Annotated in this window: 69 protein-coding genes, 1 rRNA gene, 1 pseudogene and 2 other annotated features (1 of these 73 cut by a window edge); of the genes and pseudogenes, 63 read left to right on the top strand and 8 right to left on the bottom strand. The window is 37.4% G+C overall.

Annotation, left to right across the window (positions count from 1 at the left end; translation table 11 throughout):
* The 3 genes from glpK to D2K62_RS14290 form a co-directional block, all read right to left on the bottom strand.
* On the bottom strand, positions 1-1188 hold the 5' portion of the coding sequence (gene glpK, locus D2K62_RS14300; RefSeq protein WP_117161629.1) for a glycerol kinase GlpK. The gene continues 318 nt to the left of window position 1, outside the view; only the first 1188 of its 1506 coding nucleotides appear in the window; it begins with the start codon at positions 1186-1188; the stop codon falls past the left edge of the window.
* Positions 1189-1199: 11 nt separating this feature from the next.
* Entirely contained in the window at positions 1200-2045 is an 846-nt protein-coding gene (locus D2K62_RS14295; RefSeq protein ID WP_112179227.1) for an MIP/aquaporin family protein, read from the bottom strand.
* Between the two features lie 199 nt (positions 2046-2244).
* On the bottom strand, positions 2245-2799 hold the full coding sequence (locus D2K62_RS14290; RefSeq protein WP_112179229.1) for a glycerol-3-phosphate responsive antiterminator: 555 nt from the start codon (positions 2797-2799) through the stop codon (positions 2245-2247).
* Between the two features lie 444 nt (positions 2800-3243).
* On the opposite strand from D2K62_RS14290, the gene ispD reads away from it, so the two are divergent.
* The 23 genes from ispD (at position 3244) to tuf (ending at position 27610) form a co-directional block, all read left to right on the top strand.
* On the top strand, positions 3244-3930 hold the full coding sequence (gene ispD, locus D2K62_RS14285; protein ID WP_112179231.1) for a 2-C-methyl-D-erythritol 4-phosphate cytidylyltransferase: 687 nt from the start codon (positions 3244-3246) through the stop codon (positions 3928-3930).
* 226 nt (positions 3931-4156) lie between these two features.
* Positions 4157-5620, top strand: a complete 1464-nt coding sequence (gene gltX / locus D2K62_RS14280) for a glutamate--tRNA ligase (protein WP_117161628.1) — start codon at positions 4157-4159, stop codon at positions 5618-5620.
* A gap of 48 nt (positions 5621-5668) precedes the next feature.
* Positions 5669-5889: a binding site (T-box leader), on the top strand.
* A gap of 91 nt (positions 5890-5980) precedes the next feature.
* A complete protein-coding gene (cysE, locus tag D2K62_RS14275; RefSeq protein WP_112179234.1) occupies positions 5981-6649 on the top strand; it encodes a serine O-acetyltransferase in 669 nt (222 codons plus the stop codon).
* Entirely contained in the window at positions 6630-8030 is a 1401-nt protein-coding gene (gene cysS / locus D2K62_RS14270) for a cysteine--tRNA ligase (RefSeq protein WP_112179236.1), read from the top strand. Before cysE ends, cysS begins: the two co-directional genes overlap by 20 nt.
* 2 nt (positions 8031-8032) lie before the next feature.
* Positions 8033-8434 (top strand): Mini-ribonuclease 3, encoded by a 402-nt coding sequence (locus D2K62_RS14265; protein WP_117149445.1) that lies wholly within the window; start codon positions 8033-8035, stop codon positions 8432-8434.
* Between the two features lies 1 nt (position 8435).
* Positions 8436-9179 (top strand): 23S rRNA (guanosine(2251)-2'-O)-methyltransferase RlmB, encoded by a 744-nt coding sequence (gene rlmB / locus D2K62_RS14260; RefSeq protein ID WP_112179240.1) that lies wholly within the window; start codon positions 8436-8438, stop codon positions 9177-9179.
* A 3-nt stretch (positions 9180-9182) separates the two neighbouring features.
* On the top strand, positions 9183-9692 hold the full coding sequence (locus D2K62_RS14255; RefSeq protein ID WP_112179241.1) for an NYN domain-containing protein: 510 nt from the start codon (positions 9183-9185) through the stop codon (positions 9690-9692).
* Between the two features lie 84 nt (positions 9693-9776).
* On the top strand, positions 9777-10436 hold the full coding sequence (sigH, locus tag D2K62_RS14250) for an RNA polymerase sporulation sigma factor SigH (protein WP_112179243.1): 660 nt from the start codon (positions 9777-9779) through the stop codon (positions 10434-10436).
* 81 nt (positions 10437-10517) lie between these two features.
* The gene (rpmG, locus tag D2K62_RS14245; RefSeq protein ID WP_112179245.1) at positions 10518-10664 is read left to right on the top strand and encodes a 50S ribosomal protein L33; all 147 of its coding nucleotides are present in this window, start codon (positions 10518-10520) and stop codon (positions 10662-10664) included.
* 45 nt (positions 10665-10709) lie between these two features.
* Positions 10710-10889 carry a preprotein translocase subunit SecE gene (gene secE / locus D2K62_RS14240; RefSeq protein ID WP_112179247.1) on the top strand — a complete coding sequence of 60 codons (180 nt, stop codon included), beginning with the start codon at positions 10710-10712 and terminating at the stop codon, positions 10887-10889.
* Positions 10890-11026: 137 nt separating this feature from the next.
* Positions 11027-11560, top strand: coding sequence for a transcription termination/antitermination protein NusG (gene nusG, locus D2K62_RS14235; protein WP_112179249.1), 534 nt, complete (start codon positions 11027-11029; stop codon positions 11558-11560).
* A gap of 159 nt (positions 11561-11719) precedes the next feature.
* On the top strand, positions 11720-12145 hold the full coding sequence (gene rplK / locus D2K62_RS14230; protein ID WP_157967388.1) for a 50S ribosomal protein L11: 426 nt from the start codon (positions 11720-11722) through the stop codon (positions 12143-12145).
* 190 nt (positions 12146-12335) lie between these two features.
* Complete coding sequence (gene rplA, locus D2K62_RS14225) at positions 12336-13031, top strand: 50S ribosomal protein L1 (protein WP_112179252.1); 696 nt, start codon at positions 12336-12338, stop codon at positions 13029-13031.
* Between the two features lie 54 nt (positions 13032-13085).
* Positions 13086-13241, top strand: a sequence feature (ribosomal protein L10 leader region).
* Between the two features lie 63 nt (positions 13242-13304).
* On the top strand, positions 13305-13808 hold the full coding sequence (gene rplJ, locus D2K62_RS14220; protein ID WP_112179254.1) for a 50S ribosomal protein L10: 504 nt from the start codon (positions 13305-13307) through the stop codon (positions 13806-13808).
* A gap of 68 nt (positions 13809-13876) precedes the next feature.
* The gene (rplL, locus tag D2K62_RS14215; protein ID WP_112179255.1) at positions 13877-14239 is read left to right on the top strand and encodes a 50S ribosomal protein L7/L12; all 363 of its coding nucleotides are present in this window, start codon (positions 13877-13879) and stop codon (positions 14237-14239) included.
* 72 nt (positions 14240-14311) lie between these two features.
* Complete coding sequence (locus D2K62_RS14210) at positions 14312-14911, top strand: class I SAM-dependent methyltransferase (RefSeq protein WP_112179257.1); 600 nt, start codon at positions 14312-14314, stop codon at positions 14909-14911.
* 456 nt (positions 14912-15367) lie between these two features.
* A complete protein-coding gene (rpoB, locus tag D2K62_RS14205; RefSeq protein ID WP_198663186.1) occupies positions 15368-18913 on the top strand; it encodes a DNA-directed RNA polymerase subunit beta in 3546 nt (1181 codons plus the stop codon).
* Positions 18914-19034: 121 nt separating this feature from the next.
* The gene (rpoC, locus tag D2K62_RS14200; RefSeq protein ID WP_112179261.1) at positions 19035-22652 is read left to right on the top strand and encodes a DNA-directed RNA polymerase subunit beta'; all 3618 of its coding nucleotides are present in this window, start codon (positions 19035-19037) and stop codon (positions 22650-22652) included.
* 135 nt (positions 22653-22787) lie between these two features.
* Positions 22788-23039 (top strand): 50S ribosomal protein L7ae-like protein, encoded by a 252-nt coding sequence (locus D2K62_RS14195; RefSeq protein ID WP_112179263.1) that lies wholly within the window; start codon positions 22788-22790, stop codon positions 23037-23039.
* Positions 23040-23155: 116 nt separating this feature from the next.
* The gene (gene rpsL / locus D2K62_RS14190) at positions 23156-23569 is read left to right on the top strand and encodes a 30S ribosomal protein S12 (RefSeq protein WP_112179265.1); all 414 of its coding nucleotides are present in this window, start codon (positions 23156-23158) and stop codon (positions 23567-23569) included.
* A gap of 39 nt (positions 23570-23608) precedes the next feature.
* The gene (gene rpsG / locus D2K62_RS14185) at positions 23609-24079 is read left to right on the top strand and encodes a 30S ribosomal protein S7 (protein WP_112179267.1); all 471 of its coding nucleotides are present in this window, start codon (positions 23609-23611) and stop codon (positions 24077-24079) included.
* Between the two features lie 132 nt (positions 24080-24211).
* Positions 24212-26290 (top strand): elongation factor G, encoded by a 2079-nt coding sequence (fusA, locus tag D2K62_RS14180; RefSeq protein ID WP_112179269.1) that lies wholly within the window; start codon positions 24212-24214, stop codon positions 26288-26290.
* Between the two features lie 129 nt (positions 26291-26419).
* Positions 26420-27610, top strand: a complete 1191-nt coding sequence (tuf, locus tag D2K62_RS14175) for an elongation factor Tu (protein ID WP_112179271.1) — start codon at positions 26420-26422, stop codon at positions 27608-27610.
* Between the two features lie 343 nt (positions 27611-27953).
* On the opposite strand, the gene D2K62_RS14170 is transcribed toward tuf, so the two are convergent.
* Together D2K62_RS14170 and D2K62_RS14165 are read right to left on the bottom strand one after the other, a co-directional pair.
* Positions 27954-28994, bottom strand: a complete 1041-nt coding sequence (locus D2K62_RS14170; RefSeq protein ID WP_117161627.1) for a sugar ABC transporter substrate-binding protein — start codon at positions 28992-28994, stop codon at positions 27954-27956.
* A gap of 23 nt (positions 28995-29017) precedes the next feature.
* On the bottom strand, positions 29018-30727 hold the full coding sequence (locus D2K62_RS14165; protein ID WP_117161626.1) for a methyl-accepting chemotaxis protein: 1710 nt from the start codon (positions 30725-30727) through the stop codon (positions 29018-29020).
* Positions 30728-31036: 309 nt separating this feature from the next.
* On the opposite strand from D2K62_RS14165, the gene rpsJ reads away from it, so the two are divergent.
* From rpsJ to rpsI, 36 genes are all read left to right on the top strand, one after another.
* A complete protein-coding gene (gene rpsJ / locus D2K62_RS14160) occupies positions 31037-31345 on the top strand; it encodes a 30S ribosomal protein S10 (protein ID WP_112179277.1) in 309 nt (102 codons plus the stop codon).
* Positions 31346-31375: 30 nt separating this feature from the next.
* Positions 31376-32005, top strand: coding sequence for a 50S ribosomal protein L3 (gene rplC, locus D2K62_RS14155; RefSeq protein ID WP_112179279.1), 630 nt, complete (start codon positions 31376-31378; stop codon positions 32003-32005).
* 25 nt (positions 32006-32030) lie between these two features.
* The gene (gene rplD, locus D2K62_RS14150) at positions 32031-32654 is read left to right on the top strand and encodes a 50S ribosomal protein L4 (RefSeq protein WP_112179280.1); all 624 of its coding nucleotides are present in this window, start codon (positions 32031-32033) and stop codon (positions 32652-32654) included.
* Positions 32654-32944 carry a 50S ribosomal protein L23 gene (gene rplW / locus D2K62_RS14145; protein ID WP_112179282.1) on the top strand — a complete coding sequence of 97 codons (291 nt, stop codon included), beginning with the start codon at positions 32654-32656 and terminating at the stop codon, positions 32942-32944. The genes rplD and rplW overlap by 1 nt, the downstream gene beginning before the upstream one ends.
* Before the next feature lie 31 nt (positions 32945-32975).
* Positions 32976-33806 (top strand): 50S ribosomal protein L2, encoded by an 831-nt coding sequence (rplB, locus tag D2K62_RS14140; RefSeq protein WP_112179283.1) that lies wholly within the window; start codon positions 32976-32978, stop codon positions 33804-33806.
* 54 nt (positions 33807-33860) lie between these two features.
* The gene (gene rpsS / locus D2K62_RS14135) at positions 33861-34139 is read left to right on the top strand and encodes a 30S ribosomal protein S19 (protein ID WP_112179285.1); all 279 of its coding nucleotides are present in this window, start codon (positions 33861-33863) and stop codon (positions 34137-34139) included.
* 19 nt (positions 34140-34158) lie between these two features.
* Entirely contained in the window at positions 34159-34506 is a 348-nt protein-coding gene (gene rplV, locus D2K62_RS14130) for a 50S ribosomal protein L22 (protein WP_112179287.1), read from the top strand.
* A gap of 3 nt (positions 34507-34509) precedes the next feature.
* Positions 34510-35151: a 30S ribosomal protein S3 gene (rpsC, locus tag D2K62_RS14125; protein WP_112179289.1), complete on the top strand. Its 642-nt coding sequence runs from the start codon at positions 34510-34512 to the stop codon at positions 35149-35151.
* A gap of 17 nt (positions 35152-35168) precedes the next feature.
* Positions 35169-35603: a 50S ribosomal protein L16 gene (gene rplP / locus D2K62_RS14120; protein ID WP_112179291.1), complete on the top strand. Its 435-nt coding sequence runs from the start codon at positions 35169-35171 to the stop codon at positions 35601-35603.
* Positions 35593-35793, top strand: coding sequence for a 50S ribosomal protein L29 (rpmC, locus tag D2K62_RS14115; protein WP_018934219.1), 201 nt, complete (start codon positions 35593-35595; stop codon positions 35791-35793). Before rplP ends, rpmC begins: the two co-directional genes overlap by 11 nt.
* 26 nt (positions 35794-35819) lie before the next feature.
* Positions 35820-36083, top strand: coding sequence for a 30S ribosomal protein S17 (rpsQ, locus tag D2K62_RS14110; RefSeq protein WP_112179293.1), 264 nt, complete (start codon positions 35820-35822; stop codon positions 36081-36083).
* A 48-nt stretch (positions 36084-36131) separates the two neighbouring features.
* Positions 36132-36500, top strand: coding sequence for a 50S ribosomal protein L14 (gene rplN, locus D2K62_RS14105; RefSeq protein ID WP_112179295.1), 369 nt, complete (start codon positions 36132-36134; stop codon positions 36498-36500).
* 122 nt (positions 36501-36622) lie between these two features.
* Positions 36623-36934: a 50S ribosomal protein L24 gene (rplX, locus tag D2K62_RS14100; protein ID WP_112179297.1), complete on the top strand. Its 312-nt coding sequence runs from the start codon at positions 36623-36625 to the stop codon at positions 36932-36934.
* Positions 36935-36960: 26 nt separating this feature from the next.
* The gene (rplE, locus tag D2K62_RS14095) at positions 36961-37500 is read left to right on the top strand and encodes a 50S ribosomal protein L5 (RefSeq protein ID WP_112179299.1); all 540 of its coding nucleotides are present in this window, start codon (positions 36961-36963) and stop codon (positions 37498-37500) included.
* 30 nt (positions 37501-37530) lie between these two features.
* Positions 37531-37716, top strand: a complete 186-nt coding sequence (locus D2K62_RS14090; RefSeq protein WP_112179302.1) for a type Z 30S ribosomal protein S14 — start codon at positions 37531-37533, stop codon at positions 37714-37716.
* Between the two features lie 29 nt (positions 37717-37745).
* Positions 37746-38144, top strand: coding sequence for a 30S ribosomal protein S8 (gene rpsH, locus D2K62_RS14085; protein ID WP_112179304.1), 399 nt, complete (start codon positions 37746-37748; stop codon positions 38142-38144).
* Between the two features lie 33 nt (positions 38145-38177).
* Positions 38178-38714, top strand: a complete 537-nt coding sequence (rplF, locus tag D2K62_RS14080; RefSeq protein ID WP_112179305.1) for a 50S ribosomal protein L6 — start codon at positions 38178-38180, stop codon at positions 38712-38714.
* A 57-nt stretch (positions 38715-38771) separates the two neighbouring features.
* A complete protein-coding gene (gene rplR / locus D2K62_RS14075) occupies positions 38772-39134 on the top strand; it encodes a 50S ribosomal protein L18 (protein WP_112179307.1) in 363 nt (120 codons plus the stop codon).
* A gap of 21 nt (positions 39135-39155) precedes the next feature.
* A complete protein-coding gene (gene rpsE / locus D2K62_RS14070; protein ID WP_112179309.1) occupies positions 39156-39659 on the top strand; it encodes a 30S ribosomal protein S5 in 504 nt (167 codons plus the stop codon).
* A gap of 14 nt (positions 39660-39673) precedes the next feature.
* The gene (gene rpmD / locus D2K62_RS14065) at positions 39674-39862 is read left to right on the top strand and encodes a 50S ribosomal protein L30 (RefSeq protein ID WP_112179311.1); all 189 of its coding nucleotides are present in this window, start codon (positions 39674-39676) and stop codon (positions 39860-39862) included.
* Between the two features lie 28 nt (positions 39863-39890).
* On the top strand, positions 39891-40328 hold the full coding sequence (gene rplO, locus D2K62_RS14060; protein ID WP_112179312.1) for a 50S ribosomal protein L15: 438 nt from the start codon (positions 39891-39893) through the stop codon (positions 40326-40328).
* On the top strand, positions 40328-41623 hold the full coding sequence (secY, locus tag D2K62_RS14055; protein WP_112179314.1) for a preprotein translocase subunit SecY: 1296 nt from the start codon (positions 40328-40330) through the stop codon (positions 41621-41623). Before rplO ends, secY begins: the two co-directional genes overlap by 1 nt.
* Positions 41624-41666: 43 nt before the next feature.
* Positions 41667-42317: an adenylate kinase gene (locus D2K62_RS14050; protein ID WP_112179316.1), complete on the top strand. Its 651-nt coding sequence runs from the start codon at positions 41667-41669 to the stop codon at positions 42315-42317.
* A gap of 574 nt (positions 42318-42891) precedes the next feature.
* The gene (locus D2K62_RS14045; RefSeq protein WP_112179318.1) at positions 42892-43227 is read left to right on the top strand and encodes a KOW domain-containing RNA-binding protein; all 336 of its coding nucleotides are present in this window, start codon (positions 42892-42894) and stop codon (positions 43225-43227) included.
* Positions 43205-43423, top strand: coding sequence for a translation initiation factor IF-1 (infA, locus tag D2K62_RS14040; protein WP_003464670.1), 219 nt, complete (start codon positions 43205-43207; stop codon positions 43421-43423). Before D2K62_RS14045 ends, infA begins: the two co-directional genes overlap by 23 nt.
* 34 nt (positions 43424-43457) lie before the next feature.
* Positions 43458-43571 carry a 50S ribosomal protein L36 gene (gene rpmJ, locus D2K62_RS14035; RefSeq protein ID WP_089831635.1) on the top strand — a complete coding sequence of 38 codons (114 nt, stop codon included), beginning with the start codon at positions 43458-43460 and terminating at the stop codon, positions 43569-43571.
* A gap of 23 nt (positions 43572-43594) precedes the next feature.
* Positions 43595-43960: a 30S ribosomal protein S13 gene (gene rpsM, locus D2K62_RS14030; RefSeq protein ID WP_112179320.1), complete on the top strand. Its 366-nt coding sequence runs from the start codon at positions 43595-43597 to the stop codon at positions 43958-43960.
* A 25-nt stretch (positions 43961-43985) separates the two neighbouring features.
* Positions 43986-44375, top strand: a complete 390-nt coding sequence (gene rpsK, locus D2K62_RS14025) for a 30S ribosomal protein S11 (RefSeq protein WP_112179321.1) — start codon at positions 43986-43988, stop codon at positions 44373-44375.
* A 233-nt stretch (positions 44376-44608) separates the two neighbouring features.
* A complete protein-coding gene (locus tag D2K62_RS14020; protein ID WP_112179323.1) occupies positions 44609-45553 on the top strand; it encodes a DNA-directed RNA polymerase subunit alpha in 945 nt (314 codons plus the stop codon).
* A gap of 44 nt (positions 45554-45597) precedes the next feature.
* Positions 45598-45951 (top strand): 50S ribosomal protein L17, encoded by a 354-nt coding sequence (gene rplQ / locus D2K62_RS14015; protein WP_112179325.1) that lies wholly within the window; start codon positions 45598-45600, stop codon positions 45949-45951.
* A 344-nt stretch (positions 45952-46295) separates the two neighbouring features.
* Positions 46296-47135: an energy-coupling factor ABC transporter ATP-binding protein gene (locus D2K62_RS14010; protein ID WP_112179327.1), complete on the top strand. Its 840-nt coding sequence runs from the start codon at positions 46296-46298 to the stop codon at positions 47133-47135.
* A complete protein-coding gene (locus tag D2K62_RS14005) occupies positions 47111-47974 on the top strand; it encodes an energy-coupling factor ABC transporter ATP-binding protein (RefSeq protein WP_112179328.1) in 864 nt (287 codons plus the stop codon). The genes D2K62_RS14010 and D2K62_RS14005 overlap by 25 nt, the downstream gene beginning before the upstream one ends.
* 1 nt (position 47975) lies before the next feature.
* The gene (locus D2K62_RS14000; protein ID WP_112179330.1) at positions 47976-48773 is read left to right on the top strand and encodes an energy-coupling factor transporter transmembrane component T family protein; all 798 of its coding nucleotides are present in this window, start codon (positions 47976-47978) and stop codon (positions 48771-48773) included.
* A 12-nt stretch (positions 48774-48785) separates the two neighbouring features.
* A complete protein-coding gene (gene truA / locus D2K62_RS13995) occupies positions 48786-49532 on the top strand; it encodes a tRNA pseudouridine(38-40) synthase TruA (RefSeq protein ID WP_112179331.1) in 747 nt (248 codons plus the stop codon).
* A 333-nt stretch (positions 49533-49865) separates the two neighbouring features.
* Positions 49866-50300 carry a 50S ribosomal protein L13 gene (gene rplM, locus D2K62_RS13990; protein WP_157967387.1) on the top strand — a complete coding sequence of 145 codons (435 nt, stop codon included), beginning with the start codon at positions 49866-49868 and terminating at the stop codon, positions 50298-50300.
* Positions 50301-50320: 20 nt separating this feature from the next.
* Positions 50321-50713 (top strand): 30S ribosomal protein S9, encoded by a 393-nt coding sequence (gene rpsI, locus D2K62_RS13985; protein WP_112179334.1) that lies wholly within the window; start codon positions 50321-50323, stop codon positions 50711-50713.
* Between the two features lie 59 nt (positions 50714-50772).
* Here rpsI and adhP read toward each other — a convergent pair.
* Positions 50773-51758, bottom strand: a pseudogene (gene adhP / locus D2K62_RS13980) (alcohol dehydrogenase AdhP).
* 187 nt (positions 51759-51945) lie between these two features.
* On the opposite strand from adhP, the gene cwlD reads away from it, so the two are divergent.
* On the top strand, positions 51946-52656 hold the full coding sequence (gene cwlD, locus D2K62_RS13975) for an N-acetylmuramoyl-L-alanine amidase CwlD (protein ID WP_117161625.1): 711 nt from the start codon (positions 51946-51948) through the stop codon (positions 52654-52656).
* An 87-nt stretch (positions 52657-52743) separates the two neighbouring features.
* Positions 52744-53787, top strand: coding sequence for an Mrp/NBP35 family ATP-binding protein (locus D2K62_RS13970; protein WP_117161632.1), 1044 nt, complete (start codon positions 52744-52746; stop codon positions 53785-53787).
* Positions 53788-53855: 68 nt separating this feature from the next.
* On the opposite strand, the gene gerD is transcribed toward D2K62_RS13970, so the two are convergent.
* Both gerD and pdaB read right to left on the bottom strand, forming a co-directional pair.
* Positions 53856-54458 carry a spore germination lipoprotein GerD gene (gene gerD, locus D2K62_RS13965; RefSeq protein WP_117161624.1) on the bottom strand — a complete coding sequence of 201 codons (603 nt, stop codon included), beginning with the start codon at positions 54456-54458 and terminating at the stop codon, positions 53856-53858.
* A gap of 114 nt (positions 54459-54572) precedes the next feature.
* Positions 54573-55334, bottom strand: a complete 762-nt coding sequence (pdaB, locus tag D2K62_RS13960) for a polysaccharide deacetylase family sporulation protein PdaB (protein ID WP_112179341.1) — start codon at positions 55332-55334, stop codon at positions 54573-54575.
* Between the two features lie 133 nt (positions 55335-55467).
* Here pdaB and D2K62_RS13955 point away from each other — a divergent pair, with 133 nt between their 5' ends.
* A complete protein-coding gene (locus D2K62_RS13955; RefSeq protein ID WP_112179343.1) occupies positions 55468-55692 on the top strand; it encodes a hypothetical protein in 225 nt (74 codons plus the stop codon).
* 291 nt (positions 55693-55983) lie between these two features.
* A 16S ribosomal RNA gene (locus tag D2K62_RS13950) occupies positions 55984-56113 on the top strand; the annotation flags it as partial.

Genomic DNA, 56113 nt, shown 5'->3' with positions numbered 1-56113 from the left:
CACCATTGCTTCAAGAACATCTCTTGTTTGATATGCTAATGATTCCAGAGTTGCTCTAATAAAGTGTTCTTTTTCAGTGCCACGTGTAAGTCCGAAAATTGCGCCACGAACTTCACTATCCCAATAAGGTGTCCCCAAACCAACAAACGCAGGGACCATATAAACGCCATCTGTTGATTCCACTTTCGATGCATAGTTTTCTGTTTCAGATGCAGACCTCAGCATTCTCAAACCGTCTCTTAGCCATTGAACCGCTGAACCAGCGACGAAGATACTTCCCTCAAGAGCATATTCTACTTTTCCGTCTATGCCCCACGCGATTGTTGTTAATAACCCATGTTTCGACTTAACTGCTTCTGTTCCTGTGTTCATTAACATGAAACAACCAGTACCGTATGTGTTCTTCGCCATTCCTTTTTCAAAACATGCTTGACCAAACAATGCCGCGTGCTGATCTCCTGCTGCGCCGGAAATTGGAACTTCTTCACCAAAGAAGTGGTAATCAATTGTTTTAGCGTATTCTTCTGATGAAGGTCTAACTTCTGGAAGCATGCACTTTGGTACACCTAAAATATCTAATAATTCTTCATCCCATTTTAATTCATAAATATTATACATTAACGTCCTGGAAGCATTCGTATAGTCAGTAACGTGGGCTTTCCCACCCGAAAGCTTCCAGATTAACCACGTATCAATTGTTCCAAATAATAGTTTTCCATCTTCGGCTTTTTCTCTTGCTCCTTCAACGTTATCTAAAAGCCACTTAACTTTAGTTCCAGAAAAATATGCATCAATTAGGAGTCCTGTTTTATCTGTGAAAAGCTCGCTGTATCCTTTTCTTCGTAACTCTTCACAAATTGGATCTGTTTGACGGGATTGCCAAACAAGTGCGTTATAAATAGGTCTTCCAGTTTCTTTATCCCAAACGACCGTCGTTTCACGTTGATTCGTAATTCCGATCGAAGCAATCTCTTTTGGTGAAATATTTTGATTGTTTAGAACTTCAGCAATAACCCCTAAGATCGATGACCAAATTTCGTTTGGATTATGTTCTACCCAACCTGGATGTGGAAAAATTTGTCTGAATTCCTTTTGAGCACTATCGACAATTTTACCACCTTTGTTAAATAAAATTGCCCTTGAGCTTGTTGTTCCTTGATCTAATGCAAGTACATATTTCTTTTCCATAATAAATCCCCCTATGCCTGTTTTTGTTTTGGATTATGAATTGTCTCATCAACACTTGTTGACGTAACTTCTTCTTTTTTAGCTTTGAATGAAATACCTAGAACGATAAAGAATAATGCTATGAAAATCCAAAGACCTGCATTTATCGTACCATTAAACAAAGCTACATAACTTAATGTTCCTAGAGATCCTCCGATGATTGGCCCTGCAATTGGAACCCAAGAATATGCCCATCCACTATCGCCTTTATTATGGATTGGGAGAATTGCGTGAGCGATACGAGGTCCAAGGTCACGAGCTGGGTTAATAGCATAACCTGTTGTTCCACCCAACGACATCCCGATAACAACGATCAAGAAACCAGTCAATAATGGATCTAGTCCAGCCGTTACGTCATTAGCACCTAATGCTAGAATTCCAAACAATAATACAAATGTTCCAAGAACTTCAGTGAAGTAATTAGAAGGAGAATGGTCAATTGCTGGGCCTGTTGCGAACACACCAAGTTTTGCTCCCTTATCCTCCGTGTTTTTAAAATGCGGATAATACATAGCGAAAACAAGAGATGCGCCTACAAATGCTCCACTAATTTGGGCTGCGATATAACCTGGTACACTACTCCAAGCAAAGTCTCCAATCATGGCAAGACCTATAGTTACTGCCGGATTAATGTGACCTCCACTAACTCCTCCTATCATATAGACCGACATTGCTACACCGAGGCCCCATGCAAATGTTATAACAATCCATCCGCTTCCTTCTGCCTTTGTGCCTTTTAAAACAACACCTGCAACAACACCTCCCCCGAAAATGATTAACATCATTGTTCCTAAAAATTCAGCTAAAACTGGTGACATGTCAATTCCCTCCCAAACAAATTTTAGGAGACCAAATAAGACCAACAGAATCCACCCTAGACGTATCGCCTTTAGGTGCATTTCCGTTGGTCTCCTTAGTCTCCACGAAAAATTTATTAACTTAAGGTTCATTCAAACAGATGTTGAAAGCGGTGTCAATAGATTTTCGATAATTAAATAACTTAATTGTTTAAAAAGTTTAATTATTAAATTCCCATAAGTTCCTGTTTGACGTCGTTACCGCTGTTGCTCCGGCTTCTAATGCAGCATTTACTTCATCAATTGTACGTATCAATCCACCGGCTATAATTGGCACATTTGTTTTATCATGAATTTCTTTAATAATATGTGGAATAATCCCGGGAAGGACTTCTATTAAATCTGGTTGAATCGAATCTAGCATATTATAGCTAGAATCCAATGCAATTGAATCTAGTAGAAATAACCGCTGAATCGTAATTATTTTCGCCTTTTTGGCGGTTAACAGAACATTTTTTCTAGTTGAAATTAATCCCTCGGGGCGAATGTCCCTGCATAAAAATTGGGCTGCGAATTCATCACTCTTTAAACCTTTCACCAAGTCCGCATGAAGCAGTACTTTTTTATCATGATCATGAAGCATTTTAACTAAACTTTTCAGTTGTCCAATATGTGTATTTAGTAAAACAACATACTCGTAATTTGAATTGGCCACTTTTTCTAAATCTTTTAAGTCACGAATAGCAGGTAAGATAGTTGAGTCAGATATAGTCATGTAGTAACTTCCTTTCCGTTTTTAACAGATATCGTAAATAGTATAGCATATGCAAAAGCTCACTTAATTCTGAAAAAAAGATAGTTTATTTTTATATATACCCCTGTTTCCAATCACCTAACTACTTATCTCGCTAGGTTAGAAAGATCTGAGCAATCGCTCTAGTTAATAGAATTTAGTTGCCTATAATGTTTGCTGGCTTGCTATCTACTTCTTAATATAAACAATCTCTTATAATATGAGTATGATAGAATCTGTAAACCAATGCTTTGCCAAACTAAAATTACTTGAAAAAGCGCAGTAAAAAAGGTATAACATATAAGGGATGATAAAAAGTGATAACCATCTGGTATCACTTTTTATTTGTTTGGAACGATTTAATAGTATCAAACAACAAAATATATGTTAGTTCAAGATACGTAATAAGAGAACGGAGACATAGTCATGGAGTATGTAGCTATTGTACTTGCTGCTGGGATAGGGAAGCGAATGAACATAGGTGAAAACAAACAATTTTTAAATCTAATGGATAAGCCTTTAATTATACATACGTTAACCATATTTGAAAATGATCCATGCTGTGAAGCTATTATATTAGTAACACAACAGAATGAGCAAGAAAGAATGCAGTCTGTCCTTCTGGATTATTCCTTTACTACAGCAATTACGCTGGTAACTGGCGGAAGACATCGACAAGACAGTGTTTATAATGGTTTGTTAGCTATTCGCCCGTTTCAGGAAACGAATGATTTTCTTGTCTTTATCCATGATGGTGCAAGGCCTTTTGTGACACAGAAATATTTACATGAGCTAGCAAAACGTGCAAAGGAAAATCGTGCTGCATTATTGGCTGTTCCAGTAACGGATACGATTAAAGAAAAGAATGGAGACCAGTTAACAACGCTTGACAGATCCAAACTTTGGGCAGCACAAACGCCACAGGTTTTTCAATTTGAGTTGATCTGGGAAGCGCATCAAAAAGCCAAAGAGACAGGTTTTGTTGGTACAGATGACACATCTTTAGTTGAGCGATTAGGTTATTCTGTATGTATAGTCGAAGGAAGTTATAAGAACATAAAATTAACTACACCCGAAGATATAAAAAGAGCAGAGGCTTTTCTAAATAACTAGCATCTCATATTGTGAGAATTAGAGTGAATATCACTTGTATATTTGGGACTGATTTAGGCCAAATTAATGTAAAAGCAACTGCAACGGAAAAGTTAGGTTTTGTTCAGCAGCTCAAGCAGTTATTTTATTAATAGAAACGAAAAGGAAAATGGAATAGACGCAAAAAATGCTGAAAAATGATAAAATAGTTAATATTATGGTATGAAACGAAAGGGGAAAGATAAAGATGACAAAAGATATACGCGTGCGTTATGCACCAAGTCCGACTGGAAACTTACACATTGGTAATGCTCGTACGGCATTATTTAATTATTTATATGCAAAACATCTAGGTGGGAAATTCATTATTCGTACGGAAGACACGGATGAGAAGCGTAATGTTGTAGGTGGCGAAGAAAGTCAATTAAACTATTTGAAATGGCTTGGTGTTACTTGGGATGAGGGTGCTGATATCGGTGGTGCTTATGGACCTTATCGCCAAACAGAACGATTAGACATATATCAAACACATGTTTCTGATTTATTGGATCGTGGTCTTGCATACAAATGTTATGTAACGGAAGAGGAATTAGAGCAAGAGCGCGAACAACAACGTGCGAATGGACAAGTACCCAAATATTCCGGGAAACATCGTAACTTAACAGCAGAACAAATAGAGCAGTTTGAAGCAGAAGGTAGACAGCCTAGCATTCGTTTTCGTGTTCCTGAAGGTAAAACATATACGTTTAAAGATATTGTAAGAGATAATATCACGTTTGAGTCGAGTGACTTTGGTGATTGGGTAATGGTTAAGAAAAACGGTATTCCAACATACAATTTTGCTGTTGCTATTGACGACCATTTGATGGAAATATCAGATGTCTTAAGAGGTGAAGAGCATATCTCAAATACACCAAAACAAATGATGATTTTTGATGCATTTGGTTGGGAAGCGCCGCGATATGGTCATATGACCCTCATTTTAAATGAAAATCGCAAGAAATTAAGTAAGCGTGATGAGCATATTTTACAATTTATCGAACAATACAAAAACTTAGGTTATTTGCCAGAAGCATTATTTAATTTCATTGCTTTATTAGGTTGGTCTCCAGTTGGGGAAGAAGAAATTTTTACACAAGAAGCGTTTATTGAAATGTTTGACCCTGATCGCCTATCAACGTCAGCGGCAATATTTGATCCTCAAAAACTGAAGTGGGTAAACAACCAGTACATTAAAGCTGCCAGTCTTGATAGTGTTGTAGAACTTGCATTACCGCATTTAATAACTGCAGGTAAATTACCTGAGGATATGGATGAAGAGACAAGAGAATGGGCAATTGAGTTGATTGCTTTATACAAAGAGCAATTAAGTTATGGACAAGAAATTGTTGAACTTACTGAACTTTTCTTCCAAGCGGGCATTACATATCCAGAGGAAGCTAAAGATGTGTTATGTGGTGAACAAGTTCCTGAAGTGTTGCGTGTATTTGCTGAGAAATTGTCAGCGGTGGATGTATTGACTCCAGAAGCGGTTAAAGCAGAGATTAAAGCAACGCAAAAAGAAACAAAACAAAAAGGCAAAAACTTATTTATGCCGATTCGTGTTGCAACAACTGGTCAGGCACATGGTCCAGAATTACCGAATGCAATATACTTGTTAGGAAATGATGTTGTCCAAACTAGAATAACGAATGTATTAGAACAATTATAGATTGTATCAGTTCCATTTTGTGTTAAAATATAATATAGTATAACTAATAAGTGAACGTTGAAGAGGAAAAGTACTGACGTCCGTACTTAATTTAGAGAAAATCACCATTGGCTGAAAGTGATTTTAGGTACACGTCTTGGAAATGCACCTTGGAGTCCTTTGTCGAAATCCGAGTAGACAAAGGCGGTTTTTAACCGTTAAAAAAAGCCTAAGTGGAGGGAATTTATTCCCTAAACAGAGTGGGACCGCGCATGTAAAGCGTCTCTGTGTTGATTAAGACATAGAGGCGTTTTTTTGTACGAAAAATACTAGAATTGAACCCATTTAATTATGTGGTTGTCCATAGGGGGAAACGATATTATGTGGTTATGGAAACAGCTGAAAAAAGATATGGATGTGATCTTTGATCAAGATCCAGCTGCACGTACATATATAGAGGTCTTTTTAACGTATTCGGGTTTGCATGCAATCTGGTCACACCGAGTAGCCCACATGTTTTATCGAAAAAAATTCTTCTTTATAGCGCGTGTGATATCACAGTTTAGCCGTTTTCTAACTGGGATTGAAATTCATCCTGGTGCTCAAATAGGCAAACGTTTTTTTATTGATCATGGTATGGGAGTTGTGATTGGTGAAACATGTGAAATAGGAGATAACGTTACAATTTTCCAAGGTGTTACATTAGGTGGGACTGGAAAAGAAAAGGGGAAGCGGCATCCTACAATTAAGGACAATGCCTTAATAGCTACGGGTGCAAAAGTATTAGGTTCTATTGTTGTTGGGGAAAGTTCGAAAATAGGTGCAGGCTCTGTTGTCTTAGAAGATGTGCCTGATCATTCAACAGTCGTAGGGATACCGGGACGTGTTGTTGTTCAAAATGGAGAGCGTATAAGAAGAGATTTGGATCATCATAAATTACCAGATCCAGTTGCGGAAGTCATTGATAATATGAAGCAAGAATTAAAAGATTTACATGATGAGTTAGAAAATTTAAAAGGAGTGAAATCAAATGACAATTCGGATGTATAATACGTTAACCCGAAAAAAAGAAGTTTTTGAACCTATAGAGCCTGGAAAGGTCAGTATGTATGTCTGTGGTCCGACAGTTTATAACTACATTCATATAGGGAATGCAAGACCAGCGATTGTATTTGATACTGCACGTCGTTATTTAGAGTTTAGTGGTTATGAAGTTAATTATGTACTAAACTTTACAGATGTAGATGATAAAATTATCAAAGCTGCCAAAGAATTAGATGAGGAAGTGCCAGAGATAGCTGAACGCTTTATTGAAGCTTATCAAGAAGATGTTGCAGCTTTGGGTGTTAAAAAGGCAACACACCATCCACGTGTAACCGAATCAATGGATGAAATAATAACATTGATTGCAGAGTTAATTGAGAAGGACTTTGCTTATGCGGCTGATGGTGATGTCTATTTTAAAACGCGTGCGTTCGATGGTTATGGAAAACTTTCTCACCAATCGATTGACGATCTACGTTCGGGTGCTAGAATTCAAGTAGGAGAAAAGAAAGATGACCCAATTGATTTTGCGCTATGGAAACAAGCGAAACCGGGGGAAATATCATGGGCATCACCTTGGGGAAAAGGTAGACCGGGTTGGCATATCGAATGTTCAGCAATGGCAAAGAAGTATTTGGGAGAGACAATTGATATTCATGCAGGCGGTCAAGATTTAGCATTTCCTCATCATGAAAATGAAATTGCCCAATCAGAAGCTTCCACAGGTAAGAGCTTTGCGAATTACTGGATTCACAATGGCTATATTACAATAGATCATGAAAAAATGTCCAAATCATTAGGTAATTTTATTTTAGCGCGTGAATTGATTGGGAAATTTGATCCACAGTTACTACGTTTCTTTATGCTTAGTGTGCATTATCGAAATCCGATTAATTTTAGTGAAGCATTATTAGAAGGGGCTCAAAATAGTCTGGATAGAATCAAGAATTCCTATCAAAACCTACTGCATCGTAAAGAAGCTAGTATGGATCTTACGGATGACGATAGTATTTGGTTAGATAAAATAGAGCGGTACAAGGAACAATTTATTGCAGAGATGAATGATGATTTTAACACTGCTAATGCCATTTCTGTAATCTTTGATATAACAAAAGAAGCCAATGTTTATTTGCAATCAAAACAAACGTCAACAAACGTTATCGAAGCATTTCAAAATGCACTAGATTTGTTGTTAGATATTTTGGGCATTAATGTAACCGAAACGGAAATGTTGGTGGATGATCAAGTAGACCAATTAATGCAACAACGTGAAAAAGCTCGAGCAAATCGAGATTTTGCTTTGGCTGATAAAATTCGAGATGATTTGAAGGCTCAAAATATTATCTTAGAGGATACACCACAAGGTACGAGGTGGAAGAGAGGATAGTTATGAAATTACAGGATGTAAAGCAGATGAAAAGTCTGGCGTTAGCCTATATAGGTGATGGGATTTATGAATTATATGTTCGAGAATATTTGATTAATAAAGGAATTCAAAACCTACAAAACTTACATCAATCTGCCATTGGATTTGTCTCAGCTAAAGCACAAGCTAAAGTATTAATATATTGGCTCGACAAGGGTAATTTAGATGAAGAAGAACAAGCTGTTGTACGAAGAGGTAGAAATGCGAAATCTGGTTCAATTCCGAAAAACACAGATTTAAAGACATATCGTCATAGTACAGCGTTTGAAGCGTTGATTGGTTATCAGTATCTAATGAAAGAGCAAGCGCGTTTAGAGGAATTGATAAATGAAGCTATAGGATTTGTAGAGAAAGGAGAGGTATAATATGTCAGAAGAATGGATTGTCGGTAAAAACCCTGTGGTTGAGGCGCTAAGATCAGGACGCTCTATTAATAAAATTATGGTTTCCGATCATTTGAACAGCCAAGCCACACAAAAGTTACAAGCATTAGCAAAGCAGAGTGGAATTGTTTTACAAAAAGTACCTAAACAAAAAATAGATCAATTAGTTGATGGAAACCATCAAGGGGTGGTGGCATCTGTCGCAGCTTATTCTTATGCTTCACTAGATGATATATTTCAGTTAGCTGAAGAAAAAGAGGAAGATCCATTTTTTATTTTGTTAGATGAAATTGAAGATCCACATAATTTAGGTTCCGTTTTACGAACTGCCGATGCTACAGGGGCTCATGGTATTATTATTCCCAAACGTCGTGCAGTTGGCCTAACAGCAATCGTTGCGAAAACGTCTGCTGGAGCTATTGAATATGTACCTGTTGTACGTGTAACAAATATGGCGCAAACAATTGAGGAGTTAAAATCTCGTAATGTATGGGTAGTTGGTACGGAAGCGGAAGGCACGGAAGATTATCGAGCGTTAGAGGGAACCATGCCAATAGCACTTGTGATTGGCAATGAAGGAAAGGGCATGAGCCGGTTAGTGAAAGAAAAGTGTGACTGGACAGTACGTTTGGCAATGCAAGGAAAAGTATCTTCTTTGAATGCTTCGGTAGCGGCTAGCTTGTTAATGTATGAAATATATCGCAAACGACATCCTTTAGGTAAATAACCGATGGATGTCCTGTTAGTAGATGGCTATAATATGATCGGTGATTGGGATGAGCTTAAGAGCCTCAAAGAGACTGATCTAGAGCAAGCTCGCAATATACTTATTGAGAAGATGGCTGAATATCAAGCTTATCGAGGATACCGTGTTATTATTGTATTTGATGCTTATGAAGTTCGAGGAACGCAAACAAAGCAACAAAATCACAAAGTTGAAGTTATTTATACGAAAGAACAAGAAACTGCAGACGAATGTATAGAGAGAGTGGTTAAAGAATTTAAAAATGTTAAGACAAAGGTTTATGTTGCAACATCTGATTATACAGAACAACGCACGATTTTTGCTCAAGGTGCTTTTCGTAAATCAGCAAGAGAGCTATATATTGAAATAAAAAACGTCCAAACTGAAATAGATAATGATTTAAAAACATATAAAAGCACGCAAAAAGCTACCAAAATTCCAATTACGCAAGATGTATTGGACGTTTTTGAACGCTGGCGAAGGGGAAACAAGTGAAAAACGCACTGTTGACGATAGTTGAACGCTTACAGTATAATGTTATAAAGTATATTCACTTTCAACACTCGGGAGGAGTCCAGGTTGCGTACTGCTTACATTGATCCAAATAATCATGTTACAGACTTAGAGAGACTCGAAGACGATGAGCTAATTATGCTTGTACATCGTGGGCATAGTCAGGCTTTGGACTTTTTAATAAAAAAACATAAAAGTTTTGTGCGAGCAAAAGCAAGGACATATTTCTTGATTGGTGCAGACCATGACGACATCATGCAAGAGGGGATGATTGGCTTATACAAGGCAATCCGGGATTATAATGGAGACAAGTTATCTTCCTTTAGAGCATTTGCGGAGCTATGTGTAACACGTCAGATTATAACAGCAATTAAAACAGCTACAAGACAAAAGCATATGCCGCTAAACTCTTATGTTTCATTGGATAAACCAATTTATGATGAAGAGTCAGAACGAACATTATTAGATATGTTGGCTGATTCGGATGTTATAGATGATCCGCAAGATCTAGTTGTTAATCAGGAAAGGTACGGAGATATGGAAGGTAAGTTAGCTGAAGTGTTAAGTGGATTTGAACGAGAAGTGCTCGCTTTATATATAGATGGGCGTAGCTATCAAGAAATTTCGCTTGAGTTGAAGCGACATGTGAAATCAATTGATAATGCTCTTCAAAGAGTCAAGCGTAAATTGGAACGGTATATAAACGTTAGTGAAATGAGTTTTTAACAGACCAGGGAATCGTTGACAGTCCAATGTAACCATGCTACATTATTAAGAGTGAAACTCACTCTTGTTAGGGGTGAGAGAATGCAAAAGAAAGTGATTTTAGCGTGTACGGAATGTTTAAGCAGAAATTATAGTACAAGTAAAAATACATCAAGCACAGAACGCTTACAAGTTAATAAATTTTGTAAAAAGTGTAAGAAGCACACATTGCATCGTGAAACAAAGTAAAGAGTAATTAGTTAAATTTTGGCGGAAGTTTGGGGGTACCAATCAGTGAATCTCATTACGTTCTTTAAAAATGTTTCCAGAGAAATGAAAAAAGTTTCATGGCCTGGAGGACAAGAATTATTTAGATATACAGTCACTGTAGTTGCAACTGTAGCATTTGTTGCTGTCTTTTTTGCTATAGTAGACTTAGGTATTACAGAAATTCTTAATTTATTTTTTGAATAGTTCACGGTATTATATGCTATAATGATAAATAATAGACATTTTAAACAAGGGAACCCGTTTTTACGGGTTTTTTAAATTGGGAAAAATAATAGATTATTATAATAAGGGAGGGAAGGGGCGTAATGATGCCCTGTTGAATGGAAAAAGAGTGGTTTGTTGTGCATACTTATTCAGGTTATGAAAATAAGGTGAAAGCTAACTTGGAAAAGAGATTAGAATCGATGGGAATGGAAGATAAGATCTTCCGTGTTTTAGTTCCAGAAGATGAAGAGACAGAAATTAAGAATGGTAAGAAAAAAGTAGCTAAGAAAAAAGTGTTTCCGGGTTATGTATTAGCAGAGATGATCATGACGGACGGTTCTTGGTATGTAGTTCGTAATACACCAGGAGTGACCGGATTTGTCGGTTCTGCTGGTTCAGGTACGAAACCAACATCTCTTTTACCTGAAGAAGCGGAAATGATTTTAAAGCGGATGGGTATGCAAGAGTCTGTTACAGAAGTCGATTTTGAGTTAAAAGAAAGTGTAAGGGTTGCGGATGGACCGTTTAATGATTTCACTGGTACTATTGAACAAATTGACTTAGATAAACAAAAGGTAAAAGTGCATGTTAATATGTTCGGTCGTGAAACGCCAGTTGAATTAGATTTTTCTCAAATAGAGAAACTATAACGCGTTTAGATTATTAAAGAATAGCTTGCATTTTCAATTTGAACATGCTAAAATTTTAATGTTCTTTATGCTTCGAGTATAAGGTTTCAAATGATAGAGATGAGTGGGAGGGTCTGAGATGCCCTATTACCACATCACGGACTTAAGGAGGTGTGTCTCGTGGCTAAAAAAGTAATTAAAGTAGTTAAACTTCAAATCCCGGCAGGGAAAGCAAATCCAGCACCACCAGTTGGACCAGCATTGGGTCAAGCAGGTGTTAATATTATGGGATTTTGTAAGGAATTTAATGCCCGTACGCAAGATGAAGCTGGTATGATTATTCCGGTAGAAATTTCGGTTTTTGAAGACCGTTCCTTTACATTTATTACAAAAACTCCGCCAGCTGCGGTATTACTTAAAAAAGCAGCAGGAATCGAAAGCGGATCAGGTGAACCTAATCGCAACAAAGTTGCAACGTTGAAGCGTGATAAAGTAAAAGAGATCGCAGAAACAAAAATGCCTGATTTAAATGCTGCAGATGTTGAAGCTGCTATGCGTATGGTAGAAGGTACTGCACGTAGCATGGGTATTGTTATTGAAGATTAATCCCAAAGCTTTAGACTGATGAGGAGAAGGTTGCGCTAATGGGGTATAAGCCATTTTCGCAACCTTTTTGTAGGATGACAAACTAGATTATAGTTGTCTAGTCCTTGTTAGTAGAATCTTTCTATTAACAGGATCCGCTTTATTAAGTGGGAGGTATAACCGTTAAAACCACATTCAAGGAGGAAATATAATGGCTAAAAAAACGAAGAAACAACAGGAAGCAATTAAACTTGTTGATCGTACTAAACAATATGAGGTAAAAGAAGCATTGGAATTAGTGAAGCAAAATGCAAATGCTAATTTTGATGAAACAATTGAAGCTGCTTTTCGTTTAGGTGTAGATCCTAAGAAAGCAGATCAACAAATTCGTGGAGCAATGGTATTGCCACACGGTACTGGTAAAACACAGACGGTTCTAGTGTTTGCTAAAGGTGATAAAGCAAAAGAAGCGGAAGCTGCTGGAGCTGATTATGTAGGAGAACAAGATTTGATTAATAAAATTAATCAAGGATGGTTCGAATTTGATGTTATTGTAGCGACTCCAGACATGATGGCTGAGGTTGGTAAATTAGGACGTGTGCTTGGACCAAAAGGTTTAATGCCAAATCCTAAAACAGGTACAGTAACATTTGATGTTGAGAAGGCAGTAAATGAAATCAAAGCTGGTAAAGTAGAATACCGTGTTGATCGTCAATCAAATGTACACGTACCAATCGGAAAAGCTTCATTTGATTTGGATAAACTTATTGAAAACTTTGATGCACTTACAGACACATTGATGAAAGTAAAGCCACAAGCATCAAAGGGTATCTATGTTCGTAATGCAGCAGTTACATCTACAATGGGACCAGGAGTTAAAGTGGACCCGTCAACTTTTGGAAAATAAGAATTAGTTATTGACTTCATGATAGCTCTTGATTATAATAAGAAATGTTGAAAATAAATCAAATACGTTATACCGTAGACAGTAGGAGCGTTATTCGCTTAATATCCTACCGAGGTGTCTGAATAAATATGATATTGTACGAAGTGATATCTAATCCATTCAAACAAACCTTCACGTCTACTACAGATGTGAAGGTTTGTTATTAGATGAATCGAGATAAAAAGACTAACCTGATGTTTCGGTATGATGATAAGTCAATAGGAGGTGGAATTTTTGTCAACTATTATTGAACAGAAAAAACAAATTGTATCTGAAATTGCAGACAAGTTCCGCGATAGTGAATCTACCATCCTTGTAGATTATCGTGGCCTTGATGTAGCAGCAGTTACAGAACTACGTGATCAACTACGTGCAGCTGGTGTAGAGTTTAAGGTATATAAAAACTCAATGACACGTCGTGCTACAGAAGAACTTGATCTTGGAGATTTGAAAGATGTACTTGCAGGACCAACTGCTATCGCTTTTAGTAAAGAAGATGTAGTGGCTCCAGCAAAAATTTTAAACAATTTCGCTAAAGATCACGAAGCATTAGAAATTAAAGGTGGCGTAATTCAAGGTAACATCGCGACACTTGAGCAAATCAAGGATCTTGCGGCACTACCAAATTACGAAGGATTACTTTCAATGTTGCTTAGCGTACTACAAGCTCCAGTTCGTAACTTCGCTTATGCAACAAAAGCTGTTGCAGAACAAAAAGAAGAAGAGCAAGGTGCTTAATTACTGATTTTCAGAAAAGGTATTTGCAAAACATTTACGTATTAAAACATAATTAGGAGGAAAATATAATGTCTAAAGAACAAATTATCGAGCAAATCAAAGAAATGTCTATACTTGAGTTAAACGACCTTGTTAAAGGAATTGAAGAAGAATTTGGTGTAACAGCAGCAGCACCTGTAGCAGCTGGCGGTGGCGCTGGTGGAGCGGTTGAAGAAGAGCAAACTGAATTTGATGTTGTTCTAGCAAGCGTTGGATCAGCTAAAATTAAAGTTGTTAAAGCAGTTCGTGAGATCACAGGTCTTGGACTTAAAGATGCTAAAGATCTTGTAGATAACGCTCCTGGTGCAATCAAAGAAGGCGTTACTAAAGAAGAAGCAGAAGAAATGAAATCTAAACTTGAAGAAGTTGGCGCTTCAGTAGAATTGAAGTAAGTTAAAACTAGTGTAAAGCTCGTCTATTAATAGACGAGCTTTACACATTTATTAAATAAAGTAGGTGCTAATATGTCTGAGCAATACTTTGCGAATCAACCTCAATCAAAAAGTGACCCCAAAACGTGGAGTTTTGAACTACGTAGTAATTCCTTTCAGTTTACAAGTGATGTTGGAGTTTTTTCTAAGAATGAAGTGGATTTTGGTTCTAGAACGTTAATAGAAGCATTCACAGTACCAAATGTTTCCGGTGATATTGTTGATCTTGGCTGTGGTTATGGACCAATTGGTCTTGCGCTAGCTAAGGTATTCCCAGACCGGCATTTCATTATGAGTGATGTTAATGAAAGAGCACTCGTTTTAGCGAAAAAGAATGCAGAACAAAACAACATAGATAATACTACATTTTATGTGAGTGATCGTTTTCAATCTATACCTAAAGTAGAATATGCAGCTGTTTTGACCAATCCGCCAATCAGGGCCGGAAAAGAAGTGGTTCATCAAATGTTTGAAGATAGTTTTCAAAATTTAATGAAGGGCGGTCAGTTGTGGGTGGTTATTCAAAAAAAGCAAGGTGCTCCTTCTGCCTTTAGAAAAATGCAACAAATGTTTAAAGAAGTTGAAACAATAAAAAAGAGTAAGGGTTATGAAATCATTTGTGCAACAAAATAATGCATTTAATTAAATGTTGACTCTAGTGGTTGATTGTGGTAGCATTGAAAAATGCCAATAGGTAGATTCGTGTGTCAATAGGCATGCGACAAGGAAAAAATGTATATTATGATTAATAAAGGAAACAATGGTAATGCTGTGAAGGTAAGTGTAGAAGTTTGGGGATTTAGTAGTAGTTTTAATGCTGTTTCCAGGCAGAAATTGTTTCGTTAATTTTCAATACAATACCATTTACTTACATATGTAAATGTATTATAACGACTTGTGAGTAAGTCATTTCACAAGTTTGTTCGGTGAGATTGCCGAACAATTTTTATTCTGATTAAATTATACCTTTTCCGCTGTATAAGTCAATAGCAGTTAAAACATTATTGGAATAAGGTGAAGGTATGTGAGCTTGTCAAAATTTTATTTTGATTTATTAAGCTCTTTTGTTTTCTATTCTTGATTTGAGGGGTGAAGCAGTTGACAGGTCAACTAGTTCAGTATGGACGACACCGCCAGCGCAGAAGCTATGCACGTATCAGTGAGGTATTGGAACTACCAAATCTTATTGAGATTCAAACAGCTTCCTATGAATGGTTTTTAGAGGAAGGATTGCGGGAAATGTTTAAAGATATTTCTCCAATTGAAGATTTCACAGGGAATTTATCACTAGAATTTGTTGATTATAATCTAGGTGAACCAAAATATCCTGTTGCTGAATCGAAAGAAAGAGATGTTACCTACAACGCTCCGCTTCGTGTGAAAGTTCGTTTATTAAATAATGAAACTGGCGAAGTAAAAGAGCAAGAGGTATTTATGGGAGATTTCCCTTTAATGACAGATACAGGTACTTTTGTTATTAATGGAGCCGAGCGTGTTATTGTATCACAGCTTGTTCGTTCGCCAAGTGTGTATTTTAGTGAAAAAATAGACAAAAATGGTAAACGCGGATATAAAGCTACAGTTATCCCCAATAGAGGAGCATGGCTTGAGTTTGAAACAGATGCTAAAGATGTTGTGCATGTTCGTATAGATCGCACAAGAAAGTTACCAATTACCGTATTATTACGGGCAATAGGTTTTAGCAATGATCAAGATATTATTGATCTTATCGGTGATAATGAATATTTAAAAAATACATTAGAAAAAGATAACACAGAAACAAGTGAAAAAGCTTTATTAGAAATTTATGAGCGTTTACGACCTGGCGAGCCGCCAACTGTTGAGAATGCAAAAAGCTTATTAGTTTCTAGGTTTTTCGATCCGAAACGATATGATTTAGCTCGTGTTGGACGTTATAAAATGAATAAAAAGTTACACATTAAAAATCGTCTTTTTAATCAAACTTTAGCGGAACCGTTAGTAGATCATGAAACCGGGGAAGTTGTAGCACAAAAAGGTGATAAACTAGATCGTCGTTTATTAGATAAAATCTTACCATATTTGGATGCAAAAGAAGATAGTTTTGGCGAGCAATATGTTGAACCTGATGAAGGTGTACTTAAAGAGCCAATAAAAATTCAAATGATTAAAATATTTGATCCCACTGATCCTGAAGGGGAAAGAACGCTAAATGTTATTGGTAATGGAGCAGTTGATGATTCGGTTAAGAATATTGCACCATCTGATATTCTTGCTTCTATTAACTATTTCTTTAACATTTTACATCAAGTAGGTAATACAGATGATATTGATCACTTAGGAAATCGTAGACTTCGTTCTGTAGGTGAATTGTTGCAAAATCAGTTCCGTATTGGTCTTTCTAGAATGGAACGTGTAGTACGTGAGCGTATGTCTATTCAAGACACCTCAGCAATTACACCGCAGCAATTGATTAACATTCGTCCTGTAATTGCTTCCATTAAAGAGTTTTTCGGTAGTTCTCAACTTTCACAATTTATGGACCAAACAAATCCATTAGCTGAATTAACCCACAAACGTCGTTTATCTGCGCTTGGACCTGGTGGTTTGACTCGTGAACGTGCAGGTTTTGAAGTTCGTGACGTACACTATTCTCACTATGGCCGTATGTGTCCGATTGAAACGCCTGAGGGGCCGAATATTGGTTTAATTAACTCTTTGTCATCATTTGCAAAAGTTAATAAGTTTGGTTTTATTGAAACACCATACCGTCGTGTTGATCCAGAAACAGGCAAAGTTACGGAACGTTATGATTATATGACTGCAGATGAAGAAGATAATTATGTTGTTGCGCAAGCAAATGCTAGTCTAACAGATGATGGATCATTTGCAGACGAAGAAGTTATCGCTCGTTTCCGTGGTGAAAATACTGTTGTAAGTCGTGATCGTTTAGATTATATGGACGTTTCACCAAAACAAGTTGTATCCGCAGCTACAGCATGTATTCCATTTTTGGAAAATGATGACTCTAACCGTGCGCTTATGGGTGCCAACATGCAACGTCAAGCTGTTCCTTTATTACAACCGCGTTCGCCGATTGTTGGTACTGGAATGGAATATGTATCTGGTAAGGATTCAGGTGCAGCTGTTATCAATCTACGAGATGGTATAGTGGAACGTGTCGAAGCGAAAGAAGTTCGAGTTCGCCTCATATCAGAAGTTGATGGGAAAGAAGTACAAGGCGATGTTGATACATATCGCTTGCAAAAATTCATCCGTTCTAACCAAGGAACCTGTTATAACCAACGACCAATCGTTAGTGTTGGGGATCGTGTGAAAAAAGGAGAAATCCTAGCAGATGGTCCTTCAATGGAAGATGGTGAACTAGCACTAGGGCAAAATGTTCTAGTTGGCTTTATGACTTGGGAAGGTTATAACTATGAGGATGCTATTATCATGAGTGAACGCTTAGTGAAAGATGATGTTTACACTTCTATCCATATTGAAGAATATGAATCTGAAGCTCGTGATACAAAGCTAGGACCTGAAGAGATTACAAGAGACATTCCAAACGTCGGAGAAGATGCACTACGCGACCTTGATGAGAGAGGTATTATCCGTGTTGGTGCTGAAGTTGAAGATGGTGATTTACTAGTAGGTAAAGTGACACCAAAAGGAGTAACAGAGTTATCTGCTGAGGAACGCTTGTTACACGCAATATTTGGTGAAAAGGCGCGTGAAGTACGTGATACTTCCTTACGTGTACCACACGGTGCCGGTGGAATTGTATTGGATGTTAAAATCTTTAATCGCCAAGATGGTGACGAACTACCACCAGGTGTGAATCAATTAGTTCGTGCTTATATTGTGCAGAAACGTAAAATTCATGAAGGTGACAAAATGGCTGGTCGTCACGGTAATAAAGGTGTTATTTCTAAGATATTACCAGAAGAAGATATGCCATTTATGCCAGACGGAACACCAATCGATATCATGCTTAACCCGTTAGGTGTACCATCACGTATGAACATCGGTCAGGTACTTGAAATGCACTTAGGTATGGCTGCAAGACAACTCGGTATTCATGTAGCATCTCCTGTATTTGATGGAGCTCGTGAAGAAGATGTGTGGGAAACGATTCAAGAAGCTGGAATGGCAAGAGATGCAAAAACAGTTCTTTATGATGGACGTAGTGGAGAACCATTTGATAACCGTGTTTCTGTTGGTGTCATGTACATGATTAAACTAGCGCACATGGTTGATGATAAACTACACGCACGTTCGACTGGACCATATTCACTTGTTACACAGCAACCATTAGGTGGTAAAGCACAATTTGGTGGCCAACGTTTCGGTGAAATGGAAGTTTGGGCACTAGAAGCATATGGTGCAGCTTACACGTTACAAGAAATTTTAACAGTGAAGTCAGATGATGTTGTTGGTCGCGTGAAAACATATGAAGCAATTGTTAAAGGAGAAAGTATTCCAGAGCCAGGTATACCAGAATCATTTAAGGTATTAATTAAAGAGTTGCAAAGCCTTGGTTTGGATGTAAAAATGCTTTCAGCTGATGAAGAAGAAATTGAACTTCGAGATATAGATGAAGAAGATACACAATCGGCAGATCAATTTAATCTTGAACTTGAAGGTAAATAATTAAACAGTTCTCACTTTTATCGTTTGATATGTAAAAAGTTGTTCGAATTAGTTAATAAACAAGAGATTTTTATTTCTTGTTTTTAACTATTTGGGCACATACTAAAGGGAGGTAGGCCCCTTGATAGATGTAAATAATTTTGAATTTATGAAAATAGGGTTAGCATCACCAGATAAAATCCGTTCATGGTCATATGGAGAAGTGAAAAAGCCAGAAACCATTAACTATCGTACATTAAAACCAGAAAAAGATGGTTTATTTTGTGAAAGAATCTTTGGTCCACAAAAAGACTGGGAATGTCATTGTGGTAAATACAAACGTGTCCGTTATAAAGGGGTAGTTTGTGATCGCTGTGGTGTTGAAGTAACAAAATCTAAAGTTCGTCGTGAACGTATGGGTCACATTGAACTAGCTGCACCAGTTTCACATATTTGGTACTTTAAAGGTATTCCAAGTCGAATGGGATTAGCGTTAGATATGTCACCAAGAGCGTTAGAAGAAGTTATTTATTTCGCTGCTTATATTGTGACAGACCCAGGTGATACCACTTTAGAGAAAAAGCAATTACTTTCTGAAAAAGAATATCGTGCATATCGCGATAAATATGGTCAAACCTTCCAAGCTCAAATGGGAGCAGAAGCTATTAAAAAAATATTGCAAGATATTGATCTTGAAAAAGAAGTAGAGATTCTTCGTGAAGAATTAAAATCTGCGCAAGGTCAGCGTCGTACGAGAGCGATAAAACGTTTAGAAGTATTAGAAGCATTCCGTAACTCTGGTAACCATACAGATTGGATGATTTTAGAGGTGTTACCAATTATACCTCCTGAACTTCGACCAATGGTACAACTAGATGGTGGACGCTTTGCTACATCGGATTTAAATGATCTATATCGTCGTGTTATTAACCGCAACAATAGACTTAAGCGTTTATTAGATCTTGGTGCACCAAGTATTATCGTTCAAAACGAGAAACGTATGCTTCAAGAAGCAGTTGATGCACTAATTGATAATGGTCGTCGTGGTCGTCCGGTAACTGGACCGGGTAACCGTCCACTTAAATCTCTTTCACATATGTTAAAAGGGAAACAAGGTCGTTTCCGTCAAAACTTATTAGGTAAACGTGTTGACTACTCTGGTCGTTCTGTAATTGTTGTAGGACCTAGCTTAAAAATGTATCAGTGTGGTTTACCAAAAGAGATGGCAGTTGAGTTATTTAAACCATTTATTATGAAGGAATTAGTAGAAAGAGGTTTAGCTCACAACATTAAGTCTGCAAAACGTAAGATAGAAAGACTTAATCCTGATGTTTGGGAAGTGTTGGAAGACGTTATTAGGGAACACCCTGTACTATTAAACCGTGCTCCTACTTTACACAGATTAGGTATTCAAGCATTTGAACCTACTCTAGTAGAAGGACGTGCAATTCGTTTGCATCCATTAGTATGTACAGCATATAACGCTGACTTTGATGGTGACCAAATGGCAGTACACGTTCCACTTTCAGCAGAAGCACAAGCTGAGGCGCGTATTCTTATGTTGGCAGCTCAAAATATTTTGAATCCAAAGGATGGTAAACCAGTAGTAACACCTTCACAAGATATGGTGTTAGGTAACTATTACCTTACAATGGAACGAGAAAATGCGGTTGGAGAAGGAATGTCATTTAAAGATCTTTCCGAGGCGATGGTTGCATACCAAAATGGTTATGTTCATCTTCATACTCGAATTGCAGTGCAGGCTTCTTCGCTTAATAAAGCAGCATTCTCAGAAGAACAAAATAGTCAACTAATAGTGACAACGGTAGGTAAACTGATCTTTAATGATATGCTTCCGGAATCATTCCCGTATATGAATGAGCCGACGCAACAAAACCTAGAAGTTCGCACGCCAGAAAAGTATTTCATTGAAAAAGGCTCGAATGTAAAGGAAGTAATTGCTGATCGAGATATTATTCTTCCGTTCAAGAAAGGTATTTTGGGAGATATAATTGCTGAAGTATTTAAGAAGTTTAAAATCAGTGAAACATCAAAAATGCTTGACCGTATGAAAGACTTAGGATTTAAGTACTCTACTAAAGCAGGTATAACAGTTGGTGTAGCAGATATTGTTGTATTAGCAGAGAAAGAGCTTATCCTAGATGAAGCACAAGAGAAAGTCGATAAAGTATTAAAACAATTCCGTCGTGGTTTAATTACAGATGAAGAACGCTATGATCGTGTTATTTCAATATGGTCACAAGCAAAAGATGTCATTCAAGAAAAACTTATGAAGACATTAAATCCAAGAAACCCTATATTCATGATGAGTGATTCAGGTGCTCGTGGTAACGCATCAAACTTCACACAATTAGCTGGTATGCGTGGTTTAATGGCCAACCCGGCTGGTAAGATCATCGAATTGCCGATCAAATCTAGTTTCCGTGAAGGTTTAACGGTATTAGAGTACTTTATATCTACACACGGTGCTCGTAAAGGACTTGCGGATACGGCGCTGAAAACTGCTGACTCTGGTTACTTAACTCGTCGTCTAGTTGATGTGGCACAAGATGTTATTATTCGTGATGATGATTGTGGAACAGATAAAGGTTTAACAGTTCATGCAATAACAGAAGGTACAGAATTAATTGAACCACTGATTGACCGTCTGATTGGTCGTACTTCATTCCAAGTTGTACGTCATCCAGAGACGAAAGAAGTATTGATTAATAAAAACGAAGTAATACCTGAAGATGTAGCAAAACAAATTGTTGAATCAGGTATTAAAGAAGTAACAATTCGTACTGTCTTTACTTGTAATACAAAACATGGTGCTTGTAAGAAGTGTTATGGTCGTAACTTAGCCACTGGTCAAGAAGTTGAAGTTGGCGAGGCAGTAGGTATTATCGCTGCACAATCAATTGGTGAGCCAGGAACACAGCTTACAATGCGTACATTCCACACAGGTGGGGTTGCAGGTAGTGATATAACTCAAGGTTTACCTCGTATTCAGGAAATATTTGAAGCGCGTAATCCGAAAGGTCAAGCGGTTGTTTCTGAGATTATTGGAACAGTCCAAGATATTACAGAAGTAAAAGATAAACAAGAGATTATCGTAAAAGGTAATGTTGAATCACTTACTTATACAGCTCCTTATGGTGCGCGTGTAAAAGTGGAAGTAGGAGAAGAAGTTGTCGCTGGTCAAGCACTGACAGAGGGTTCAATCGATCCTAAGGAATTATTGAAAATTCAAGGAATTGATGGTGTCCAATCTTACCTATTAAAAGAAGTACAAAAAGTTTATCGGATGCAAGGTGTGGAAATCGGTGATAAGCACGTTGAAGTAATGGTTAGACAAATGCTTCGTAAAATGCGTGTTGCTGATGCTGGGGATACGGATGTACTACCTGGATCATTACTTGAAATTCACCAGTTCCGAGATGCAAACAAAAAAGTACTATTAAAAGGTGCACAACCTGCCGTTGGAAGACCTGTTTTATTAGGTATTACAAAAGCATCACTCGAAACGGATTCATTCTTATCAGCTGCGTCATTCCAAGAAACAACACGTGTATTAACAGATGCAGCGATTAAAGGAAAACGTGATGAGTTACTAGGTCTAAAAGAAAATGTTATTATTGGTAAATTGGTTCCTGCTGGTACTGGTATGCAAAGGTACCGCAAAATAGAAATTGAAACAGAAGAGCCAGTGGAGCAAATTACTGAAGAATCATTAACAGAAGAAGTAACGCCACAATAAATCAGGGAAGAAACAAGGGGAAATAAAGAAGCACCTAGATATAGAAAACTTTAATTTTATATTGACATTAGAATTATAGAATGATACTATATTCAAGGTGCTTCTGTTATCCTTGTTGCTTTGGAGGATATGTAAATGTCTTATGAAAAAGTAGCACAGGTCAAAGATAATCTAATTATCGGTACGAAACAAACACTAAAAGCCATAAAAAATGGTGAAGTGTCTGAAGTCGTTATTGCTGTTGATGCAGATCAACGTGTAACGAGTAAAGTGTCGCAACTTGCAGAAGAAATGAACGTGCCATGTACACAGGTTGATTCAAAGAAGAGACTTGGCAAAGCATGTGGAATTGATGTAGGAACAGCGACTGTAGCTATAAAGCAATAAAGCAATAAAGTTTTGGTGAATGATCAAAGCTATTCACGAAAGCTTTGTTTTTTGCTTATAAATGAACCACCTGGATGTGTGGTATTACAAAAATCAATGAAAGGAGGAAACAAACAATGCCAACTATCAATCAATTAGTTCGTAAAGGCCGTGTGAGCAAAGGTAAAAAATCTGACTCACCTGCATTGAATAAAGGTTTTAACAGCTTCAAAAAATCATTGACTAACCAATCTTCTCCACAAAAACGTGGTGTTTGTACACGTGTTGGTACGTTAACTCCAAAGAAACCAAACTCTGCATTGCGTAAATATGCGCGTGTGCGTTTGACTAACGGAATTGAAGTAACTGCTTATATTCCTGGAATTGGGCACAATCTTCAAGAACACAGTGTTGTTCTTATTCGCGGAGGACGTGTTAAAGATTTACCTGGTGTACGTTACCATATTGTTCGTGGAGCGCTTGATACTGCCGGAGTAGAAGGACGTGCACAAGGACGTTCTAAATACGGAACAAAAAGACCAAAAAAATAAGCTTTAAATAGCTGATAACTTCAGAAAGGAGGTTAGACTATGCCACGTAAAGGTCCAGTAACAAAACGTGATGTCTTACCAGATCCGTTATATAACTCAAAACTAGTTACTCGTTTGATCAACCAAATTATGGTTGATGGAAAAAGAGGAATAGCTCAAAAAATTCTTTATAAAGCATTTGACATTGTTCAAGAGCGTAGTGATCAACCATCCATTGAGGTGTTTGAACAAGCACTTAAAAATGTTATGCCAGTTCTTGAAGTTCGCGCTCGCCGTGTTGGTGGTTCAAACTATCAAGTACCGGTTGAAGTACGTCCAGAACGTCGCCAAGCATTGGGACTTCGTTACCTTGTAAATTATTCAAGATTACGCGGAGAAAAAACAATGGAAGAACGTTTAGCTTATGAAATTCTTGACGCATCAAACAACACTGGTGCATCTGTTAAGAAAAGAGAAGATATGCACAAAATGGCGGAAGCAAACAAAGCATTTGCTCATTATCGTTGGTAGTATTAAAAGCTTAAATACAACATGTATGTTCCATTACGTCATGCAAGTTAATGGATTGATGGAGCAATCTTTTTCGAAATGTTTAAAGATAATCATGTAATCGAACTTAGATAATAGGAAGGAGAAAGAAACATGCCTAGAGAATTCTCCTTGGAAAAGACACGTAATATCGGGATTATGGCCCATATTGATGCTGGTAAGACAACAGCAACTGAACGTATTCTTTTCTATACAGGACGTATCCATAAAATTGGAGAAACACACGAAGGTGCTTCTCAAATGGACTGGATGGAGCAAGAGCAAGAGCGTGGTATTACAATCACATCTGCTGCAACAACTGCTTCATGGAAAGGTCATCGTATCAACATTATAGATACACCAGGACACGTAGACTTCACTGTTGAAGTTGAACGTTCTTTGCGTGTACTTGATGGTTCCGTAGCTTTACTTGATGCACAATCAGGGGTTGAGCCACAAACAGAAACTGTTTGGCGCCAAGCTACAACATATAAAGTTCCTCGTATTGTATTCGTTAATAAAATGGATAAAATAGGTGCGGACTTTGAATATTCGCTTGGGACATTAGAAGATCGTCTAGCTGCAAATGCACATCCAGTGCAACTTCCAATCGGTGCGGAAGATGAATTCGAAGGAATTATCGACCTTATTGATATGGAGGCTCATTACTACTTAGATGATTTAGGTACACGTGAAGAGGCGCGTCCTATCCCTGATGCTTATAAAGAACAAGCAGAAAAATATCGTACAAGGTTGATAGAAGCTGTAGCTGACCTTAACGAAGACCTTATGATGAAATATCTAGAAGGCGAAGAGATTTCTAATGAAGAACTTAAAGCTGCGGTTCGTACTGCTACTCTAAGCGTAGAATTCTACCCAGTCTTTTGTGGTTCAGCTTTCAAAAACAAAGGGGTTCAATTATTAATTGATGGAGTTATAGATTACTTACCTGCTCCAACAGATGTACCTCCTATTGAAGGTCATGTACCACAAACTGATGAAGAGGTTGTTCGACGTGCAGATGATAGCGAACCATTTTCAGCTTTAGCATTTAAGGTTGCAACTGACCCATACGTAGGTAAACTTACATTTTTCCGTGTCTATTCAGGTACGCTTGATGCAGGTTCTTACGTAAAAAACTCATCTAAAGATAAAAGAGAACGTGTTGGACGTATTTTACAACTACATGCTAACTCTCGACAAGAAATCCCTACTGTTTATGCAGGTGATATTGCCGGAGCTGTAGGTTTGAAAGATACTTCTACAGGGGATACTTTATGTGATGAGAAGAGTCTTGTAATTTTAGAATCAATGGACTTTCCAGATCCAGTTATTTCTGTAGCGATTGAACCTAAATCAAAAGCAGATCAGGATAAGATGTCTATTGCATTAGGAAAACTTGCTGAAGAAGATCCTACATTTAAAGCTGAAACAGATCCTGAAACTGGTCAAACAATCATTTCTGGTATGGGTGAACTCCACCTTGATATTATCGTTGATCGTATGAGACGCGAATTCAATGTTGGGGCAAACGTAGGTGCACCGCAGGTATCTTACCGTGAAACATTCCGTAAAGCTGCAAACGTTGAAGGTAAGTTTGTTCGTCAGTCTGGTGGACGTGGACAGTATGGTCACGTTTGGATTACATTCGAACCAAACACTGAAGGCGCAGGTTACGAGTTTGTAAACAAAACTGTCGGTGGTTCTGTACCACGTGAATACATTTCTTCTGTAGAAGCTGGTGTTAAGGAAGCAATGCAGAATGGTGTTATTGCTGGTTATCCACTTATCGACTTGAAGGCAACTTTGTTTGATGGAAGTTACCATGATGTCGATTCCAACGAAACTGCCTTTAAAGTTGCTGCTTCTATGGCACTTAAAGCGGCGAAAAATAAATGTGATCCAGCACTTCTTGAACCAATTGAGAAGGTTGAAATTGTTATCCCAGAAGAATACATGGGTGATATTATGGGTGATGTTACTTCTCGTCGTGGTCGTGTCGAAGGTATGGAAGGACGCGGAAATGCACAAGTTGTTAAAGCGTTTGTTCCACTTTCTGAAATGTTTGGTTATGCAACTGCTCTTCGTTCTAACACACAAGGACGCGGAACTTACACAATGCACTTTGATCACTTCGAAGAAGTGCCAAAGAGTGTTGGGGAAGAAATTATTAAGAAAAACACTGGCGAATAATTGATTTTTCGCAAAAAATAACGTATAACTTGTATTGTGCACTTAGAAGTTAATATATTATTTATTTCTAAGTGAACATACATGTATTATAAAAAATTAACTTTTATTTATTTAAAGGAGGAACTATAAATGGGTAAAGAAAAATACGACCGCTCCAAAGACCACGTTAACGTTGGTACTATTGGACACGTTGACCATGGTAAAACTACACTAACAGCTGCAATTTCTACAGTACTACACAATCGTTCAGGTTCAGGTACTGCAATGGCTTATGATCAAATTGACGGTGCTCCTGAAGAGCGCGAACGTGGAATCACAATCTCAACAGCACACGTTGAGTATGAAACAGAAACGCGTCACTATGCACACGTTGACTGTCCTGGACACGCTGACTATGTTAAAAACATGATCACAGGTGCTGCACAAATGGATGGAGCTATCTTAGTTGTTTCTGCAGCTGATGGTCCAATGCCACAAACTCGTGAGCACATCTTACTTTCACGTCAAGTAGGTGTACCTGCAATTGTTGTATTCTTAAACAAATGTGACATGGTAGACGATGAAGAACTTCTTGAGTTAGTAGAAATGGAAGTACGTGACCTTCTTGGTGAATATGACTTCCCTGGAGATGACGTTCCAGTTATCAAAGGTTCTGCACTTAAAGCTCTTGAAGGCGAAGAGAAATATGTTAATGCAATCTATGAATTAATGGATGCTGTTGACGAATATATTCCTCGTCCTGACCGTGATGTTGAAAAACCTTTCATGATGCCAGTTGAGGATGTATTCTCAATCACTGGTCGTGGAACAGTTGCTACTGGTCGTGTTGAGCGTGGAGTAGTTAAAGTTGGAGACGAGATTGACATTATTGGTCTTTCTGATGCTCCTAAAAAATCAACTGTTACTGGTGTTGAAATGTTCCGTAAGCTTCTTGACTATGCAGAAGCTGGCGATAACATTGGTGCACTTCTTCGCGGGGTTTCTCGTGATGATATCGGCCGTGGACAAGTACTTGCTAAACCAGGTACAATCACTCCACACACAACTTTTAAAGCAGAAGTTTATGTTTTATCAAAAGAAGAGGGTGGCCGTCACACGCCATTTTTCAATAACTACCGTCCACAGTTTTACTTCCGTACTACGGATGTAACTGGTATTATTCAACTTCCTGAAGGCGTAGAAATGGTTATGCCTGGAGATAACGTTGAAATGACAGTAGATCTTATTTCACCAATCGCACTTGAAGAGGGAACTAAGTTCTCAATTCGTGAAGGTGGCCGTACTGTAGGCGCCGGTGTTGTTGCAACTATTACTAAATAAGTAATGCTATAAAATAACAGGTAGCTCATAAGCTACCTGTTATTTTTTTGTCTCAAATGACATTGGTGAAAAAAATTCTCGAAGAATGCGAATTATGAGGCCAATGCCTCAACTGGTCATACTTTTTTTAGAATGGTTTTCAATATGGTTCATTGCTATTAGTAGGATTCAATAAAGGAGTTTATAGTGTTAGTGCTTTACTATGAGCTATTTTCTTTAGGAGTTGTTTATCGTAGACTACAATTCTTTATGCAAACGACTTGTTTTCTATTTATATAAAAAATAACGCTAGTGAGTTTTCGCTCACCAACGTTTATTTATTGTACAATACTATTTTTAACTGTTATTCATATACTTCTGCTTCTGTTAAATGGTTTTCAGCAATAATTGTTTCTCGGATATTATCTTCGGTAACTGTAATTGGCTCTAAAAGTATAGAGTTAATTGCGCCATTGCCATTTTCAATTGTTGTATTTGTTTCGACTTCTTCCTCTTTTGCAACTTTCATTGCTAAATCCGCTGATTGATGCGCAAGGGAATGAATTGACTTATATACTGTCATTGTCTGACTACCATTTATAATTCTGCGAACAGCTGCCAGCTCTGCATCTTGACCTGAAACAGGGATAGAGTTACTTTCATTTCCCAATGCTTCAATTACTCCTCCTGCTGTACCATCGTTTGCAGCAATTACTGCATCAACATTTGTATTTGATAAAAGGCTTGCGAACTGATCTCTTGCTGTTTCTGGTGACCATTCTGGTGTGTATGTATCATACACAAGGTTTATATCACCACTATCTATATAAGGCTGCAATATGTTCATTGCTCCTTCTCTAAATAGAATAGCATTATTATCTGTTTCTGCTCCACCGACATAAGCAAAATCACCTTCATCCACTTCGTTTAAAATTGCTTCGGCTTGTAATTCTCCTACTTTAACATTATCAAAGGATACATAGTAATCAACTGGAGCATCAAGAATGAGTTTGTCATAAGAAATAACTTTTACTCCAGCTTCATGTGCCAATTCAACAATTTCCCCTGCTTCATTTGAATTAGTTGGTATAACGACCAAGACATCTACACCTTCTTTAATCAAAAGCTTAGCTTGTTCAATTTGCACTTCTTGATCACCGTTTGCGGCTAACGTCTTAACAATACCACCTAATTCTTCAACTTTCTCCTCAAAATTGAGTTTGTCGCGATACCATCTGTCATCTCTTAATGTATCCATAACAAAACCAATGTATATATCATCTGGATTTGATAGTAATTTATCAGTTGTATCTGTGGATTGACTATCCGTAGTTTGGTTGCTATTACAAGCAGTTAAGTAAAAAGTAAATAGGATAGTAAGAATCAATGTAGCATTTATTTTCATTATTTTTTTCTCCTCCTTAACAATTAAATATGGAAACGTGAAATTAATGTGTTCATGCGTTCTACAAGCTGGCGTAATTCTAATGCACCATCAGATACCTGTTCAATCGCTTCTCTTTGTTCTAAGACTGATGCGGATATTTCTTCTGATCCTGCAGCTGATTCTTCTGAGATAGCTGCAATATGTTCAATTGAGCTGTTGATTTCATCACTGGCTACATTGAAATATGCTAGAGTGGTTGAAATATCATTAACTTGATTGGACATTGTCGTAACTTTTTCTTTAATGTCAAAAAAGTATTGACCAGATGTTTCTATTTGTTGTTTTCCGATATTTACCTCATTAAAGCCACTATTTAATTCTTTAGCCATTATCGTAATTTGATTTTTTATATCATCAACAATTTTGGTAATACTCTCAGAAGATGATCCAACCTCTTCTGCTAGTTTACGTACTTCTTCGGCAACGACAGCAAAACCTTTTCCGGATTCACCCGCACGAGCTGCTTCAATCGATGCATTAAGTGCTAATAAATTAGTTTGATCTGCTATAGAACGAATCACATTAACAAATTCAGAAATTGAAGTAGTTTGATTTTCTAAATCCTTAACTTTTATAACGGAGTCTTGTACCGTATTCGTAATAGTATCCATGTGTACGAGTGATTGTTTCATTTGCTTATCACCATCTATTGAAACATTTAGTACATCTTTAGAAAATTGGACAAGTTTTTCACCATTTTCATTTGCTGTTATCACTCTGTTACTAAACTCTTTTGTCTTTTCAGAAATAACGCTTGCTTCATCTGCCTGATTTGTTGCACCATTTGCAAGTTCTTCTATTGTAAGTGCAACTTGTTCACTACCTTCTTTAACATCAGCAGAATGTGTGGTAAATGCTACAACATGTGTATCTACTGTCATTGCTAATGAAGATATCTCATTAATCATTTCTTTTAAATTCGATTTCATATAATTAACCGAACTCGATAATTGACCAATTTCACTTTTACTATTATCATTTAAATTGTCGACATTCAAATCACCATTAGCAATTGCATCACTTGTTGCAACGACCTGCTGAAGGCTTCGGCGAATGTTTCGACTAATAAAATAGATTAGTGTTACTGAGATTGCGAATGAGACGATAATTGATAGGAGGAGCGTAGTAATAGTAGTTGAAATACTTTGTTCAGCTTCTTCTATAGAATTAATATTGGAATCGATCGCTTCTTGTTTTAATAAGGAAGCTAATTGCATCGTTTCTTCTTTTAAAGTACCTGCTTCTGCTTGCAATGCGATGAATTCTTCTGTATTAATGTTTTGGACTTTAGGAACAATTTCACTAAAGTAGTATTCATCTAAAGCGTGGTTGTTTTCGATAATTTGATTAAATGTTTCAATTTGCTCGTTAGAAGTTAGTTTTGTTCGTATTGATTTTGCTGTATCAACAAACTGATCACTGAGTGACAAATAACCAAGTAATCGCTCATTTTCTTCTGCGATAATGTATTCGGGTATATACAAATACTTATCTTGATAAAGTGATACTAGTTCAGATACTTCTATTACAACTTCATTCTTATCACGCGTATCGTTAATGGAACTATTCGTATTTGCTAATAAGGAATATGTAATTGCCACGGACAAAATAAATGCCAACATCACAATTGTAAAAACAATGCCGTATTTACTTCCAATTGATTGATTACGCCAAAAACTGTTTAGTTTCATACTAACTTGAACCCCCTGTTGAATTTTAAATAATAAAGTAGAACTAGTAGGTATATCGTACAAATTCAATATTTTTGTAGCGAAAACTTTACAATTCGACATAATGACACACAAACGAACTTCCCTAATAAAAAATATTTATAAAACCTTGCAATTAATAATATTCTTGTATATAATGAATAATGTTGGTCATAAAAGGCGATGATGCGGAAGGTTGTTGGCACACCCGGCCCCTTTGCCATGGCGGGGTGTCGAGAAAATTTTCGCGGAGAAAGTCTATTATAAAATGGGCGAAAAGGAGGGAAAATAATGGCAAAAGAAAAAATCAGAATTCGTTTAAAAGCATATGATCATAGAATCTTAGATCAATCAGCTGAGAAGATTGTTGATACTGCAAAGCGTTCTGGAGCTGGAGTATCTGGTCCAATTCCATTACCTACAGAAAGAACAGTTTATACGGTATTACGTGCGGTGCATAAATACAAAGATTCACGTGAGCAATTTGAAATGCGCACACACAAACGTCTAATTGACATAGTAAGTCCTACACCGAAAACGGTTGATGCGCTTATGCGTCTTGACTTACCATCAGGTGTAGATATAGAAATCAAACTTTAATAGAACGAATTAATTTAGGAGGTGTATCGGATGACGAAAGGAATCTTAGGTCGCAAAATCGGCATGACACAACTGTTTTTAGAAAACGGTGAACTAACGCCGGTAACAGTTATTCAAGCAGAGCCAAACGTAGTGCTTCAAAAAAGAACACTAGACAATGACGGCTATGAAGCTATTCAATTAGGTTTCGCTGACAAAAAAGAATCACGTTCAAACAAACCAGCTAAAGGACATGCTGCAAAAGCGAGCACGAAACCTAAGCGCTTCATTCGTGAATTCCGTAACGCTAATCTTGATGACTATGAAGTAGGTCAAGAACTTAGTGTAGAGGTTTTCCAAGCTGGAGACAAAATTGATGTTTCAGGAACGTCTAAGGGTAAAGGTTTCCAAGGTGCGATCAAGCGTCACAATCAATCTCGCGGACCTATGACTCACGGTTCTCGTTATCATAGACGTCCAGGTTCAATGGGTGTTATTGATCCAATGCGTGTGTTTAAAGGTAAAAATTTACCTGGACAAATGGGTGGAGAAACAGTTACAATTCAAAACCTAGAAGTTGTTAAAACAGATGTAGAAAACAACCTTTTATTAGTAAAAGGTAATGTACCTGGTCCGAAAAAGTCATTTGTAAAAATTACAAGTGCAGTAAAGTTCAACTAATTTTAAATTGAAGGGAGGATATGTCATGCCTAAAGTAGCACTATATAACCAAAGTGGATCGCAAGTAGGCGATATAGAAATAAACGATGCAGTGTTTGGTATTGAGCCAAACGAACACGTGTTACATGATGCGGTAGTAATGCAACAAGCATCTCGCCGTCAAGGTACACACGCTGTAAAGAATCGTTCAGCAGTAAGAGGCGGTGGCCGTAAGCCATGGCGCCAAAAAGGTACAGGACGTGCTCGTCAAGGTACTATTCGTGCACCACAATGGGTTGGTGGTGGAGTAGTATTTGGACCAACGCCGCGTAGCTATAGCTATAAATTACCTAAAAAAGTTCGTCGTTTAGCTCTTCGTTCAGCACTTTCTTCTAAAGTGAAAGAAGATAGTCTGATTGTTTTAGAAGGATTGGCATTCAATGCACCTAAAACAAAAGAGTTTGTAAATCTACTAAATGTTTTAAAAGTTGATACAAAAGTTTTAATTGTAACAGCAGATAAAGATGAAGTAGTTGCACGTTCTGCAAACAACCTACCAAATGCAAAAGTTTTACCTGTAAGCGAAGTTAATGTAATAGACTTGCTTACGCATGACAAGCTGATCTTGACTAAAGATGCAGCAGAAAAAGCAGGGGAGGTGCTTGCATAATGAAGGACCCACGTGATATTATTAAGCGCCCGGTTATTACAGAACACTCTTCAGATCTTATGGCTGAAAAGAAATATACGTTTGAAGTAAATCCGAAAGCGAATAAAACTGAAATCAAACATGCAATCGAATTAATCTTTGGAGTTAAAGTTGTAGGAGTAAATACAGCGAACCTTAAAGGTAAATTTAAGCGTATGGGTAAATACGGTGGTTATCGTTCGGATCGCAAGAAAGCAGTTATTCAGTTATCTGAAGACAGCAAAGAACTAGAATTTTTCGAAAGTGTTTAATATAACGCTATAAAAGAAGGAGGGAAAAAAGATGGCAATTAAGAAGTATAAACCAACTTCAAATGGTAGACGAGGAATGTCAGGTTCTGACTTTGCTGAAATTACAGCAACTGAGCCGGAAAAAACATTGCTTAGCCCACTATTTAAACGTGGTGGAAGAAATAACCAAGGTAAACTAACTGTTCGTCATCAAGGTGGAGGACACAAACGTAAATACCGTATTATTGATTTCAAACGTGAAAAAGATGGTATACCAGGCCGCGTTGCTACGATCGAATACGATCCAAACCGTACTGCTAACATCGCTTTAATTCACTATGCAGATGGAGAAAAACGTTATATCTTAGCTCCAAAAGGATTGGAAGTAGGAACAAATGTTGTTTCTGGTCCTGATGCAGATATCAAATCAGGTAATGCATTACCGCTTATGAGTATCCCGATTGGTACGGTTATTCATAATGTAGAGTTGAAACCTGGACGTGGAGGACAACTTGCTCGTTCTGCGGGGTCTCAAGCTCAGATTTTAGGTCGTGAAGATAAATATGTTCTTGTACGTTTATCATCAGGCGAAGTACGCCTAGTACTAGGAACTTGTCGAGCTACAATTGGTCAAGTTGGAAATCTAGAGCATGAACTTATTAACGTAGGTAAAGCTGGACGTTCTCGTTGGAAAGGTATTCGCCCTACAGTTCGTGGTTCTGTAATGAACCCTAACGATCACCCACACGGTGGTGGTGAAGGACGCGCACCAATCGGACGTAAATCGCCAATGTCTCCTTGGGGTAAACCAACTCTTGGTTACAAAACGCGTAAACGCAACAAGCCATCAAGTAAGTTTATTGTACGTAAACGTAAAAAATAACGGGATTGAACGACGGGTGAAACCCGTCCACCAATCACGAAGGGAGGTTTATGTATGGGTCGTAGTTTAAAAAAAGGACCTTTCGTAGACGATCATTTGATGAAGAAAGTTGAAAAATTAAATGAAGATGACAAAAAACAAGTAATAAAAACTTGGTCGCGACGCTCTACTATTTTCCCAAACTTTGTAGGACACACTATCGCTGTCTATGACGGACGTAAACATGTGCCGGTATATGTTACAGAAGATATGGTTGGACACAAATTAGGTGAATTCGCTCCATCCCGCTCATTCAGAGGGCATGCTGGCGATGACAAGAAAACAAAACGCTAAATGAGAGGAGGCACTCTTGATGCAAGTTCAAGCTAAAGCCGTTGCAAAAACTGTTCGAATTGCTCCTCGTAAAGTTCGTTTGGTAATTGATTTAATTCGAGGAAAAGATGTTGGAGAAGCCATTGCAATATTAAAGCACACACAACGTGGCGCTTCACCTGTTGTTGAAAAAGCACTTAATTCTGCGATTGCTAATGCAGAACATAACTATGAAATGAACATTGATAACTTATATGTATCAGAAGCATATGTAAACGAAGGCGTTACTTTGAAACGTTTCCGTCCACGTGCAATGGGTCGTGCAAGTCAAATCAATAAAAGAACAAGCCACATTACCGTGGTTGTATCAGAAAAGAAGGAGGGATAATCTGTGGGTCAAAAAGTTAATCCGATAGGACTTCGTGTCGGTGTAATCCGTGATTGGGAATCCAAGTGGTACGCCGGTAAAGATTATGCAGACTTATTACATGAAGATATTAAAATTCGTGAATATGTTGAACAAAGACTAAAAGACGCTGCGATTTCTAAGATTGAAATTGAACGTGCAGCAAACCGCGTGAACATCTCCATTTCAACTGCAAAACCAGGAATGGTTATCGGTAAAGGTGGTTCAGAGGTAGAAGCACTACGTAAATCTTTGAATACTCTTACTGGTAAAAAAGTTCACATTAACATCGTAGAAATTAAAAAAGCAGATATGGATGCGAAACTTGTCGCTGAAAATATTGCAAAACAATTAGAAAACCGTGTTTCATTCCGTCGCGCACAAAAGCAAGTAATTCAACGTGCAATGCGTCTTGGAGCAAAAGGTATTCGTACACAAGTATCCGGCCGTTTAGGTGGAGCGGATATCGCACGTGCGGAAAGCTATAGTGAAGGAACTGTACCACTACACACATTACGCGCCGATATTGACTACGGTACTGCAGAAGCAGATACTACTTATGGTAAACTTGGTGTTAAAGTGTGGATCTATCGTGGAGAAGTCCTTCCAACTAAAAACAAAAAGTAAGGAAGGGGGCACGCATTATGTTAATGCCTAAACGTGTAAAACATCGTAAGCAACACCGTGGTAAAATGAAGGGTAAAGCAAAAGGTGGTACATCAATCACTTTTGGTGAATACGGATTGCAAGCTCTCGACGCTTCTTGGATTACAAGTCGTCAAATTGAGGCTGCTCGTATTGCAATGACTCGTTACATGAAACGTGGAGGAAAAGTTTGGATTAAGATTTTCCCAGACAAACCTTACACAGCAAAACCTCTAGAAGTTCGAATGGGTTCTGGTAAAGGTGCACCTGAAGGATGGGTTGCAGTTGTTAAACCAGGTAAGATCATGTTTGAAATCGCTGGAGTATCTGAAGAAGTAGCGCGTGAAGCACTACGTCTTGCATCTCATAAATTACCTATTAAAACTAAGTTTGTAAAACGCGAAGAAATTGGTGGTGAAATCAATGAAGGCTAATGAAATCAGAGAACTAACCACTGCCGAAATTGAACAAAAGATCAAGTCATTAAAAGAAGAACTCTTTAACTTACGTTTTCAGTTAGCTACAGGACAATTGGAAAACACTGCACGTCTTCGTGAGGTTCGTAAATCCATTGCTCGAATGAAAACTGTCGTACGTGAAAGAGAACTAAGCGTAAATAATTAGTAAAACCGAGAGGAGGTTAACCTCAAATGACTGAGCGTAATAATCGTAAAGTTTACACTGGTCGTGTTGTTTCAGATAAAATGGACAAAACGATCACTGTATTAGTAGAAACTTATAAATTCCATAAGCTTTATGGAAAACGTGTGAAATACTCTAAAAAAATGAAAACACATGATGAAAATAATCAGGCTAAAACTGGTGATGTAGTAACTATCATGGAAACTCGTCCATTATCTGCAACAAAACGATTCCGTCTAATTGAAGTAGTGGAAGAAGCCGTTATTATTTAATTTAAGTGAAATTCGCTCGGATTGATTCCGAAGGGAGGTAACAACAGTATGATTCAGCAAGAGACTCGTTTAAAAGTTGCAGACAATTCTGGTGCACGTGAAGTACTAACTATTAAAGTACTTGGTGGCTCTGGTCGTAAGACTGCTAATATTGGTGATGTTATCGTGTGTACGGTGAAACATGCAACGCCAGGTGGTGTTGTCAAAAAAGGTGAAGTTGTGAGAGCTGTTATCGTTCGTACGAAAACAGGGGCTCGTCGTAAAGATGGCTCATATATCCGTTTTGATGAGAACGCAGCAGTAATTGTTCGTGAGGATAAAAGTCCTCGTGGAACTCGTATCTTTGGACCTGTAGCACGTGAATTACGTGATGCGAAGTTTATGAAAATTGTATCTCTAGCTCCAGAGGTATTATAAAGTCATTGAAAATACGTAATGCTGTGATACGTCGTTAACGTGAGAAGACAACGTATCTAGCTACTTGTTTTTAATTAATTAAAAGTTCTTAATGAAAAGCCTTGTAAGGAGGTGCGTCTAGCATGCATGTAAAAAAAGGTGATAAAGTACAAGTAATTTCTGGTAAAGATAAAGGCAAACAAGGTACTGTTCTTGTTGCATTTCCTAAAAAGGATCGAGTACTTGTTGAAGGGATTAATATTATTAAGAAACACGCAAAACCTTCACAAGATAATCCACAGGGCGGAATCTTAAACTATGAAGCATCAATCCATGTTTCTAATGTATTACCGATTGATCCGAAATCCGGCGAGCCTACTCGAGTAGGATATGAAGAACGTGACGGAAAGAAAGTTCGTATCGCTAAAAAATCCGGTGAAGCGTTAGATAACTAAATTATCGACGAAAGGAGGGCTACTCGATGAACGAACTAAAGAACAAATATCAAAACGATATCGTTTCATCATTAATTGAAAAATTCAACTACGACTCTGTTATGGAAGTACCGAAAGTTGATAAAATCGTAATCAATATGGGAGTTGGCGATGCAACGCAAAATTCTAAAGCGCTAGATAGCGCAGTAGAAGAATTAGCGCTTCTATCAGGACAACGACCATTAATAACAAAGGCTAAAAAATCAATTGCTGGTTTTCGCTTGCGTGAAGGAATGCCTATCGGGGCTAAAGTAACCCTTCGCGGAGCACGTATGTACGAATTCCTACAAAAGCTTATTGATGTATCACTTCCACGTGTACGTGATTTCCGTGGTATTTCTAATAAATCTTTTGATGGTCGTGGAAACTATACGCTTGGCGTAAAAGAGCAATTGATTTTCCCAGAGATAAACTATGATCAAGTAAGTAAAATTCGTGGTATGGATATTGTTATTGTTACAACTGCTAACACTGACGAAGAATCGCGCGAATTATTAACTCAGCTTGGCATGCCTTTCCAAAAATAAGCGTTAAAGCTAATGCAAGGAGGGAAAATTGTGGCTAAAAAATCTATGATTGCGAAACAAAAACGCACACAGAAGTTTCAAGTACAAGAGTACACACGTTGTGAACGTTGTGGACGACCGCACTCGGTTCTTCGTAAGTTCAAACTTTGTCGTATTTGTTTCCGTGAACTTGCCCATAAGGGTCAAATTCCTGGTGTCAAAAAAGCAAGTTGGTAAACCCCTATTAGGGAAGGAGGTAATAAATAATGGTTATGACTGATCCAATTGCAGATATGTTAACTCGTATTCGTAATGCAAACATGGTTCGCCATGAGAAGCTAGAGCTTCCTGCATCAAAACTTAAAAAAGATATTGCGGATATTTTAAAACGTGAGGGCTTTGTTCGTGATTATGAATATATTGAAGATAGTAAACAAGGAGTACTTCGTATTTTCTTGAAATATAGCAACAGTGAACAACGTGTTATTACTGGACTAAAACGTATTAGTAAACCAGGATTACGCGTATATGCGAAATCAGATGAAATTCCTAAAGTATTAAATGGTCTAGGCATCGCGATCGTATCGACTTCAAAAGGCATATTATCGGATAAAGAAGCACGCGAACAGTCGATTGGCGGCGAAGTGCTAGCATACGTTTGGTAATTATATTTTAACAAGATAGGAGGTGCCCTACAAATGTCACGTATAGGCCTAAAAATATTAGAAATTCCTGAAGGTGTTGAAATTAAAAATGACAACAACCTTGTAACTGTAAAGGGTCCTAAGGGAGAATTAACTCGTCAGTTCCATGAGGATATGACAATCAAGATTGAAAATAACGTATTAACAGTTGAACGCCCAAGTGATCACAAAGATCACCGTGCATTACATGGTACAACACGTAGCCTTATTGGCAACATGGTTGACGGTGTACACGCAGGTTTTGAAAAGACACTTGAAATCCAAGGTGTAGGTTATCGTGCTCAGAAACAAGGAGACAAACTTATTATGAACGCAGGTTACTCTCACCCAGTAGAGATCGAACATATTGAAGGTATTGAAATCGAAGTACCTGCTAATACAAAAGTTATTATCAAAGGTATCGATAAAGAACTAGTTGGAGCTGTTGCAGCAAACATTCGTGCAATTCGCCCACCTGAGCCATATAAAGGTAAAGGAATTCGTTATGCTGGTGAACATGTACGTCGTAAAGAAGGTAAAACAGCGAAATAATTAATTTAACCGACTTAAGAAGACTGGTTAGATAGGCAACAGAAAGGAGTGACCTAGATGATTACGAAACCAAACAAAAATGGAATACGTAAAAAAAGACATTACCGTGTTCGTAAGAACCTTTTTGGTACTGCGGAACGTCCTCGTTTAAATGTATTTCGTTCTAATAAACATATCTATGCTCAACTAATTGATGATGCAAATGGTGTCACATTAGCAAGTGCTTCAACAGTAGATAATGACTTTACTGGCGATGCTACTGGCAACGTAGAAGCTGCAAAAAAAGTTGGAGAACTAATCGCAACACGCGCTAAAGAACAAGGCCACAAAGTTGTGGTTTATGACCGTGGAGGATATTTATATCACGGACGTGTTAAAGCATTAGCAGATGCTGCCCGTGAGGCAGGTCTTGAATTTTAAAAGTAAAAGGAGGGACATATATTGCTTACTAATATCGACCCGAATAAATTAGACTTAGAAGAACGCGTAGTAACAATTAACCGTGTAGCTAAAGTAGTAAAAGGTGGACGTCGTTTCCGTTTTGCAGCATTAGTTGTTATCGGAGATAAGAACGGACATGTTGGTTTTGGAACAGGTAAGGCGCAAGAAGTACCAGAAGCAATTAAAAAAGCTATTGATGATGCGAAGAAAAACCTTATTACAGTACCGATTGTAGGAACTACAATTCCTCATGAAATTACTGGTAAATTTGGTGCTGGTAGTATTCTTTTAAAACCAGCAAGTGAAGGTACTGGAGTTATTGCTGGTGGACCTGTTCGTGCTGTACTTGAATTAGCTGGTGTTGGTGATATCCTTTCTAAATCACTAGGAACAAACACACCAATTAACATGGTTCGTGCAACAATTAGTGGTCTTGAAAATTTAAAACGCGCAGAAGACGTAGCAAAACTACGTGGTAAATCAGTAGAAGAACTGTTAGGATAAGGGGGGGAAATAAAATGGCTAAAAAGTTAGAAATTACCCTCACGCGCAGTGTCATCGGCAGATCTGAAGTTCAAAAAGCAACTGTTAAAACATTGGGTTTAAGAAAAATTCGTCAATCTGTTGTCCGTGAAGATACGCCTGCGACTCGAGGCATGATTAATAGAATATCACATCTGATAGCGGTCAAAGAAGTAGAAGTATAATATATTAGCGTAAAGAGGAGGTGCTCGCATGAAACTTCATGAATTAAAACCAGCACAAGCTCGTAAAGAGCGTAATCGTGTAGGTCGTGGAATGTCCTCTGGTAACGGAAAAACATCTGGACGCGGACATAAAGGTCAAAAAGCTCGTTCAGGTGGTGGAGTTCGCTTAGGTTTTGAAGGTGGACAAATGCCATTATTCCAACGCTTACCAAAACGAGGATTCACTAATATCCATCGTACAGAATATGCGATTGTTAATTTAGAAACACTAAATAGATTTGAAGAAGGTACAGAAGTAACACCCGAACTATTACTTGAAACTGGTACAGTTAGCAAGTTAAAAGCCGGCATTAAAGTTCTTGGAAATGGCAAAATGGAAAAGAAACTTATTGTAAAAGCTCACAAGTTCTCTACTTCTGCAAAAGAAGCTATTGAGGCAGCGGGCGGTAAAACTGAGGTGATCTAATGTTTCGTGCAATCTCCAATTTTTTTCGTGTGAAAGAGATTCGAAGTAAGATTGTTTTTACACTATTGATGCTTATAGTTTTCCGATTAGGAACATTTATTCCTGTTCCGTTCTCAAATCGTGATGCAATTGAATTTATGAATGACCAACAAAGTGTTTTCGGGTTCTTAAATACATTTGGTGGCGGGGCATTGCAAAACTTTTCTATTTTAGCAATGGGAATTATGCCTTACATTACTGCCTCCATCATTATGCAATTATTGCAAATGGATGTAGTCCCGAAATTCACTGAGTGGAAGAAACAAGGTGAAGTTGGGCGACGTAAGTTAGCTCAATTCACTCGTTATGCAACAATCGTTCTTGCTTTTATCCAAGCAATCGCTATGTCGATTGGATTTAATGCAATGAGTGGGGGAGAATTGATTTCGAACCCTGGTGTAGGTAAATTCTTGGTTATCGCTATCGTGTTGACCAGTGGAACAGCTTTCTTAATGTGGCTTGGAGAACAAATTACTGCAAATGGTGTTGGAAATGGTATTTCCATTATTATATTTGCGGGAATTGTCGCTGCAATACCAAATGGTGTCAACCAACTTTTCGAACAATACTTTGGTGGTAACGTCGGTGACGACCTATTCATTAATATTGTAATTGTTACGTTGATTGCTTTAGTTGTACTTGCGGTAACAGTTGGAGTAATTTATATTCAACAAGCATTACGGAAAATTCCAATCCAATATGCTAAGCGTTTAGTTAATCGTTCACCTGTTGGTGGACACTCTACGCATCTACCGTTAAAAGTAAATGCCGCTGGAGTAATACCAGTTATTTTTGCAGTATCATTTATCATGGCACCACGAACTATCGCAGGTTTCTTTGATGGTAACGTTGCAGGAACAATTGAAACGATTTTTGATTATACGCAGCCTATTGGTATGGTTATATATGTAGCCTTAATCATTGCTTTTACTTATTTCTACTCATTTGTTCAGGTTAATCCAGAACAAATGGCTGAAAATCTTAAAAAGCAAGGTGGATATATCCCAGGAATACGTCCAGGTACAAATACGGAGACGTATTTGACACGTGTTCTATATCGTCTTACATTTGTTGGTTCTATCTTTCTTGCTGCGGTAGCAGTATTACCATTAGTTTTAGGTAGTATCGCTAACTTACCACAGGCTATTCAAATTGGTGGAACAAGCTTACTAATTGTTGTTGGGGTAGCTCTTCAAACAATGAAACAGTTAGAAAGTCAACTGGTAAAACGTCATTACAAGGGATTTATTAAGTAATGAACATTGTGATCGTAAAGAAATGAGAGCGAGGGGAATTACAATGAATTTAATTCTAATGGGTCTTCCTGGTGCTGGTAAAGGTACACAGGCTGATAAGATAGTAGAAAAATATCAGGTCCCTCATATTTCAACCGGAGATATGTTTCGATTAGCAATTAAAGAAGGAACTGACCTCGGAAAAGAAGCAAAATCATTTATGGATCAGGGTGAATTAGTTCCAGATGAAGTTACTATTGGTATAGTTCGTGAACGTTTAAGTAAGCCTGATTGTGACAAAGGATTTCTTTTGGATGGTTTTCCAAGAACAATTGCGCAAGCAGAAGCATTGGATAACCTACTTAGTGAAATGAAACGTTCATTAGACTTTGTATTACATGTTGATGTACCACAGGATAAATTAATCGAACGTTTAACTGGTCGAAGAATTTGTCCAACATGTGGCGCTACCTATCATGTCGACTTTAATCCTCCTCAAAATGAAGGTTTATGTGACAATGATGGTGCAACATTAATTCAACGGGAAGATGATCGTCCAGAAACTGTCTCAAAACGGTTAGAAGTAAATGTACAGCAAACACAACCAATGTTAGACTTCTATCATGACAAAGGATATCTTGTCTCCATTGATGGTTTACAAGAAATTTCAAAAGTATTTGAAGATATTGATCATAAACTTATGGCATTGTCATAAGTTATTTAGCAAAGTACCACGAAAATAGCATATTGCTCTGTCTGACTTGTATCAAATGATGCATTTATCTTGGTAAAAGAGTATAATGATTTTCGTGGTAATGTTTGCGTCAATTCATTCAAGTGGATACTTGCAATAAAACGATAAAACAACTATGAATTAGCAACTAGATATAACCTATCGTTAGTAATATAATAAAAGACTAATTACAAAATTATGTCTTGAACAAGCAAAACCAGGTGCCCACCTTTCCAATATATCGCATGTAATTTTCAGGCACATGTGGAGCAAATGGTTACTGTAATTTACATGAGATAGGATAGAACGTTTATAATTAAACGTTGCCTGATGATTGATTTTACAGTCCACTAAAAAGACCCACAATGGACCCAGATAAGACTCGTGTTGAAGAAACTATAAAATACGGGAATAAGTCAGTTAACATCTTTTGCGGATAATTGGACGGTAGTCACAAAACATGGTAAAATATATCCTCGTTTTGATTATATATTTTGTGTTATAAAAGTTAGTTATTTTACTAACAAATTTAAAACCTAAGTGAAGGTGATCATGTTTGAATGATACGGAGTCGCGTCCTGAGATAGGTCAAGTTGTTCAAATTATGCAAGGGCGAGAAGCAGGCCAATATGCAATTGTCATTAACATTGTGGATGATCGTTTTGTCTTGCTTGCGGATGGAGAAAAAAGAAAATTTGATAGTCCTAAAAAGAAAAATCTTAATCATGTAATACCAATGAGTTTTATTTCTCCAGAAGTCCAAAACAGCCTTCTAGAAACTGGTCGCGTTACAAATGGTAAGCTGCGTTTTGCTATATCAAAATTTGTCAATGAAGTAGTGACTGATTTGAAGAAGGGAGATCAACTCGATGGCGAAAGACGATGCAATTGAAGTAGAAGGTACTGTTACTGACACATTACCGAATGCAATGTTTAAAGTTGAATTAGAGAATGGTCACACCGTTTTAGCTCACGTTTCTGGTAAGATTCGTATGCATTTCATTCGAATTTTACCTGGAGACAAAGTAACGGTTGAACTTTCTCCATATGATTTAACTAGAGGGCGTATTACGTACCGTTATAAATAAATGATAGGCTCCGATACAAGAGGAGGTATGGATGATGAAGGTAAGACCATCTGTAAAACCAATGTGCGAAAAATGTAAAGTTATTCGTCGCAACGGAAAAGTTATGGTAATTTGTGAAAACCCTAAACATAAACAAAAACAAGGTTAACAATAAGGAGGTGCACAGCGCTTATGGCACGTATTGCAGGTATTGATATTCCACGTGAAAAACGTGTAGTAATTTCTTTAACTTATGTATTTGGAATCGGTAAAACTACTGCAAAAGATGTTTTAAAAGAAGCTGGCGTATCAGAAGATACTCGTGTTCGTGATTTAACTGAAGATGAGTTAACTAAAATACGTACAGCAATTGACAATTATACAGTAGAAGGTGACCTTCGTCGTGAAGTTTCATTGAACATTAAACGTTTAATCGAGATTGGTTCATATCGAGGACTTCGTCACCGTCGTGGCTTACCAGTACGCGGACAGAAAACGAAGAATAATTCTCGTACACGTAAAGGTCCACGTAAAACAATGGCTAATAAAAAGAAATAAATAATAAAGGAGGTTTGTAATTCAAATGGTCCGTAAATCTAATACACGTAAAAAACGCGTGAAAAAGAATGTTGAGAGTGGTATAGCTCATATTCGCTCTACATTTAACAATACAATTGTAACAATTACTGATGTTCAAGGTAATTCTCTTGGATGGAGTAGTGCTGGTTCACTTGGTTTTAAAGGGTCACGTAAATCAACACCATTTGCTGCACAGATGGCGGCTGAAGCAGCTGCTAAAACTGCACAAGATAATGGCGTTAAAACGTTAGAAGTAACGGTTAAAGGTCCTGGTGCAGGACGTGAAGCAGCAATCCGTTCACTACAAGCAGCAGGTATAGAAGTTACTGCCATTGTTGATGTAACACCAGTTCCTCATAATGGTTGTCGCCCACCTAAACGTCGTCGCGTTTAAATTTATCCGTATAGAATTTGTCAGCCTGTCTATAATGGGTTATGATGGCTTAAAGTAGAAAGACCAAATTAAGGGTATCAAGTTAATTTTGACCGTTCTAAAGCAGCATCGCATCAGACAGACTTAAAGTATACGAATTGACATAGTGCAGAAACGGGAACTGCCTACCTGGGGAATTTCGGTTAGACAAATGTCTAACCGGGGTTTCGACGTTTGAAGGAGGGTTTTTATTAATGATCGAAATTGAAAAGCCAAGGATTGAAACAGTAGAGATCAGTGATGACGCTACATTTGGAAAATTTGTTGTAGAGCCATTAGAACGTGGATATGGAACTACACTAGGAAACTCCTTACGTCGCATTCTATTATCCTCACTTCCGGGTGCTGCTGTAACATCCGTGCAAATTGATGGAGCACTTCATGAGTTTTCAACTATTGAAGGCGTTGTAGAAGACGTAACAACCATTGTTCTTAACCTTAAAAAGCTTGCTTTAAAAATCTACTCTGAGGAAGAAAAAACATTAGAGATAGATGTGCAAGGTGAAGGAGTAGTTACAGCTGCAGATATTACGTATGATAGTGATGTTGAAATATTGAATCCTGATCTTCATATCGCTACATTGGGAAGTAATGCTGCATTGCATATGAAAATGACTGCTGAACGTGGTCGCGGTTATCGTCCTGCTGAATCAAATAATCATGATGATCAACCTATTGGTGTTATTCCAGTTGATTCTATTTTCACACCTGTTTCTGGTGTGACGTATCAAGTTGAAAATACACGCGTAGGTCAAATTACTAATTTTGATAAATTGACATTAGATGTTTGGACAGATGGAAGTATTCGACCGGAAGAAGCAGTTTCTTTAGGTGCTAAAATCTATACAGAGCATTTAAATGTATTTGTAAGCTTAACTGATGAAGCTCAAAATGCTGAAATCATGATCGAAAAAGAAGAAGATCAAAAAGAAAAAGTATTAGAAATGACAATTGAAGAGCTTGATTTATCCGTGCGTTCTTACAACTGCTTAAAACGTGCAGGCATAAACTCTGTTCAAGAACTTGCGAATAAATCAGAAGATGATATGATGAAAGTTCGTAACTTAGGGCGTAAATCACTTGAAGAAGTGAAACACAAATTAGAAGATTTAGGTTTAGGATTACGTAAAGAAGATTAATCTTATAACACCTTGAGACATTCCGAAAAAGGGAGGGATAATCCATGGCTAGAAAACTAGGCCGCACAACAGATGTGCGTTTAGCATTACTTCGAAATCTTGCTACTGACTTGATTATTCATGAACGTATAGAAACAACAGAAGCGAAAGCGAAAGATCTTCGTTCTGTAGTAGAAAAGATGATTACGCTTGGAAAACGCGGCGATTTACATGCTCGTCGTCAAGCAGCAGCTTATTTATATGGTTCTAAAACGGCGGATAATGAAGATGCAGTGCATAAGCTTTTTAATGATATCGCAACTCGTTATGAAGAACGTCAAGGCGGATATACACGTGTTTTGAAATTGGGAGCGCGTCGTGGTGACGGTGCAAAAACAGCAATTATTGAGTTAGTATAGACTTGATAAAGAAGGTGAAGGGCAGGATAGAATCTCTCCACGAGGTTAATCCAAGCCCTTTTTTGCTCGTTAAATAAATGAAGTGATTTTGAAAATACAGATTAGAAAAACGCCGTTGACTTCACCTAACTAGGGTAGCCAAACGGCGCTTTTTTATTAACTAACGGTATCTGGAATTTTGTATACACCGTATTTCTCTACTTCGAAATATGATACTATAGTTATTTGAAGAGATTGTTTGCGGTAGATGACATGAATAGCAATTTTAAACTGTCATATGACAGTTTAACCTCACTTCCTTCATTTCCGGGGAAATAATTTGTACTATTGACGGAGGAACTTAAATGAATAAGAAGAGTATTGAATTTAGAAATGTCTCTTTTCGTTATGGAGACGAGGGTGCCTGGGTTTTAAAGAATGTTAGCTTTAAAATACCGGCAGATGAGTGGGTAGCCATTATTGGTCACAACGGTTCTGGGAAATCTACAATTGCTAAGCTGATGAATGGTTTATTATTTCCTAATGAAGGTCAAATTATTGTTCATGGTATTCCAGTAACAGAAGAATCAATTTGGGATGTACGTAAAAGTGTAGGAATGGTTTTCCAAAATCCAGATAACCAGTTTGTTGGCACTACAGTTAGAGATGATGTTGCATTTGGTTTGGAAAATAGAGGTTTTGAACGTCAAAAAATGATAAGTCAAATAGACAATAGTTTAAATGCAGTAGGAATGATAGATTATATGCTGCATGAACCGCACCGTCTGTCGGGAGGACAAAAGCAACGTGTTGCGATTGCAAGTGTACTTGCAATATCTCCAGAAGTGATTATTCTAGATGAAGCAACGGCTATGCTAGATCCTAAAGGAAGAAAAGAAATAATGAATACGATAAATGAAGTCAAAAATCAACAACAGCTGTCATTGATAACAATCACGCATGACTTGAATGAAATCACCCAAGCTGATCGAGTTATTGTTATGAATGAAGGAGAAGTATGGTTAGAAGCGACGCCAAGAGAAGTATTCGAAAAAGAGGATGCTTTGAAAGCAATTGGATTAGATATTCCGTTGGTAGCAAAAGTTGCAAATGAATTAGAAAAGATAGATGTTCTTTTAGAAAAACAACCACTAAACCTAGAGGAGTTACTTGAGGAATTATGGATATATCATTCAAAGCAGTGAGTTATACATACCAACCAAATACACCGTTTGAACACCACGCCATACAAAACTTATCCTTTCATATACCTAAAGGCCAATTTGTAGCGATTGTTGGCCATACGGGATCAGGAAAATCGACTTTAATTCAACATCTTAATGGACTAGTTCGACCAACTAAAGGCGAAGTAACCATCGGACCATATTCGTTGAAGCCAGGCGTGAAATTAAAAGAAATGAAAGACTTGCGCAGAAAAGTAGGGGTAGTATTTCAGTATCCTGAGCACCAATTATTTGAAGAAACTGTAGAGAAGGATATAGCTTTCGGACCGAAAAATTTTGGTGTTTCCCCCATTGAGATTACTAATCGTATACCTGAAGTGATGCATGCTGTTCAGCTACCAATGGATATTTTAAAACGGTCCCCATTTGAACTTAGTGGCGGTCAGATGAGACGTGTAGCAATTGCTGGTGTGTTGGCTATGAATCCGGAAGTTCTTGTTTTAGATGAACCAACTGCAGGCTTAGATCCAAGAGGACAAAAAGATATGATGGAAATGTTCCATAACTTGCATCATAATAAGAAATTAACAACTGTTTTAGTGACGCATAGCATGGAAGATGCTTTGCATTATGCTGATTCTGTTATTATATTAGACCACGGTAAGAAGTACATGGAAGGCATACCTAACGAGGTGTTTGTACAAAAGGATAAATTGCAAATGGTTCAGTTAGACTTGCCAGAGATAATACATTTTTTGAGAGAAATGAATGAAAAGTTTGATCTTTCCATTCCATATCATAAACAAACGATGGAAGAACTAGCTGTCGAAATCAAGAATTGTCTGAAAGGAGATGTATAAATTGAATAATGCATTTCTAATAGGACAGTATGTACCCAGTAATTCAATGATACATCGACTAGATCCACGAACAAAAATTATGATGATTTTTCTATTTGTTATTTTCGTGTTTTTTGCGAATTCTATTGAAAGTTATGCATGGTTAATTGCATTTGCGGTTAGTGCTGCAGTCGCTACAAAAATAAGGTTGCCGTTTATTATAAAAGGCCTGACACCTGTTTGGTTTTTAGTTATATTTACATTTATCCTACATTTAATTGTTACAAAAGAAGGATCTGTTCTTTTCGAGGTCTTTTCTTATCCTATTTATAGTGGCGCGGTTACTCAAGGAACTGCTATTTCTTTCCGGTTTATTTTACTTATATTGGTAACTTCACTATTAACTTTAACAACTACACCTATAGAAATAACTGATGCAATCGAAAGTTTATTACACCCATTAAACAAGATTAAATTCCCTGTTCATGAATTAGCTTTAATGATGTCAATTTCATTACGATTTATTCCTACTCTCATGCAGGAGACAGAGAAGATCTCAAAAGCCCAGGCTTCCAGGGGTGTGGATTTTAGGACGGGCCCAGTTAAAGATAGGATACAAGCAATTGTACCTTTACTTGTCCCTTTATTCGTTAGTGCCTTTAAGCGTGCAGAAGAATTAGCAATGGCAATGGAGGCCCGTGGATACCGTGGCGGTGAGGGTCGAACAAAACTAAGAGAATTAAAGATTGAAAAACGAGATATCTTATCCATGATCGTATTTGCCCTTGTGATAGTTATCTTATTTTTGTTAAGAAATTAAAGGAGTAATAAAATGAAACGAATTATGTGTGTCGTAAGTTATGATGGGACAAATTATGCTGGTTATCAAATTCAAACAAATGGGATAGCGATCCAAGCAAAAATACAAGATGCACTTAAGTTGATGCACAAAGGGACAGCAGTGCAAATTACTTCTTCTGGAAGAACCGATGCCGGCGTCCATGCTGTGGGACAAGTCTTTCACTTTGATACCTTTTTATCGATTCCATCTGATAATTGGAAAAGAGCACTCAACACTCTGTTGCCGGATGATATTCACATTAATTCTGTAAAAGAAGTAGATAATAATTTCCATGCGCGATATGATTCCGTTTCAAAAGAATACCGTTATTTGGTTTTAAATAGCCCAGAACCTGATTTATTTAAAAGAAATCATATTTTACATGTTAAAGATAAGTTAGATGTAAGAGCTATGCAAGAAGCATGTCAATGGATAGAAGGGGAACATGATTTCTCAGCATTTTGTTCAGCAAAAACAGACCTAAAAGGTAGCAAAATTCGAACAGTTTACCAAGTTACTTGTGAGCAACAAGGCGATCAAATCACGTTCATTTTCAGAGGAAGTGGTTTTTTATATAATATGGTTCGGATATTAGTAGGAACATTGATTGGGATTGGTAAGGGTGTACATCGGCCTGAAGAAATGAAGGAAATGATTGAAAGTAAAAGTCGCGAGAAGGCGGGTATAACTGCCCCTCCAAATGGACTATATTTATGGAGAGTAAGATATCTAGAGTGATTTATATCTGTTATATTCTTTTGTAAATGTTATTGTCTCATAGACTTCAGTAGTTGAAAGCGCAGATGTAGGATTTGTGGCTTCGTCCGATCGCATCAGTTTTTAGCACAAAAATCATCTGAAAAAAATTTTTGTTAAAAAAACAACGGAACCGGTTGAACAGCTATTGACTTTAGGCACTAGTTGTTATATGATGATTTATGGCATTTTATTTCTAATCCACGATTGGCCCCGGAAGTTAGTTGTGTAGAATATAAGATCAAATCAAGCTAGCAATAGCAAATGAAACGTAATATCAATAGGTAAATATATATATTAGGAGGTTAACCCATAATGCGCACTTTCATGGAAAATGTAAAGGATGTAGAACGCAAATGGCTTGTAGTTGATGCAGAAGGTCAAACACTTGGTCGTTTAGCGAGTGAAGTAGCTACTTTACTTCGCGGCAAGCATAAAGTAACATACACACCGCATGTTGATTCTGGTGACCATGTCATCATTATAAACGCAGAGAAAATTCACTTAACTGGTAATAAATTAAATGACAAGATGTACTACCGTCATTCTAATCACCCAGGTGGATTAAAGTCTCGTAATGCAGACGAAATGCGAACTAAATATCCAGAACAAATGTTAGAGCTTACGGTAAAAGGAATGCTTCCAAAAGGTAGCCTTGGTCGTAACATGAACAAGAAATTACATGTATTCAGAGGTTCAGAACATACTCATCAAGCACAACAACCAGAAGTATATCAACTTCGCGGTTAATTAAAAGGAGGTAATGAATAGTGGCACAAGTACAATACTACGGTACCGGTCGACGTAAAAGTTCAACTGCTCGTGTACGTTTAGTTCCAGGAACTGGACGTATCATCGTAAACAAACGTGATGCGGAAGACTACTTCCCATACGAAACATTACGTACAATTATTAAGCAACCTTTAGCTTCAACAGAAACTGAAGGAACTTATGATGTTTTAGTAAATGTTCATGGTGGAGGTTTCACTGGTCAAGCTGGAGCAATTCGTCACGGTGTTTCACGTGCGTTGTTAGAAGCAGATCCAGAATATCGCGCTGTACTAAAGAGCGCTGGATTCTTAACTCGTGATTCTCGCATGAAGGAACGTAAGAAGTATGGTCTTAAAGGCGCACGTCGCGCACCACAGTTCTCAAAACGTTAATTTTATCAAAAAGCCCTATTTCCTATATTGGAAAGAGGGCTTTTGTTTTTAGCATAAAATTAGTTCTTTAAGTCTAGCACCATTCTTCCCTGAATAGTTCCAGATTCCATTTCTTTAAATATGTCATTAATATCTGCAAGTGGACGTGCTTGGACAACCGGGATGACTTTTTCTTCAGCACCAAACATAAAGGCTTCTTCTAAATCTTTTCTTGTCCCAACCAAGGAACCGATTACTTGTATACCATCTAAAACGGTTTTAACAATTGCTAAGTCCATTGTTTCTGATGGAAGTCCTACTGCAACAACTTTAGAGGTAGGGCGAACAGAATTAACAGCAGCATTAAATGCAACCTTGGATACGGCAGTTACCACCGCAGCATGAGCACCTCTTATTTCTTGTTGAATCCATTCTGCGGGATCCCCTTCTTTTTTAGAATTGAAGATTAAATCAGCACCAACTTCTTTTGCCAAAGCTAATTTATCATCATTTACATCAACTGCAATAACGTGTGCATTAAATACTTTTTTTGCGTATTGTACAGCTAAATTACCCAATCCCCCGACGCCATAAATAACTATCCATTCACCTGGCGCCACATCTGCAACTTTAATTGCTTTATAGGTAGTAACCCCGGCACAAATAATACTAGTGGCTTGCTTAGGATCTAAACCATTTGGAACTTTAACGGCATAATCAGCTGTTACAATGCATTGTTCTGCCATTGCACCATCAACACTGTAGCCAGCATTTTTAACTTCTCTACAAAATGTCTCTTCACCTGTTACACAGTATTCACAATGTCCACATCCTTCAAAAAACCATGCAATACTAACACGATCACCTGGCTTTATAGACGTATAACATCAGAAGCGACCTCTTTAACAATTCCAACACCTTCATGTCCAAGAATACGACCCTGTACATCGCCAAAATCACCTTTAGCTACATGTAAGTCCGTATGACAAACTCCGCAGTATTCAATGTCTACTTCGCTAACTTCTACTAACTTATTGTTGTCTTTACTTACAACGACTGCTTTCATGAACATCCTCCTTTAACAATGTGAATTATTGAGCAAGTTCTACAAATTTATTATAAACCTATATTTTACCATGTGCAAGGGTTTAGAAATCTATTATTTGTAAACGGTGAGACTAAGCTGGTATAAATCTAGACCTTGTCCCATATAGTGAAGAATAAGAGAGTTATCGTTATGGGGAGGTAGACAGATGAATCAAGTAAGTAAGGTAATCTTATGGATAAGTGGTGCCATTTTGTTGGTAATTTTAATTCAGTATCCTATTCAGCAATCAACAGATTCATGGGATTCTTGGTCACTTCCCATGGCTGGTCAAGTTATTGTTTTAGACCCTGGTCATGGTGGAGTCGATGGTGGTGCTGTTGGAGCTGATGAAACATTAGAAAAGGATATTACCTTAACTGTAACTAAAAAATTACGTGATTATCTGCAGCAATCAGGTGCATTGGTATATATAACAAGAGAAACTGATCGTGACTTGGCTGCTGATGATACAAATGGTATAGCACGACGTAAAGTAGAAGATATAAAAAATAGAGTGGCGTTTATTGAAGAAAAAGATCCGGACTTCTTTGTGAGCATTCATTTAAATGCAATCCCTTCCACAGAATGGTCAGGTGCGCAATCATTTTATTATCCAACTAATGAAAAAAGTAAGAGCCTAGCAAAGAATATACAAAGTGAAATTAAACGAAATTTAGAAAATACAAATCGAGAAGCATTGGCTTTAAATGGTATGTATTTGTTAAAGCATACAGAACAACCTGGTGCTTTAGTAGAAATAGGATTCTTATCTAACACGCATGAAAGAGAATTGTTAAAAACACAAGCTTATCAAACGAAAATGGCAGCCAGCATTTATGAAGGGATTTTAAATTATCTTACAGTTGAGAGTGAATAGACAAATAGAACTACGTTATCTCATCTCCCTATCAATATGTTATAATGTATTAAAGAGTACTGACTTTTGCGAAAGGGCGGTGTCATTTTGTTAACCAAAGAACAAGTGATAGAAAAATTAGATCCAGTCAAAGATCCATTTTTACATAGAACATTAGCAGAAACCGGTGGAGTTGTTGAAGTTATAGTTAAAGAGGAAAAGGAACATATTAGTATTAAGATAGCTATTGCTAAACCAAACACAGCTGAGCAAATGCAATTGCAACAGGAAGTTGTTAAGATACTTAAAGAAGCTGGTGTAAGAACAGTGGGCTTACGTTTCTCTCAACTACCTGATGAAGTGATAGAAAAATTCCAACCACAAGATGAATCAGCGCTAACATTATTAAGCGGGAACACAAAAACAAAGTTTTTAGCTATAGCGAGTGGAAAGGGTGGCGTCGGTAAATCGACTGTCACAGTTAATACAGCAGTTGCTTTAGCCGAATTAGGTAAGAAAGTCGGCATTATTGACGCAGATATTTATGGGTTTAGTATTCCAGATATGATGGGTGTAGAAAAGCGACCAACATTAAAAGGAAATCGCATTGTACCAGTTGAACGTTTTGGAGTACAAATGATCTCAATGGGATTTTTTGTTGAAGATAATTCTCCTGTTATTTGGCGTGGTCCTCGTTTAGGTAAAATGCTCAAGAGCTTTTTTACAGAGGTAGAATGGGATGATTTAGATTACTTGTTACTTGATCTTCCGCCAGGAACTGGAGATGTTGCATTATCATTGCATGGTATGCTTCCGGAATCAAAAGAAATAATAGTGACTACTCCTCATCCAACAGCAGCTTTTGTAGCGGCTCGCGCGGGCCAAATGGCTATTGATACCAATCATGATATTATTGGTGTAATTGAAAACATGTCCTATTTTGAGAGCAAGGTGACTGGTGAACGTGAGTATGTATTTGGACAAGGTGGCGGACAAAAGTTAGCTGACCAACTTGATACAGAGTTAATCGGTCAGCTTTCGTTAGCTCAACCTTACCATGAAGAAGGCTCTCATTCATCGATATACCAAGCGGATCATCCTATAGCTAAAGTCTATGCAGAGATTGCTTCGCATATTATAGAAAAATTTTGATGCAGTAAATATGGATACCAACTATTTAGTTGGTATCCATATTTTTTGAGTGCTCTTTTTTGGGCTTTTTATCCACTGCCTTCTTCTGACTCTGACGCAGCTCCTCCTTTACTTTCTGATGCTTTCATTTCCTCAGCCGCTTTTAAAATAACATCAGTCATTTCTGCTTTAAATAAAGGAGAGTTCATCGTTTCTTGTATTGTTTCTTGTAAATGTTCTCTGAATTGTTGCCCCTTTAGTACAGTTGTTATTTGCTTTTCCATTTCTGGATTTGCCAGTAACTCAAGCATTTTCTTTTGGTATTCTGGATCGCTCATTAAGCCTTTTATAACAGCTTCTTGTTGATCAATCATTGATTGGGCAAAGCCTTCAACAAATTTTTGATCAGAGAACATTTTGTTCCAAAATTCCTTTCCTTTATCAGAGGTTAGTGCTTCTGATATGGCATCCTCTAGTACTTGTGACTCAATAACATACGTTTTCTGCATTTCTTCGTCGGCTAAGACATCTGTAATGGCCTTTTTACCTTCATCTGTTTTTAATATATCTGTCACCATTTTTTTTGTGGTATCATACGTTTCCTGATTGCTACCAGAAGTTTCGCCATTCCCTCCACAAGCGGAAAGGATAAACAAGGTAGTGAAACTTAGCATACATATTTTTTTAATCATTGCTCTAATATCCTCTCTAACATCTTTCTTACCTTTAATATGAGGATAGATTAAAATTTTATGTATGCTAAAAGATGACTGTGAAAAGATATAGATGGTAATGAAATAATATGGTTAATCGACCTCTTCATTAAGTGCTTTTGCTCTTGTAATTATTTCGGAAATGGTAACAAAGGAAAAACCCTTTTCTTTCAATCCTGGGAGAATTGTTTCTAATGCATCAGGTGTTTGCTTAACAGAATCAGATGCATTTAAAAGAATAATATCGCCATTATCGGTATTTGTCATGACGTGATCAATAATTTTATCGGTACCGGGGTTTTCCCAATCACGTGGATTTATATTCCACTGAATAACATCATATCCTTGGTTCTCAGCAAGCTCCAATACTTCTTCATTTAGGTGGCCACTTGGTGTACGTAATAAGGACAAGTCTGGATACCCTAATACTGTAAATATTTCGCTTGCTTTTGCAAGATCCTTTCTAACTTCTTCTATATCCTGTTGAAGATAGCTTTTATATCGATATCCCATCATGCCGACCTCATGACCATCGGCTTCAATCTTCTCAAGCAAGTCTGGATGGTGTTCCGCCCATTCCCCAATTATAAAAAAGGTTGCTTTGACATCATGCGCTTTTAATTTTTCAAGTGTAGGTTCAACCATTTCGCTCCCCCAACTTATATTAAAAGTTAGTGCAATAGAGGAATCATTTGGGTCTCCTTTACTTAAAGCGGCTGGATTATCCTTTGTTGAGAATACAGAAAAATCACTTTCAGATTCAATCCATAAAAATAAAGCAGTGAAAAGAGCTAAAAAAACTAATAAACCAACCCGTTTAATTCTTTTTAACTTAACTATAAAGAAATAGTTCATTATTTAATCTCCTTTTATGGGACTTGCTATATTTTATGAATAGATTTACTCAATATGAATAGAAAAGGTTTGAAATCTAATAAAAAAGAGAAATAATGAACATACAACTGTGATTAAGAAATGAGGAATGTATATGATAGGCATGCTTATAAACGATATGGAACAAAATGAGATAGAATATTTAATTAAACGAGAACTTGAAGAATTAATATTTGATATGGAAGATCACCGTATGGATCAGTTAGTTCGAAAAGCAATGGCAGATCGATATAAGGTACTTTTTCAATTGTTTAAACGTGTTGCAAATGAACAAGAAGTATTGAAGTATGTACCTCAAAACCTTAAATGGAATGATTAGTAGTAAGTTTACATCTTTAATTATCTTATCTTTTTAAAATAAACTATTGCACGATGTGCTTGTCTATGCTATATTATCTCTTGTTGTCAGTTCGACACGTTATAACTAAACAATATGTATTTGAATTTAATTCATGAAAAAGTATTGACACTTTTTCATATGCATGGTATATTATATTTCGTCGTCAAAACGACATAAACAAATTGATCTTTGAAAACTGAACGAAACACACAGTATGTTAAGTAAGTAGAAACAACAAGCTAGTTAAGTATTTGAGCAGCAAGCTCGCATTTCATGGAGAGTTTGATCTTGGCTCAGGACGAACGCTGGCGGCGTGCCTAATACATGCAAGTCGAGCGCATGAAATAAGTGAATCCCTTCGGGGTGAAGCTTATGGATTGAGCGGCGGACGGGTGAGTAA

Origin of the sequence: Paraliobacillus sp. X-1268 (assembly GCF_003426095.1) — a bacterium.
Classification (GTDB): domain Bacteria; phylum Bacillota; class Bacilli; order Bacillales; family Amphibacillaceae; genus Paraliobacillus_A; species Paraliobacillus_A zengyii.
This window is presented reverse-complemented; position numbering and strand designations above follow the sequence as displayed.

What these genes read in the sequence shown, in the direction of transcription:
- ispD (WP_112179231.1), top strand. Translation starts at nt 3,244, where the DNA reads ATGGAGTATGTAGCTATTGTACTTGCTGCTGGGATAGGGAAGCGAATG.
- rplL (WP_112179255.1), top strand. Translation starts at nt 13,877, where the DNA reads ATGTCTAAAGAACAAATTATCGAGCAAATCAAAGAAATGTCTATACTT.
- secY (WP_112179314.1), top strand. Translation starts at nt 40,328, where the DNA reads ATGTTTCGTGCAATCTCCAATTTTTTTCGTGTGAAAGAGATTCGAAGT.
- D2K62_RS14165 (WP_117161626.1), bottom strand. Translation starts at nt 30,727, where the DNA reads ATGAAACTAAACAGTTTTTGGCGTAATCAATCAATTGGAAGTAAATAC.
- truA (WP_112179331.1), top strand. Translation starts at nt 48,786, where the DNA reads ATGAAACGAATTATGTGTGTCGTAAGTTATGATGGGACAAATTATGCT.
- rplB (WP_112179283.1), top strand. Translation starts at nt 32,976, where the DNA reads ATGGCAATTAAGAAGTATAAACCAACTTCAAATGGTAGACGAGGAATG.
- rpmD (WP_112179311.1), top strand. Translation starts at nt 39,674, where the DNA reads ATGGCTAAAAAGTTAGAAATTACCCTCACGCGCAGTGTCATCGGCAGA.
- D2K62_RS14005 (WP_112179328.1), top strand. Translation starts at nt 47,111, where the DNA reads ATGGATATATCATTCAAAGCAGTGAGTTATACATACCAACCAAATACA.
- D2K62_RS14020 (WP_112179323.1), top strand. Translation starts at nt 44,609, where the DNA reads ATGATCGAAATTGAAAAGCCAAGGATTGAAACAGTAGAGATCAGTGAT.
- rplO (WP_112179312.1), top strand. Translation starts at nt 39,891, where the DNA reads ATGAAACTTCATGAATTAAAACCAGCACAAGCTCGTAAAGAGCGTAAT.
- rplC (WP_112179279.1), top strand. Translation starts at nt 31,376, where the DNA reads ATGACGAAAGGAATCTTAGGTCGCAAAATCGGCATGACACAACTGTTT.
- rplA (WP_112179252.1), top strand. Translation starts at nt 12,336, where the DNA reads ATGGCTAAAAAAACGAAGAAACAACAGGAAGCAATTAAACTTGTTGAT.
- rpsS (WP_112179285.1), top strand. Translation starts at nt 33,861, where the DNA reads ATGGGTCGTAGTTTAAAAAAAGGACCTTTCGTAGACGATCATTTGATG.
- nusG (WP_112179249.1), top strand. Translation starts at nt 11,027, where the DNA reads ATGGAAAAAGAGTGGTTTGTTGTGCATACTTATTCAGGTTATGAAAAT.
- rpsH (WP_112179304.1), top strand. Translation starts at nt 37,746, where the DNA reads ATGGTTATGACTGATCCAATTGCAGATATGTTAACTCGTATTCGTAAT.
- gltX (WP_117161628.1), top strand. Translation starts at nt 4,157, where the DNA reads ATGACAAAAGATATACGCGTGCGTTATGCACCAAGTCCGACTGGAAAC.
- tuf (WP_112179271.1), top strand. Translation starts at nt 26,420, where the DNA reads ATGGGTAAAGAAAAATACGACCGCTCCAAAGACCACGTTAACGTTGGT.
- D2K62_RS14050 (WP_112179316.1), top strand. Translation starts at nt 41,667, where the DNA reads ATGAATTTAATTCTAATGGGTCTTCCTGGTGCTGGTAAAGGTACACAG.
- rplD (WP_112179280.1), top strand. Translation starts at nt 32,031, where the DNA reads ATGCCTAAAGTAGCACTATATAACCAAAGTGGATCGCAAGTAGGCGAT.
- D2K62_RS14010 (WP_112179327.1), top strand. Translation starts at nt 46,296, where the DNA reads ATGAATAAGAAGAGTATTGAATTTAGAAATGTCTCTTTTCGTTATGGA.
- cysE (WP_112179234.1), top strand. Translation starts at nt 5,981, where the DNA reads ATGTGGTTATGGAAACAGCTGAAAAAAGATATGGATGTGATCTTTGAT.
- D2K62_RS14195 (WP_112179263.1), top strand. Translation starts at nt 22,788, where the DNA reads ATGTCTTATGAAAAAGTAGCACAGGTCAAAGATAATCTAATTATCGGT.
- D2K62_RS14295 (WP_112179227.1), bottom strand. Translation starts at nt 2,045, where the DNA reads ATGTCACCAGTTTTAGCTGAATTTTTAGGAACAATGATGTTAATCATT.
- rpsQ (WP_112179293.1), top strand. Translation starts at nt 35,820, where the DNA reads ATGACTGAGCGTAATAATCGTAAAGTTTACACTGGTCGTGTTGTTTCA.
- rplN (WP_112179295.1), top strand. Translation starts at nt 36,132, where the DNA reads ATGATTCAGCAAGAGACTCGTTTAAAAGTTGCAGACAATTCTGGTGCA.
- rplE (WP_112179299.1), top strand. Translation starts at nt 36,961, where the DNA reads ATGAACGAACTAAAGAACAAATATCAAAACGATATCGTTTCATCATTA.
- rplR (WP_112179307.1), top strand. Translation starts at nt 38,772, where the DNA reads ATGATTACGAAACCAAACAAAAATGGAATACGTAAAAAAAGACATTAC.
- rplQ (WP_112179325.1), top strand. Translation starts at nt 45,598, where the DNA reads ATGGCTAGAAAACTAGGCCGCACAACAGATGTGCGTTTAGCATTACTT.
- D2K62_RS14210 (WP_112179257.1), top strand. Translation starts at nt 14,312, where the DNA reads ATGTCTGAGCAATACTTTGCGAATCAACCTCAATCAAAAAGTGACCCC.
- rplF (WP_112179305.1), top strand. Translation starts at nt 38,178, where the DNA reads ATGTCACGTATAGGCCTAAAAATATTAGAAATTCCTGAAGGTGTTGAA.
- cysS (WP_112179236.1), top strand. Translation starts at nt 6,630, where the DNA reads ATGACAATTCGGATGTATAATACGTTAACCCGAAAAAAAGAAGTTTTT.
- rlmB (WP_112179240.1), top strand. Translation starts at nt 8,436, where the DNA reads ATGTCAGAAGAATGGATTGTCGGTAAAAACCCTGTGGTTGAGGCGCTA.
- rpsK (WP_112179321.1), top strand. Translation starts at nt 43,986, where the DNA reads ATGGTCCGTAAATCTAATACACGTAAAAAACGCGTGAAAAAGAATGTT.
- rpsL (WP_112179265.1), top strand. Translation starts at nt 23,156, where the DNA reads ATGCCAACTATCAATCAATTAGTTCGTAAAGGCCGTGTGAGCAAAGGT.
- gerD (WP_117161624.1), bottom strand. Translation starts at nt 54,458, where the DNA reads ATGATTAAAAAAATATGTATGCTAAGTTTCACTACCTTGTTTATCCTT.
- D2K62_RS14170 (WP_117161627.1), bottom strand. Translation starts at nt 28,994, where the DNA reads ATGAAAATAAATGCTACATTGATTCTTACTATCCTATTTACTTTTTAC.
- rplX (WP_112179297.1), top strand. Translation starts at nt 36,623, where the DNA reads ATGCATGTAAAAAAAGGTGATAAAGTACAAGTAATTTCTGGTAAAGAT.
- D2K62_RS14290 (WP_112179229.1), bottom strand. Translation starts at nt 2,799, where the DNA reads ATGACTATATCTGACTCAACTATCTTACCTGCTATTCGTGACTTAAAA.
- rpmG (WP_112179245.1), top strand. Translation starts at nt 10,518, where the DNA reads ATGCAAAAGAAAGTGATTTTAGCGTGTACGGAATGTTTAAGCAGAAAT.
- rpsJ (WP_112179277.1), top strand. Translation starts at nt 31,037, where the DNA reads ATGGCAAAAGAAAAAATCAGAATTCGTTTAAAAGCATATGATCATAGA.
- rpmC (WP_018934219.1), top strand. Translation starts at nt 35,593, where the DNA reads ATGAAGGCTAATGAAATCAGAGAACTAACCACTGCCGAAATTGAACAA.
- pdaB (WP_112179341.1), bottom strand. Translation starts at nt 55,334, where the DNA reads ATGAACTATTTCTTTATAGTTAAGTTAAAAAGAATTAAACGGGTTGGT.
- rpsM (WP_112179320.1), top strand. Translation starts at nt 43,595, where the DNA reads ATGGCACGTATTGCAGGTATTGATATTCCACGTGAAAAACGTGTAGTA.
- infA (WP_003464670.1), top strand. Translation starts at nt 43,205, where the DNA reads ATGGCGAAAGACGATGCAATTGAAGTAGAAGGTACTGTTACTGACACA.
- rplP (WP_112179291.1), top strand. Translation starts at nt 35,169, where the DNA reads ATGTTAATGCCTAAACGTGTAAAACATCGTAAGCAACACCGTGGTAAA.
- D2K62_RS13955 (WP_112179343.1), top strand. Translation starts at nt 55,468, where the DNA reads ATGATAGGCATGCTTATAAACGATATGGAACAAAATGAGATAGAATAT.
- rpsG (WP_112179267.1), top strand. Translation starts at nt 23,609, where the DNA reads ATGCCACGTAAAGGTCCAGTAACAAAACGTGATGTCTTACCAGATCCG.
- cwlD (WP_117161625.1), top strand. Translation starts at nt 51,946, where the DNA reads ATGAATCAAGTAAGTAAGGTAATCTTATGGATAAGTGGTGCCATTTTG.
- rpmJ (WP_089831635.1), top strand. Translation starts at nt 43,458, where the DNA reads ATGAAGGTAAGACCATCTGTAAAACCAATGTGCGAAAAATGTAAAGTT.
- D2K62_RS14255 (WP_112179241.1), top strand. Translation starts at nt 9,183, where the DNA reads ATGGATGTCCTGTTAGTAGATGGCTATAATATGATCGGTGATTGGGAT.
- rplW (WP_112179282.1), top strand. Translation starts at nt 32,654, where the DNA reads ATGAAGGACCCACGTGATATTATTAAGCGCCCGGTTATTACAGAACAC.
- D2K62_RS14265 (WP_117149445.1), top strand. Translation starts at nt 8,033, where the DNA reads ATGAAATTACAGGATGTAAAGCAGATGAAAAGTCTGGCGTTAGCCTAT.
- rplV (WP_112179287.1), top strand. Translation starts at nt 34,159, where the DNA reads ATGCAAGTTCAAGCTAAAGCCGTTGCAAAAACTGTTCGAATTGCTCCT.
- rplM (WP_157967387.1), top strand. Translation starts at nt 49,866, where the DNA reads ATGCGCACTTTCATGGAAAATGTAAAGGATGTAGAACGCAAATGGCTT.
- fusA (WP_112179269.1), top strand. Translation starts at nt 24,212, where the DNA reads ATGCCTAGAGAATTCTCCTTGGAAAAGACACGTAATATCGGGATTATG.